Source organism: Streptomyces sp. NPDC001137 (assembly GCF_040298885.1).
Classification (GTDB): Bacteria; Actinomycetota; Actinomycetes; order Streptomycetales; family Streptomycetaceae; genus Streptomyces.
In genome coordinates, this window is the sequence record NZ_JBEPBA010000026.1 from 107734 (window position 1) to 154607 (window position 46874).

Below are 46874 nucleotides of genomic sequence, written 5' to 3' on the forward strand. Positions count from 1 at the left end.
ACGTCCCGCAGCCGCTCGACGTACAGCCGCATGTTCTTGTACGCGATGTCGGTGTCGGGGTAGCGGCAGGTGAACCACAGGCCCTCGTGGAGCCGGTTCAGCCAGATGCACACCTGGTCGCCGTAGGACACCCGCACCAGCCCGTAGGCCGCCAGCTCGTCCCAGCGCTCGGCCCCGGGGATGCCCCGTGCGTCGACGAACGAGACGATCGAGTACAGGTCGGGCGAGGTCGGCCGGAAGTCCTCGCCGAGCAGCCGCAGTACGCGGGCGAGCGGCATGCGCGCGAGCGACCTGTTGGCCTGGAGTTCGGCGCGCACGGCGGTCAGCGCGGTGGGGAAGTCGGGCGCCTCGTCGATGGCGACCTCGATCGGGGCCCCGCCGACGTACCAGCCCACCGAGTTGGACCACTTGGACTTCACCCGGGTGTGGAAGGGCACGACGGCGCGGTAGACGGGCTGTTTGCCGATCTCGTGGACGATGAGGCTGGTGGCGGCCAGGACGCCGACGAGGCTGCCGCCGAAGGGCCGGCAGTACGACTCGAACGCCGCGGCGGCGTCCGCGTCGACCAGCATCTCGCGCATCAGCTTCTGCGTGGGCAGCTCGCCGCCGGGCTCAAGACCCAGGTCGACGGGGAAGCTGGGCAGCTTCCCGTCGCACCGCCGGATGAAGTCCCGCCAGCGCCCGACGATGGCGTGGGTGCCGTCGATCCGGTCCGCGTCCGCCCGCTCGATCTCGCAGAAGTCGACGTAGCTGCCGACCGGTGACTCCTCGACGGGGCGTCCCTCGGCGGCCGCCGTGTAGAGCTCGTTGATCTCGGCGGGCATCCGCTGGATGGAGTAGGAGTCGACATTGCTGTGGTCGAAGGCGATGTACAGGCTCGCGCCGTCCTCCCTGAGGACCGCCGCGTAGAGGAAGTTGGGCCAGCTCAGCGCGCTCGCGGAGGCGTCGAAGCGGTCCTGGAGGTGCTGCACGAGCCGCGCCGCGTCGGGGAAGTCGCCGACGTCCTCCCGCTGGAGGAACACGTCCTCGGTGTCGAGCGTGAAACGGCGCATCTCGTCGCCGTCCCAGCGGAATCCGCTGCGCAGCGTCTCGTGCCGGAGCGTCCAGCTGCGCAGGGCGTCCTGCAGCGCGTCGAGGTCGACCCTGCCCGGGATGTCGAATGCCGTACCGACCCAGGTCGGCACGAACAGGCCGCCCTCGTGCACCGATCGGGCGGTCCTGATGTGCGACTCCTGGACGTACGCCGGCGGCCGGGGGTCCTCCGGAAGGCCCGCCGCCACTGTGACGGTCGCCGGACTGAGCGCCCACTCGACGAGCCGTCCGGGCCGGACTTCGCAGCGCTGGATGTCGGTGATTCGCACGGGCGTCTCCTGTCGCAGTTGGAGCCCGAATCGGGCGGACCCGATCAAGGGAATGCCGCGACCGCGAAAGGAGATACCCGGAACATGGGGTGTTCCCACTTTTGAGTGGATTGAGTGATCGGCGGATGTGCGCCAATCGGTTGGCGGGACACCGCTATTCACCGGCCCGGGCATTTCAACATACGAACAAGTCGCGCTCGAGAAACCGGAGTTCATCCCCGGCCGGGAGTGAGTGGCTCCCGTTCTCGTACGGGGAGAATACGCGCTTCTTCGAACGGACTTTGCGTAAGCCGGAGTTGCCGCGCGTCGAGTGGACACGGGATATCCGGCGGTGTGGAATGCCTAGTCGTTACTGCTAGTGTTCGTCCAGTCACAGTAGGCAATCTGCCTCGACATCCAGGCAATGAAGGACCGAGGGTTTCATGCGCAAGCTTCAAAAGGCCATGGTCGCAGCAGCAGTGGCGGCCGGAGGTCTCTCCGTCATCGGTGCCGGCGCCGGCACCGCCTACGCCCACGGCCACGGCCACGTTCGCGACACCAAGCCGAAGGTGACGGAGCAGTACCGCCCGTACCAGGAGTGCAGTCCGCAGACGGTGGCCGACGGCGACCTCCCCATCGGCGTACTCGGTCTCTCCGAGACCTTCGACACCACCTGCGGTCAGTTCAACAACGCCTTCACCTCGTAATCGTGCGCGACGCTTTCCGCGAGCCCCTCGGGGTCACCCCCCGCAGGGGCCCGTTCACGTGTGGCCGCCCGGAGCGCGAGGCCGCTCCGGTGGCCCGCATGCGTTCGTGATGGCTCTGGAAGTTCCTTCAGCAGGTCAGCCCTTCACTTCGTAGGCGAAACGGGCCGGACCGCGGCGCACGGCGCCCGGGTGCCCCTCACAAAGGAAACGGATCACATGCTCAGTAGGAAGAAGATCGCGGCCGTCTCGGGGCTTCTGTACGGCCTCGCCGTGACCTGTGCCGGAGCCACTCAGGCGTATGCGGCAGCGGGCCCGGGAGCCTGCACGGTGAGCGCGTCGGGTGACGTCACCTGCGTCCAGCGGTTCGCGGGCAAGACGTCCGACGGTGATGACTTCATCGTCCGCCGGGCCAACACCTGCACCCCGCAGAAGCCCATGGAACTGCCCGTCATTCCCCTGCTGAACAGCGGAAGCACCAAGATCGGCCCCGCAGTGACCTGTTCCCCCAACGACACGGGGGTCGACGACAGGGACACCCCCTCGGAACTGCCCGGTGGCATTCTCGGCTGAGGCCCGCACTTCCGAGCGACGGACGGCCGGACCGGGGCGACCCGGACCGGCCGTCCGCTTTTTGTGTGCCGTTTTGTGTGCTGTTCTGTATGACGGCTTTTCTCCGTCCGCGGCAGATGGGTGACTGCCGCGCGCTGCCCGTGACTTGGGCCGGGGGAATCGTCGTTTTACGGGAGAGCGCCGAGTGCGTGACCGAACCGCATCAGCAACTGCCCATCCGCAACAACCCTTTCCCTCTCCGAGCCCGCGGCCGAGCGGGCGGAAGGCTGCTTTGGCATAAGCCGACACGGTGCACAGAAGGGCCCAAGATCCCAAATGACTACGTTTCGTGTGTATATGCTCACATTAAGTAGTCGAGCCAGGGCTTCCCGCCCAGCTAGGAAAGGGTCTAATCATGCGCAAGTTTCAGCGCGCCGCGGCAGTAATTGCAGCGGTCGCGGGGCTCTCCGCCCTCGGGGCCGGCGTCAGCAGCGCCACCGACGGCTGGGGCGGCGGGGCCACCGCGGTGGCTTCCTCGCAGGCCAACGCCGTGGCCTACGGCGGCGGCGGGGGGTGGGCTCCGCACGACGCCCCGCAGGCGGCTCCGTACGGTGCCCCGCAGGCCGCTCCGTACTTCGCGCCGATGAACGTCAACTTCGCGCCGCCCGCCGCGCCGCAGGCCGCCCCGATGGCCGCGCCCCAGCCGGCGCCCCAGTACTTCGTGCCCCAGTACATCGCCCCCCAGTACATCGCCGCGCCGCAGTACGCGCCCCAGTACGCCGCGCCCCAGCAGGCGCCGCAGTACGCCCCGCAGTACGCCACCCCGTACGGCTCCAGGTAAAGAAGCCCCTGGCGCAACGACCTGAACAAAACCCTCAACGGCAAAGGCAGCCCGGACGCGCGGCAAACCCATCAGGGTGCGCGTCCGGGCTGTGCCGGTATCTCGATCAAAGGAACACAGCGCATGTTCAGTCGGCAGAAAATCGCAACCGTCTCGGGGATTCTCGGAAGTCTCGCCGTGATCTGCGTCGGAGCCGTGCACGCGCAGGCGGATGAGAACCCGCGCGACTGCAAGACCAACGCCGCAGGGGAAACCACCTGCGTGCACAAGACCGAGAGTGTCCACAAGGACAAGCACGGCACCTTTGTCGTCAAGCAGTCGCAGAGCTGCTCGACGACGGCGCGGCCGCGTCTGGTGCTGCCCGAGGACGGCATGCTCAACAACGGGTCGACGCATGTCGGGGCGGTGGTGGACTGCACCAACAAGGCGCCGACGCCCAAGGGGTTCAAGCGGCCCCACTTCAAGGCGCCGCACATCAAGACGCCGTACATCAAGACGCCCCATGTCACGACACCGCACTTCGATTTCTGAGGCGCGCTCGACGAGTGCCGGACCGGGGCCGCTCCCGATCCGGCATTTCGGCGTTCCGGACGCGTGAAAGCCCTGGTGCCCCGGCCGAACGGCCGGGGCACCAGGGACTGTTCCGACTTGCCGACCTACTTGCCGACGCTGTTGTTGCAGCCCATGTTCGAGCCCAGCTGGGTGTCCTGGGCGCCCGGGTTGCCCTCGCCGTTCAGCAGGTTGCCCGCAACACCGTTGAGGATGCCGACCTGACCGAGGACGTCGACGTTGGCGTCGTGCGAACGACAGGTGGTGCTCTGCAGAACGTTGACGCCACCGCCGCGATGGCCGCCTTCGCCCGAGCCGAAGCCGCCCTGATCGGCGTGGGCGGCGCCGGCGCTCAGGAGTCCGACGCTGCTGAGGGCAGCGACCAGGACGGCAGCCTTGCGAAGCTTGTGCATGACATCTCCGGTGGAGTGAAGTGGATGCGATCCGTGACGGATCGACTTCGTGCAGTTACGGAGGCTAATAAGAAATACCCGTAAAAGGCTGTGCGGCGCGCCGAATTCGGGATGAGCCTCACTGCCCTGGTCGATGTCCGGAAATGCCGTTGCCGTGACAAAAAAAGGGGGCCCCGGCACCGAGTCTGGAGCTCGGTGCCGGGACCTGCTTCCCGCTCTCGGCCGTCTATGCGGCCGTCATTCGACTAGAAGGCGCTGTTGTTGCAGCCCATGCTCGAGCCGATGTGGGTGTCCTGGCCTCCGGCGTTGCCCTCGCCGTTGAGCGCGTTGCCGAGCAGGCCGTTGAGGATGCCGACCTGGCCGAGGACGTCGACGTTCAGGTCGTGCGACTTGCAGTTGGAGCTCTGCAGCACGTTGAACTTGTCGCCGCCCTTGCCGCCCTTCCCCCCGTCGTCGTGGGCCTGAGCGGTGCCGGCACCGAGGAGTCCGACGGTGCTGAGGGCGGCGACCAGGACGGCAGCCTTGCGAAGCTGGTGCATGTCATCTCCGGTGGAGTGAGTGGGTGCGATCCGTAACAGATCGACTTCTTACAGTTACGGAGAATAATAGGAAATAACCGACAATCACCTAGCGACGCGCCGTGTCCTGTGATCTTGTTGCGGCAGCTCCCTGAAGTCGTCCGGCGATCCCGGTGGTCTCCGCCGCCCCTAGTGGGCCTTGGCGAGGGCGTTCGCCTGGCTGTTGGCCTGGGTGCAGGCGACGCCCTTGGTCTCGGCGGCGGCGAGCACGGCGACCGGGAGGTTCGCGTTGAGCACGGACTGCGGGCTGCACTCCTGGGCGGGGCGGAAGAGGTTGAACTGGTCGGCGTTGCCGCCCGACTGCGTCGGGGCCGCCGGGGAGCCGATGTGCGGGTTGAACTGCGGGTTGACCTGCGGATTGACCTGCGGGGCAACCTCGGCGGGCTGCGCCGGGGCCGCCTGCCGCTGGACGGGACCGCCGGAGGCGTGGGCGGTGGCCTGGGTGGCGGTGAAGGCGCCGGCCATGGCGGGGCCCGGGGGCGGGGCGCTGTTGCCGTAGGCGACAGGAGAGGCGGCGACGCTGGGGCCGACGCCGATGGCGGACAGACCGCCTGCCGCTGCTACGACGAGCGCGACGTGCTGGAACTTGCGCATGGAACCTTCGGCCCTTCATTGACCTGGCATGGAACGTGCTGAAATAGCAGATGAGCCAGTGGAGTTGTGGCTGTTCTTGCTGACCTGGGCGGCTGCGGTGGGTGATGGATCTTCGCTCTGTCCCCGTGGGGAACGAAGCAAGTGCGAAGCCAGTCACGGGAGTCGGGGAGCAGTCACCCATTCGCCCCCGGTGAGCCGGTTATCTGATCAATTCCAAATGGGTGACGGAATTCTCGATCCCGTGACCGAGCGGAAGCAAATGTCGTTGCCAGCAAGGAGAGGGCAGCGACCATGAACCGGTGAGAGGGGCAAGGGGATCCGCTGTCGGCTCCGGCGTGAACATCAGACTGAGCGCACGCAACACAGCACTGAATACAACGGATTTCCCTGCACAGGTATTGAAGGGCCGAGGGTTCCATGCGAAAGATTCACAAGGCCGCGCTCGTCGTAGCAGCGGCCGGCGGTCTGTCCGCCATTGGCGCCGGCGTCAGCCATGCCGACGCCTACCCCGGGTACCCGGGTGGCGCTCCGGCTGCTCCCTACTACCCGGCCCCGGCGCCCGCGTACTACCCGGCGCCGCAGTACGCGGCCCCGGCGCCCGCGTACTACCCGGCCCCGGCACCGCCCCCGCAGTACTACGCGGCCCCGGCTCCCCAGTACTACCCGGCACCCCCGCAGAGCGCTCCCGTGCGGGCCGTTGCCGCCTCCACCGCGGACAGCACCGCGCAGTCCGGTGGCCCGCAGTCGTACTCCCAGCCGGCGCCGCAGTACGTGCCCCAGGCGCCGGCCCCGCAGGCCGCGCCGCAGCCGAGCCAGGCCACCGCCGTCGCCTCTTCGGTGGGTGGTGCGCAGGCCGGTGCGCCGGCGCCCGCCGCGCAGTCCGTTCCTCAGCAGCAGCCGCTGGTTCAGCCGCAGGTCGCCCCGCAGTCCTCGCCCGAGGTCATGCCGAAGGTCGCCCCGCAGGTCGCGATGCCCCAGGTCTTCAACCCGGAGCCCGCGCCGCATGTGGCCCCCCAGGTGAACCCGCAGGTGAACCCGCAGGTGAACCCGCTCATCGACCCGCTGGTCTCGCCCGCCAGCGCGGCACCGCAGGTGCCCGGGCTCGGTCTCGGACAGGTTGCGGCTCCTCCCGTCGGGAACCTGGGTCTGCCCCGACTCGGCTGATGGCCTCCCGGTAGTCGTCCATCGTCCCAACTCGATCTGCTGCAGATCACTTCCGCTCGATCAATGGAGAAGAAATGCGCAAGCTTCAGAAGGTCGCCATCGTGGGCGCCGCTGTCCTCGGCAGCATCGGCGCCTTCGGGGTCGGCCCGGCCTTCGCACACGGCGAGCCGGGGCACGACATCGACGTCATGCAGGACATCGAGTGCCGCTCGCACGACATGAACGTCGACGTCATCGGCAACCTTGGTGCCCTCAACGGTCTGCTGGGCGGCGCGCTCAACGGCGAAGGCGACCCGGGTGCCCAGCCCGCCCACCTCGGTTCGGACATGGGCTGCAACAGCAAGGCCCTCTGAGCAGCCGCGCTACCGCTTCTCGCCCAGGTCAGGAGCAATCCGGCCTGGGCTTTTGCACTTCCCGGCGTCAGCTGCTGCGGTCGGCCAGCTTCCTGAGCGCGTCGTCCGTCAGCCGGTACACCGTCCACTCGTCCTGCGGGCGGGCACCGAGGGACTCGTAGAAGGCGATGGCCGGGGTGTTCCAGTTCAGGACGGACCATTCGAGGCGCTCGTAGCCGCGTTCCGTGCAGATGCGGGCCAGTTCGGTCAGGAGGGCTTTGCCGTGGCCGGCGCCTCGTGCGGTGGGGCGGACGTAGAGGTCCTCCAGGTAGATGCCGTGGACGCCGCGCCAGGTGGAGAAGTTGAGGAACCACAGGGCGAAGCCCACGGGTGCGCCGGTGGTGTCGTCGGCAGCGATGTGGGCGTAGGCGGCGGGGCGGTCGCCGAAGAGGGCCTCGTGGAGTTGGGCCTCGGTGGCCCTCGCCTCGTGCGGGGCCTTCTCGTAGGTGGCCAGTTCGAGGATCAGGCTGTGGATGAGGGGGATGTCGGCGGGGGTTGCTGTGCGGATCACTCCGTGAGATTACGCCCCGCCGGGGCGCCGGGGCCTCAGGTCGGCACAGTCCCGGGCCGCTCAAGGGGCGCTGGTCAGACGCCGGGCGATTTCCAGGTGGGCCGGTAGGGGCGGGCGGCCCTCCTCGATCTGCCAGACCGAGTTCTGGAGCACCCGGCCCAGGGTCCAGGCGCGTGCCCGGTCCCGGTCCAGTCCGAGGGCGTCCGTCATGGCGTCGAAGCGCCACCGCACCTCCTCCGCGTCGAAGCGGTTCCACAGCGTGGGGAAGAGGTCGAAGCCCGGGTCGCCCGCGAGTGGCTTGGGGTCGATGGCGAGCCATGGGGCGCGGTCGGAGCCGAGCACGTTCTCGACATGCAGGTCCCAGTGGAGGAGCCGGTCGCCGGGGTCGTCGGCGACCTCGCGCACCGCAGCCGCGCAGTCCTCGAGCAGTCGCCGCACGTCCGCCCGGGGGAGACGGGGCAGGGCCGCCGAGGTCCGTTCCAGCAGTACGGTCGTGATGTCGCCGAGGTGCCGCAGCCCGGTCGGGGCGGGAGCCGAGGTCAGCCGGGCCAGCAGACGGGCGACGACCAGTGTCGCCTCGCGTGAGTCCGGCAGGTCGGCCAACCGCTGTGTCGGATCGAGCCGTTCGAGCAGCAGGGTGCCCGTTTCGGCGTTGGACTCCAGGAGCCGGACGGCCCCCTCACCGTTCCAGGCCCGCAGGGCGACCGGCTCTCCGGCGGTCTCGTCGTCGAGGTCCTGGAGCTTGAGCGCGGCTGATGAACCGTCGGCCCGCAGCACCGGCAGGACCAGCGCGCACCGGCCGTGCATCGAGGGACCGTCCAGTCGCAGCCGCCAGAGGTCCAGGAACCGCTCGGCCCGTTCCGGAAGCCCCGCGATGAAGGCGCGTCCCGCCTCCCCGCCGTATTCCTCGTGCCGGGCGATCAGCTCAGCCGGAATGTCGATCACCCTTGCGACGATACTTACGTGCGTGAATCGCCTCATGCGAATCGACCGGGGGATCGGGCAGCGCGTGTGGGCCTACGTCTGCAGCGCGCCCGGCACGTATGTCTGGCTGGCGATCCTGTTCGTCACGACCGTCGCCCTGCACCACATGTCTCCGCAGTTCGAGCAAGAGTTCCTGCGGCAGCGGTCCACGAACATCCATGAGCTGTCGAACGACCCGGGGCGGGTGCTCGTGCAGAGTGCCATGTGGATCGACGGTGGTGACTGGTTTCCGTATGCCTTCCTCTACACCGCGTTCCAGTACACCGTCTTCCATGCGCAGGCCGAGCGGTGGCTGGGGACGCTGCGGTGGCTGATGGTGTGCGTGGCCGCGCATGTGCTGGCGACGCTGATCAGCGAGGGCGCGTTGCTGAAGGCGGTGCGGGACGGGATGGTGGCGCACTCGGCCGTCAACACGCTGGACATCGGGGTGAGTTATGCGCTGGCCGGGGTGGTGGGGGTGCTGGCGTACCGGATCGCGGCGCCGTGGCGGTATCTGTATCTGGCGGGTGTGTTCTTCGTGTACGGGGCTCCGCTCGCGGACTCGCCGACCTTCACCGACTTCGGGCATTTTGTGTCGGTACTGATCGGGTTGGCGTGTTATCCGCTGGTCAGGGGGCGGGGGAAGGCCTGGGATCCGAGGGAGACAGTTTCCGCCCTGAGGGGTTAGCTTTCCGGCCATGAGCAGCTCGGTGAGCAGTGTCGTGAACGGTGGAATCTCGTACTGGTACGCGGACGACGGTTTCCCGGCGGTGCGGGAGCCGCTCGGCGGTGACGCGTCCGCCGACGTCGTGATCGTCGGGGGCGGGTACACCGGGCTGTGGACCGCGTACTACCTGAAGAAGGCGGTGCCCTTCCTCCGGATCACCGTCCTGGAGCAGAAGTTCTGCGGGTACGGGGCCTCCGGGCGCAACGGCGGCTGGCTGTACAACGGGATCGCCGGGCGCGACCGGTACGCGAAGCTGCACGGGCGCGAGGCCGCCGTACGGCTGCAGAAGGCCATGAACGAGACCGTGGACGAGGTCGTCCGGGTGGCGGAAGCGGAAGGCATCGAGGCCGATGTCCACAAGGGCGGGGTGCTGGAAGTCGCCACCACGCCGGCCCAGTTGGCGCGGCTCAAGGCCTTTCACGAGCGGGAGCTGTCGTACGGGGAGAAGGACCGTGAGCTGTACGGGGCCGGGGAGACCGCCGAGCGGATCCGGGTCGCGGACGCGGTCGGGTCGACCTGGACCCCGCACGGGGCGCGGCTGCACCCGGTGAAGCTGGTGAAGGGGCTGGCGGCCGCCGTCGAGGCGCTCGGGGTGACGATCCACGAGCTGACGCCGGTGGCGGAGATCCGGCCGAAGCACGCGGTAACGCCGTACGGGACGGTCCGGGCGCCCTATGTCCTGCGCTGCACGGAGGGGTTCACCGCCGGCCTGAAGGGGCAGCGGCGCACCTGGCTGCCCATGAACTCCTCGATGATCGCGACCGAGCCGCTCACCGCCGAGCAGTGGGAGTCGGTGGGCTGGGACGGGCTGGAGACGCTCGGGGACATGGCGCACGCGTACATGTACGCGCAGCGGACCGCCGACGGGCGGATCGCGCTCGGCGGGCGCGGAGTGCCGTACCGCTTCGGGTCGAGGACCGACAACGACGGGCGGACGCAGACGGAGACGGTCGAGGCGCTGCGGGAGATCCTGGTGCGGTTCTTCCCCTCGCTGGCGGGGGTGGGGATCGAGCATGCCTGGTCGGGGGTGCTCGGGGTGCCGCGGGACTGGTGCGCCACGGTGACCCTGGACCGGTCGACGGGGCTCGGCTGGGCGGGCGGCTATGTCGGGTCGGGGGTGGCCACCACGAATCTCGCGGCGCGGACGCTCAGGGACCTGGTGCAGTTCGACTCGGGGCAGGGCGGCCGGACCGAGCTGACCGATCTGCCGTGGGTCGGGCACAAGGTGCGCAAGTGGGAGCCGGAGCCGTTGCGGTGGCTCGGGGTGCAGGCGATGTACGCCACCTACCGGGCCGCGGACCGGCGGGAACGCGCCACGTACAGCGCCGAGTCGTCGAAGCTGGCGCAGTTCGCGGACCGGGTGGCGGGGCGGCACTGACGATTTTTTGCCATCTGATTGCACTCTAGGGGATCTCTCAGAACTGCCTTGCCGTCAAAGCTGTTGGCCAGCTCGTGTCATGTACGCCACTGCTCCCAGGGGAGGGCACTTCATGGCAGCCAAAGGCTGGCGAAGAAGACGAGTATGGGCGGTGCTCGCCACCACTGCCGCGCTGGGCCTGACAGTCACTCAGGCGCAGGCGTCGAATGGTGGCAGCGCCCCCTTCGGACTGCGGGAACTTCACAGACAGGCCCTTCTGCATCAGCAGCAGAAGGGCCTGTCGGCTTTCGCGCAGGCGGGGGACGACGATGACGGGGGAGAGGCACAGGAGGAGGCCGAACAGGCGGACCAGTACGCCGAGGCGCGCACCTCGCCGGGGATCGTGGCACCGGGGGCGTACGGGGCGGCGTACGACGCTCTGGTGGATCTGCCGCACACCAAGGGGAGCTGGAGCGATCTCACGCGGCTTCCCTACGACGCCGACGACCCGCGGTACCGGGACATCAACTCCAACTCCAGCGGCGGGGCCGGGAAGGTGACCGGCCGGGTAACCGGGCTCGCGGCCGACCGGCACGGGTATGTGTACGCCGGTTCCGCCAACGGCGGGGTCTTCCGCTCGCGTACCGGTGGCGGTCACTGGACGAACATCTCCGACGGGCTGCCCGCGCTGTCGACGGGCGATCTGCAGCTCGACGGCCTGGGGCGGCTCTGGTACGCCACGGGTGAGGCCAACACCAGCGCGACCTCCTTCCTGGGGACCGGCGTGTACGTCCTCGCCGATCCGCGCAAGGGCAGCTTCAGCCCGGACGACCGGGTCGGCGGCGACGAGCTGGAGTCGACGTCCATCAACGCCCTGCGGTTCGGCGGTGGCAAGGTGTGGGCCGCGACCACCGAGGGCGTGTGGAGCCACTCCACGAAGACGCTGGGGGGCCACTGGAAGCTGGAGTTCGCACCCAACCCGGACTATCTGCCCGGTGGTCCGAAGGCGAGCGACCCGTCGGCCGCGTACAAGAACATCACCAGTGACATCGCGATCGACCCGAAGGACCCGGCCAAGGTCGTGCTGGCCGTCGGCTGGCGCGGCGGGGACACCTACAACGGGTTCTACGCCAGGTCCGGCGGCAGCTGGCAGCGGCTGACCGGTCTCGGGGACCTGCCGAGCAACGCCGAGGACGTCGGCAACGTGACCTTCGCGCGCAGCGCGGACGGCTCGCGGTACTACGCCATCGACCAGTCGCCCGAGGAGACCGCGGAGAACCCGGACAGCGGCCTTGCGGGCATCTTCGTCTCCAAGTCCGGTTCGCCGACCGGTCCGTGGACGAGGATCGCCGACTACAAGCAGCTGCGGGACTCCGGCTCCGCGCTCACCGGCGACGGATACCAGCCCGGCATCCAGGCCTGGTACGACCAGTTCCTCACCGTCGACCCGAAGAACCCGGACCATGTGTACGCCGGTCTTGAGGAGGTCTTCGAGACCAAGGACGGCGGAAAGTCCTGGTCGGTGCCCGGCCCGTACTGGAACTTCGGTTTCCCCTGCTGGTCCATCGACCCGGGCAAGCAGACCGGTGACTGCCACCAGACCGTCCACGCCGACCAGCACTCCGTGGCGATCGGCAGCAACGGCGGCGCGCCGTACGTGATCGTCGGCGACGACGGCGGCACCTTCCGGCGGCCGCTGAACGGCAGCGCCGACGCCTCCGGCCACGCGACCGACTGGACCTCCCTGAACGACGGCACGATGGACGCCCTGCAGTACTACTCGGTGGGCGTGGGAGCCGATCCGGCCGGGCGGGGCCTCGCGATCACCGGCGGCCTCCAGGACAACGGCCAGTCCGAGCTGCGGGCCGGCGACCGCGTGATGGGCTCCAACTTCGGCGGCGACGGCGGCGACACGATCACCGACCCGGCGAACGGGTGCAACATCGCCCAGGAGTACGTCTACCTGGCGGTCTCCGTCACCAACAACTGTGCGGTGAATGACGGTGGTTGGGTCACCGACCCGTCGAAGGCGACCACGTACTCCGTCGCCCCGCCCGACAACGCGACCGGCGAGGCACGCTTCATCGCCCCGCTGAACGCCGACATCAAGGACCCGAACGTCTGGGTCGCGGGCGGCCGGCATGTGTGGATCAACACCAAGGGGTACGCGATCCGCAGCGGCAGCGAGTGGCTCGGCGCGTTCGACCTGGGCGCGGGGCACACGGCCACGGCGGTGGCCTCCTCCGGCGGCAAGGTGTACGCCGCCTGGTGCGGGCCCTGCAACAACCAGGGCTTCACGCGCGGCATCGCGGTCGGCAACGCCGACGGCACCGGCTGGCACCAGCTGAGTCTGCCGGTCGACGGGACCGTCCCGAACCGCTATCTCTCGGGTCTGGCGATCGACCCTGCGAACTCCGACCACGTCCTGCTCGCCGTCAACGGCTTCTCACGGAAGTGGACGGAGGGTCCGGGCGCGGGTGTCGGGCACCTCTTCGAGACCCGGGACGGCGGGGTCACCTGGAAGGACGTCTCCGGGAACCTGCCCGACGTACCGGCCAACTCGGTGGCCCTGCTGAAGGGCGGCACGATCGCGCTGGGCACGGATCTCGGGGTGCTGGTGAGGACACCGGGCTCGAAGGGCTGGAAGGTGGCCGGCGACAACCTGCCCACCACCGCGGTGCTCCAGCTGCGGACCGGCCCGGACGGGCGGCTGTACGCGGCCACGCACGGGCGCGGGATCTGGGCGATCGACGTACGGCGATTGCGGTGAGCGGCTGAGCGACCGCCCTGAAGGGGGGAGAGGGGAGGGGCCCGCGGTCCGTGCGGCCCCTCCCCGTCCTTGTGCCCCCTATACGGCCGGCTCCGGCACCGGCTGCTCGGCGGGTGCCCCGTGCTTCGGGGCCTTCACCGTGACCATCAGGCCCGCGACCAGGCCGGCCAGCAGCATGATCCCGGCGGCCCACCAGATGGCGACCGTGTAGCCGTGCACGACGCCCTCCTTGGCGATCAGGGCCTTCTGCGCGGGGTTGTGCAGGTGGGCGGCGATGTACGCCGTGCTGCTGGTGGTGGCGATCGTGTTCAGCAGGGCCGTACCGATCGAACCGCCCACCTGCTGCGAGGTGTTGACGGTCGCCGAGGTCACACCGGAGTCGTGCGGGGCGACGCCCGCGGTCGCGGTGGCGAAGACCGGCATGAAGGTCAGGCCCATGCCGAGGCCCATCAGGATCAGACCGGGCAGGATCTCGGTCGCGTACGACGAGTGCGTGGTCATCCGGGTCAGGAGCATCATGCCGCCGGACGCGAGGACCATGCCGGGGACCATCAGCATGCGCGGCGCCACGCGTTGCAGCAGCCGGGCGGAGATCTGCGTGGAGCCGGTGATGATCGCGGCGGTCAGCGGCAGATAGGCCAGACCGGTCTTCACCGGCGAGTAGCCGAGCACCACCTGCAGGTAGTAGGTCATGAACAGGAACAGCCCGAACATGCCGATGACGGCGAGCATCATGGTCAGGAAGCAGCCCGCACGGTTGCGGTCCTTGACGATGTGCAGCGGGAGCAGGGGCATCGGGGCCCGGTTCTGCCACCACACGAAGGCCACGAGGAGTGCGACGCCGCCCGCGAACAGCGCCAGCACCAGGGGGTCGGTCCAGCCCCTCGGCTCGGCCTCGCTGAAGCCGTAGACGATCGCGACCAGTCCGCCGCAGCCCAGCACCGCACCCGGCACGTCGAGGCGGGCGTCCTGGCGGCCGGGACGGTCGTGCAGCAGCGCGAAGGCGCCGAAGACGGCGATGATCGCGATGGGCACGTTGACGTACAGGCACCAGCGCCAGTCCAGGTACTCGGTGAGCAGACCGCCGACGATGAAGCCGATCGCCGATCCGCTGCCGGCCAGGGCGCCGTAGATGCCGAAGGCCTTTCCGCGTTCCTTGGGATCGGTGAACGTCGTGGTGAGCAGGGACAGCGCGGAGGGCGCGAGGACGGCGGCGAAGGCTCCCTGGAGCGCGCGGGCGCCGAAGAGCATGCCGGAACTGGTGGCGGCGCCGCCGAGCGCGGAGGCGGCGGCGAAGCCGATCAGCCCGAAGACGAACGTCCGCTTGCGGCCCACCAGGTCCGCGATGCGGCCGCCGAGCAGCAGCAGTCCGCCGAAGGCCAGGGTGTAGGCGGTGATCACCCACTGGCGGTTGCCGTCGGACATGCCCAGGTCGCGCTGTGCGGACGGGAGCGCGATGTTCACGATGGTCGCGTCGAGGACGACCATGAGCTGTGCGAGCGCGATGATCACCAGGCCCCACCAGCGGCGGGGGTCGGCGTCCACGGGAGGGGTGGCTTCGCCTGATCGGGTGACGCTCATCTGGTCAGAAGACCATGAATCGGGCCGTATCGCACCTTCGGATGCGCTCTTCCTGGTCATGGCTCCAGTACCACCTTTCCGGTCGTTTTGCGCGTTTCGAGCGCACGGTGCGCGGCCGCCGCCTCGGCGAGCGGGAAGCGCTGCACGGCGGGGGTCAGCCTGCCCGCGGCTGCTTCGGCGAGAGCGCGCAGTTCCAGGGTCTGTACGGGGTTGGGGCCGCCGGCCTTCCGCATCATCACGGGGCCGAGGACCTGTTCGGAGACGCCGTCCACGAGGTGGGGCCCGCCGCCGCGGACGCCCGCGGCCGACCAGCCGAAGACGAGGTGTCTTCCGCCGGGGCCGAGCAGCTGGGTGCAGTGGCGGGCGACCTCGCCGCCCACGCCGTCGAGGACGACGGTGGCGGCGCGTCCGCCGAGATGGGCGCGGACCTTGTCCGGCCATCCCGGTTGCTTGTAGTCGACGGCGAGGTCGGCGCCGCCCGCCGCCACGCGTGCCGTCTTCTCCGGGCCGCCCGCGAGGCCTACGACGGTGGCGCCGGCGTTCTTCGCGTACTGCACGAGCAGGGTGCCGAGGCCGCCCGCGGCGGCCGGGATCACGGCCACGGCGTCCGGGCCGAACTCGGCGAACTGCACGATCCCCATCGCCGTACGCCCTGTTCCGATCATGGCGACGGCCGCGGCGAAGTCCAGGTTCGCGGGGATCTCGTGCACGCGGTCGACGTCGGTGACGGCCAGCTCGGCGTAGCCCCCCGGGGCGAATCCGAGGTGGGCGACCACACGCCTGCCGAGCCACAGCCCGGCCACGCCCTCGCCCAGCGACTCGACGACACCGGCCACCTCGCGGCCCGGGACGGTGGGCAGCCGGATCGGCTCGGGCAGCGGCCCCTGCTCGCCCTCCCGGAGGGCGGTGTCGAGCAGGTGCACTCCCGCCGCGGCCACGGCGATACGGACCTGGCCCGGACCCGGCAGCGGGTCCGCCACCTCCTCGTAGCTGAGGTTCTCGGCCGGACCGAAGGCATGGAGCCGGATGGCGTGCATGGTGCAATCCCCCATCGGTTGCTTGTCAGGGAACCCAGCCTTCAACCTCAAGCGTGCTTGAGGTCAAGGGGGCCGGCGGACCGGCGGCCGAGCGCCAGTGACACCGCGGAGAGGGCGCTGTTGAAGGAGACCTCCGAGAGCACGCCGGGAGCCGCGACCTGGTCGCCCGCCAGGTACACGCCGTCACCGCGGTCGATGGCCGGGCGGTCGCGCCAGCTGGTGCCCGGTAGGTCGACGGCGCCGGTACGGCCGTTCGCGACGGCCTCGCGCCGCCAGGTGACGCGTTCGCGCCATCCCTCGAAGGCCAGGTCGAGGAGTTCCTCGGCACGGGCGACACCGTCGGCCCTCGTCTCGTGCGGGGCGATGGGGAGCTGGCCCTGGATGAGCTGCTCGCCGGCCGGGGCGAGCGAGCGGTCCTGCGCCGTGAACCTCTCCAGCCACCCCGGGGAGTCGAGGTCGCACACGGCGAAGGCGTCCCCGCGCCGGGTCCGCACGGCGAGATCGACGAGCGTCGTGCGACCGCTCGTCCAGGTCAGGGAGTCGTCCTTCAGCAGCCGGCGGGCGGCGTCGAGGGAGGTGGCGACGACGACCGGGCCGCCGGCCGCAGGAAGGGCGTCGAGGGAGTCGACGCGGGACAGGGTCTCCATCCGCACCCCCAGGTTCCATGCCCGGGCGGCCATCCGGTCGATGACGGTCGCCCAGCCGCCGCGCGGATAGTGCGCCTCGGGCGGCAGCTTGGTGGCACGGCGCAGCCGCTCCTGCACGAACGCGGCCGACAGGGCGCCGGGGTCGTGATGGAAGAGGGCTACGGCGGAGTAGTGGGCGGCGGCGCGGGCCGCCTCCTCGCCCGCGATGCCGGTGGCCCAGGTCATGAAGTCGACGTCGACCGGCGCCTGTTGGAGGCCGGGGCGCAGCAGCTTGAGCATCGCGAAGGGGGGCGTGCGGCGCAGGCCGCCCTGGTGGCGGAGCCGGAGCCGGGCCGCCTCCAGGGGCGGGATCGGGGCGAGCGGTCCGATCAGGTTCCGCTGCCTGAGCCAGGTCCAGTGCGGGCCGCCGCTGTAGAGGGCGTGCGGTCCGTCGTTCGTACGGTACGGGCCCTCGGCGGTCCGGGCTCGCCCGCCGAGGGTGTGGTGGGCTTCGAAGACGGTCACCTTGGCGCCGGCCTCGGCAGCGGTGACGGCCGCGGTCAGTCCGGCGAATCCGCCGCCGATGACGGTGATGCGGTGCATGGGTCCGGGTCTCCCTCGTTTCGGGTCCGCCTTTCCGTGCATACGACGAATTGGGCCCCCGGAATGTGACATGGATGGCGTTCTGCCTGGTCAGGGTCGTTGTCAGTGGCGGAGTGCACCATGGGGGCATGGCGAGGAGAGAGGCGGGCGGGATGGGCGGTTCCAGCGGTACGGCGGTGAAGGCGGCGCGGCGGCCGGAGGTGCGGCTGCCCGCGCTGGAGCCGTTCGGGGGCGGGGAGTTGGAGCCGGACGGGGACTACGACGGGCTGGAGTTCCGGGAAGTGGACCTCGCCGGGCAGGACGGCGGCGGCGCCCGCTTCATGGACTGCGCACTGACGGGGTGCGCGCTGGACGAGACGGGGCTGCAGCACGCCCGCATCCTGGACTCGGTCCTGACGGGGCCGCGCGGGGTCGGTACGAACCTCGCGGAAGCCACCCTGCGCGACGTCGAGCTGGTCGACGCCCGCCTCGGCGGGGTGCAGCTGCACGGGGCGGTCCTGGAGCGGGTGGTGATCCGCGGCGGCAAGATCGACTACCTGAACCTGCGCGCGGCCCGGCTCAAGGACGTCGTCTTCGAGAGCTGCGTACTGGTGGAGCCGGACTTCGGGGGCGCCCGGCTCGAGCGCGTGGAGTTCGTGGACTGCGTCCTGAAGGAGGCGGACCTCACCGCGGCGACCCTGAAGGACGTGGACCTGAGAGCGGCGGCCGAACTCGGCATCGCGCGGGGGGTGGACCGGCTGTCGGGGGCGGTGATCAGTCCGGGGCAACTGATGGATCTGGCGCCGGTGCTGGCTGCGGAGATGGGGATTCGGGTGGAGGGGTGAGGGGGACTTCTCGGTGCCGGGGCGGTCCTTTCAGCCCGTCCGGCGTTTGAGGACGAGGCCGTTCAGGCCGAAGCGGGGGTCTGGGGGGCGGCAGCCCCCAGGACGGTCACGCCGGCTCACGGCAACCGGGGAAACCGCGCCTGCAACGTCCAGATCGCCGGGTTCTCCCCAAGGTCCTCATGAAGGTCGACCAGGTCGGCAATCAGATCGTGCAGAAAGTCCCGCGCCTCCCGCCGCAGCTCACTGTGGGAAAAGGAGAGCGGCGGATCCTCCGCCGGCATCCAGTCGGCCTCCACATCCACCCACCCGAAGCGCCGCTCAAAGAGCATGCGGTCGGTCGACTCGGTGAAGTCGAGCTCCGCGCGCTGGGGCCGGGACGCGCGGGAGCCCGCCGGGTCGCGGTCGATCCGCTCCACGATGTCGCACAGCGCCCACGCGAAGTCCAGCACCGGCACCCATCCCCAGGCTGTGGACAGCTCCCGGTCCGCCTTGGTGTCGGCGAGATAAACGTCACCGCAGAACAGGTCGTGCCGCAGGGCGTGGACGTCCGCGCGGCGGTAGTCCGTCTGCGGAGGGTCCGGGAAACGGTTGGAGAGGGCATAGCCGATGTCGAGCACGTACGAGATGGTGTCACGCCGCCATAGGATCATCGGCGTGCCCAGACCCGTACCCTTTGTCCCCGCGGCCCGCCGCGCACCCATGGTCCGCCGAGCCCCCGCAGTCCTCTGCGCCCTCGCCGTTCTCCTGGCCCCGGCCCTGACCGCGTGCGGCGGTGTCCACGGCACACCGGGCGGCTCCGGCCTGCGTGACCCGTACTTCCCGAAGGCGGGCAACGGCGGATACGACGTCGGCCACTACGACCTGAAGCTCGCCTACGACCCCGCCGACGGGCACCGCCTCACCGGCACCGCGACCATCACCGCCCGCGCCACCCAGGACCTCTCCGCCTTCGACCTCGACCTCAAGGGGCTGCACGTCGACGAGGTCACCGTGGAGGGCAGACGCGCCCGCTGGAACCACACCGGGCAGGAGCTCACCGTCCGCCCGCACGACGACCTCCGCGACGAGGAGACCTTCCGCGTCACCGTCCGCTACTCCGGCAGCCCGGTGACCATCACCGACCCCGACGAGTCCGAGGAGGGCTGGCTGCGCACCGCCGACGGCGCGCTCGCGCTCGGCGAACCCACCGGCTCCATGGCGTGGTTCCCGGGCAACGACCACCCCTCCGACAAGGCGTCGTACGACCTCGCCGTCACCGTGCCGAAGGGCCTGCAGGCGGTGTCCAACGGAGAGCTGACGGGCCAGACGAGCAGCGGGGGCCGTACGACGTACACCTGGCACACCGCCGAACCGATGGCGACCTACCTCGCCACCCTCGCCATCGGCCACTACGACATCAGCCGGTCCACCATCGGCAGCAAGCACCTGCCCGTGTACGTCGCCGTCGACCCGACGCAGGCGAAGGCGAGCCGGAAGGTGCTCGCGCAGCTCCCCGAGATCATCGACTGGGAGGAGTACAACTTCGGGCCGTACCCCTTCGCCTCCACCGGAGCGATCGTCGACCGCCCGGACGACGCCGGGTACGCCCTGGAGACCCAGAACCGTCCCGTCTTCCCCGGCGCCCCCGACACCGGGACCCTCGTCCACGAACTCGCCCACCAGTGGTACGGCGACTCCGTCACACCGAAGAGCTGGCGGGACATGTGGCTCAACGAGGGCTTCGCGACGTACGCGGAGTGGCTGTGGGACGAGGACCACGACGGCGACACCTGCCAGCAGACCTTCGAATCCCGCTACAAGGACGGCGACAAGGACATCTGGGCCTACTCGCCGGCGAAGCCGAGCAGTGCGGCGCACATCTCCGACCCCCTCGTCTACGAGCGCGGCGCGATGGTCCTGCACAAGATCCGGCAGACCGTCGGCGACGACACCTTCTACGACATCATCCAGGGCTGGGCCGCCGCCCACCGCCACGGGAACGCGGACACCGACGACTTCACCGCGTACGTAGAGAAGAAGGCACCCGACAAGGACTTCAAGGAGATCTGGAAGGACTGGCTGTACGGGGAGGGAAAGCCGGACCACCCGTAACGGAACGGGCGGTCCGGCAGATCAAGCCCCGGTGTGCGGACGTCAGTTGACGTTGACGGCCTTCCAGGCCGCGGCCACCGCGTTGTACTCCGCGCTGCCCGCGCCGTACAGGTCGCTCGCCGCCTGGAGGGTGGCGGTGCGGGCGCCCGCGTAGGTGGTCGAGGAGGTGAAGTACGTGGTCAGGGCCTTGTACCAGATCTGGTCGGCCTTGGCGCGGCCGATGCCGGTGACCGTCGAGCCGTCGTATGTCGGGGAGTTGTAGGAGACCCCGTTGATGGTCTTCGCGCCGCTGCCCTCGCTCAGCAGGTAGAAGAAGTGGTTCGCGACGCCCGACGAGTTGTGGACGTCGAGGCGGCCGACGTTGCGCGACCAGTAGTCGGCCGAGCTGCCGTCCTTGCTGGGCTTGTCCATGTAGCGCAGCGGGCTGCCGTCGCCGTTGATGTCGATCTTCTCGCCGATGAGGTAGTCACCCGGGTCGGAGGAGTTGTTGGCGAAGAACTCCACCGAGGTGCCGAAGATGTCGGAGGTGGCCTCGTTGAGCCCGCCGGACTCCCGGCTGTACTTGAGGCCGGCCGTGGCCGCGGTCAGCCCGTGGCTCATCTCGTGCCCGGCCACGTCGAGCGAGGTCAGTGGGTGGGTGTTGCCCGAGCCGTCGCCGTACGTCATGCAGAAGCAGCTGTCGTTCCAGAAGGCGTTGACGTACGCGTTGCCGTAGTGGACCCGGGAGTAGGCGGCCTTGCCGTCGCCCGCGATGCCGTTGCGGTTGAAGGCCGACTTGTAGAAGTCCCAGGTGACGGCGGCGCCGTACGCCGCGTCGACGCCGGCGGTCTGGCGGTTGGCCGGGGTGCCGTCGCCCCAGGTGTCGTCCGCGTCGTGGAAGAGGGTGCCGGTGCCGGACGTGCCGCCGTTCAGGTCGTACGTCTTGTGGCCGCCGCGGCCGCCGTCGATCAGGTCGTAGCCGCCGGAGGCGGAGGCCGTGGTGCCGAGGGTGACCGTGCCGCTGTACTCGCTGGTGCCCGTGCCGGTGTCGACGGCCTGGTACTCGTAGATCTTCTTGCCCGTGGTGGCGTCCGTGATGACGTGCAGCTCGCTCGGGGTGCCGTCGTGCTGCACGCCCTTGACGACGGACTCGTAGGCGAGGACGGGCTTGGCGCCGGCCGCCCAGACGACCTTGCGGGCGGTGGCGGTCGAGGCCCTGGTCCCGGCGAGGGCGGACTTCTTCGCGGCGGCGGCCGATAGGGAGGCGTCCGTCGACGCCACGGATATCCGCGCCTTGGTCGCCTTCGAGACACCCTTCAGCGCGCCGCTCCTGGCCACGTGGGTGACCAGGTCGCCGCCGAGGACGGGCAGACCGGCGTAGGTGCGCTGGTAGCGGGTGTGGACGGTGCCGTCGGCGTCCTTGACGACGTCCTGGACGACGAGCTTCTCCTGGGCGCCGAGCCCGAGTTCCCGGGCGGTCGAACCGGCCGCCTCCTGGGCGGACTTGATGGCGACGGCGCGGGCCGAGGCGCTGAGGGGAAGGGCAGTGGCGCCGCTGTCATGGGTGGGGGCCGCGGTGGCGGCACCGTTCTGCAGGGCGAGCACGACCATCGCCGCCGAGCCGATCAGGGCGGCGGTGCGGAGTGCGGTCTTGCGGGAGGTGCGGGTGGTGCGGGCGGCACGGAACTGCTGTCTCACTCGGTCTCCTTCGGGCCGGCCTCATGGTTGAGGCACAGAGATGGCACAGGTGGGGCACAGAGTTGCGGCGAGCGAGGAGAGGGTGTCATCCGAGCCGGTCTGTTTGACAGACCGCCGTCAAGACTTTACGTGTTTGTATCCGAAAGCCGTTACTGGAGATCCGCTATACGGACAGGTGGGGTCCGGTCAACTACACATTCGACAAGCGCAGTTGAGCGCCAGATCGTCACACCTGCCGCTCGAGATCGGCCAGGCGGGTTGCGGCTCATGCGGGCGGGGCGTGAAGGTCCTTCCGCAGTACCGCGCAGGGACGGCCGAGTTGGCGGTCGAGGCGGTGGTCGATCACCTCGTAGCCGAGAGTGGTCCAGAAGGTGAGGGCCTTGGGGTTGTTGTCGAGTACGGCGAGGCGTACGGCGTCCCGGCCGCTCGCTCGGAAACGTTCCTCGACGAGAGTGGCGAGTCGGCGCCCGTAGCCGCGACCGTGCACGTCCGCGTCCACCATCAGCAGCCCGATCCACGGATCCGGGTCGGCCTGGTCGGGGTGATGGGCGAGGGTGATGGCGATTCCGACCAGGCGTCCTTCGCTGCGGGCGAGCAGGACGTCGACGTCCGGGTTCACGAACTCGTCCGCCAGCGCGGTCGCCACCTGCTCAGGCCGGATGTCGTCCGGGTCCGGGAAGTCGCCGCTGAGGGCGTGGAACTCGCGGTTGGAGGCGTAGAGGGCCGTGAGCTCGGTGAGCAGCTCGGCGGGGAGGGCGCCGTCTTTCGGGGTGAGCTGTTCGAGGAGCATGGGGCGACAGTATCCGCAGCATGCGCTGACCTTTGGGAAGATTTCCCGGTAGCCACACCACGATTCCGGGGACGGAAGACGATGACGACACCGCCGCAGCCGCCGTACGGCCATCAGCCCCAGTACGGCCAGCAGCCACCGCCCCCACCGCCGCACCCACCGGCCACGGCTCCGGCGGGCTTCGGTCCGCCGCCACCGCAGTACGCCGCCCCGCATCCGGGTGCGTATGCCCCGGTCCCGACTCCGCCCCAACCGCCTGCCGAAGGGCCGGAGTTCATGGCCGTCGACGTCCACAACTCGGTCGTGGTCGACATCGCGGGGGTTGCCTTCGAGGATCACGGTGCGGCCATCGAGTTCTCCTGGCAGGAGATCGGCAGCATCCACTACAAGGCGAGCCCGAACGGCAAGGCGCTGATGGTGGCGGTGGTGCTGCCGAGCGGCCAGTTCTACGAGTGCGTGGTGCAGGCGAAGCCGAGGTCGCAGCTGGGGGAGTGGTTTGCGCAGTTGGCGGCGGTGTTGGGGTACTACCGGCCGATGGGCTGGTAGCGCGGCAGGCCGGAGACCATCGGCGTCACCACGAACGGCGTAGTTGCTGCTCGGGTCGTGCCGATCGAGGTGGATGACATCCCCTACGTATCCGACCGACCCGATGGGGGATCTCTGGACGCAGGTGCGGCCGGGGCCCTCGGTGTCGACCGAGGGCCCCGGGACCGCTGTGCGTGTGCGGTGTGCGTCAGACGTTCACGCCGAAGTCCTGCGCAATGCCCACCAGGCCCGAGGCGTAGCCCTGGCCCACCGCGCGGAACTTCCACTCCGCGCCGTTGCGGTAGAGCTCGCCGAAGACCATGGCCGTCTCCGTGGCCGCGTCCTCCGAGAGGTCGTAGCGGGCGATCTCGGCGCCGCCGGCCTGGTTGATGATGCGGATGTAGGCGTTGCGGACCTGGCCGAAGTTCTGCGAGCGGTTCTCCGCGTCGTAGATGGAGACCGGGAAGACGATCTTGTCGATGTCGGCCGGGAGGCCCGCCAGGTTGACGTTGATCGCCTCGTCGTCGCCCTCGCCCTCGCCGGTGCGGTTGTCACCGGTGTGGACGATGGTGTTGTCCGGGGTCTGCTTGTTGTTGAAGAAGACGAAGTGGGCGTCCGAGAAGACCTTGCCCTGAGCGTTGACCGCGATCGCGGAGGCGTCGAGGTCGAAGTCCGTGCCCGTGGTGGTGCGGACGTCCCAGCCGAGGCCCACGGTGACGGCGGTCAGGCCCGGAGCCTCCTTGGTGAGCGAGACGTTGCCACCCTTGGACAGGCTTACAGCCATGGTTGGGAGTCCTTTCCCTCGTTTTGCGTACGGCGGTGCGGCCGGTACGGGTCGTACGGGCATGAAGCTACAGCTACCCCTACCAACGCCAAGAGGGGCACCGAAGGTTCCATGTGTCTTTACTTTCTTTACCGAACTTCGGGTGAACGATATTCGCGTGACGTGTGCCGGTCAGCTGCGCAACCATGGACGGCATGTCCGGTCCCTACCTCATCCGCGGCTCCGTCTCGCTCCCCGAGGCCGAGCTCATGTGGCGTTTCTCGCGGTCGTCGGGGCCCGGCGGGCAGCACGTCAACACCAGTGACTCGCAGGTGGAGCTGCGCTTCGACCTGGCGAGGACCGAGGCGCTGCCCGAGGTGTGGAAGGCGCGGGCGTTGGAGCGGCTCGCCGGCCGGCTCGTCGACGGGGTCGTAGTCGTCCGTGCCTCCGAGCACCGGTCCCAGTGGCGCAACCGCGAGACCGCCGCCGTACGGCTCGCCTCCCTTCTCGCCGAGGCCAGCGCACCGCCGCCCAAGCCGCGCCGGCCGACCCGTATTCCGCGCGGGATCAATGAGCGGCGGTTGCGGGAGAAGAAGCAGCGCTCCGATACGAAGCGGGGGCGGTCCGGGCGGGACTGGTCGTAACGACTGGGGCGGAAAGGTCCCCGGCTATTCGTAGAACGTCCCTTGTTCTTTGCCCTTTGGCGCATCCCGCTGTCACATCCCCGCCTCCCCGTACGTCATGTGAGTGAGAGCCGACAACGGACCTGTGAGCGGGGAGCGGTGGCGATGAGCGAAAGCGAAGTTCCGAACGACCTTCCGGCGGAGAAGGAATTTCTTGCCCGGCGATTCGAATCACACCGGAGTCATCTGCGGGCCGTTGCCTACCGAATGCTCGGTTCCGGCGCCGAGGCAGATGACGCGGTGCAGGAGGCGTGGTTTCGGCTGAGCCGCAGTGACACCCGGCGGGTGGACAACCTCGGGGGCTGGCTCACGACGGTGGTCGGGCGGGTCTGTCTGGACATGCTGCGCTCTCGCAAATCGCGGGCGGAGGAGCCGTTGGAGAGCGGTACGGCCATCGCACGCGTGGCGGATGCCTTCGCCGCCGACCCGGAGCAGGACGCACTCCTCGCCGACTCCGTGGGCGTCGCGCTGCTCGTCGTACTCGAGACGCTGACGCCTGCTGAGCGGCTGGCGTTCGTGCTGCACGACCTGTTCGCGGTGTCGTACGAGGAGGTCGCGGAGATCGTGGGGCGGAGCCCTGAGGCGGCGCGGCAGTTGGCCAGTCGGGCGCGGCGCCGGGTGCAGGGCGCCCAGGCGCACGATGCCGGCCGGGTGCGGCAGCGGGAGGTCGTGGACGCGTTTCTGGCGGCCGCGCGGGAGGGTGACTTCGACGCCCTGGTGGAGTTGCTCGACCCGGACGTCGTCGCGCGCACCGATGTCGGTGTGACCACGGGGGCGGCGGCGGTCGCCAAGGGTGCGTCCAGCTTCCGGCACTTCGGGGCCGTGTCGCGGCCCGCGCTGGTCGACGGTGTCACGGGGCTCGCCGTGTTCATCGACGGGCGGCTGGACCGGACGCTGGCCTTCACCTTCGTACGGGACCGGATCGCGGTCATCGACATCGTGCTGGACGCCGCGCGGGTGGCCGAGCAGGACGTCACCCTTGTCGACTAGGACAGCCCCTAACGGCCTCGTCCTCAAACGCCGGACGGGCTGAAAATGCCTGACCGGACCCCGGGTGCGATGCCCCTCGACCGTCCGACAGGCGGAAAGACACGGACTCGCGCCCCCAGAGCACGCCCCTCGGGTCGGTGGGGAATCGGTGCCCCGGTTGTCGTCATGCTCGCACCCAGGGGTGCATCCACGCGCGCGTGGATGATCCGCAGTTCACCCCAGCTGCCGGTACCGGCCCCGGAAGTACGCCAGCGGCCCCCCGTCCGCGCTCGGCACCCCCGCCGTCAGCACCCGTCCGATCACCAGCGTGTGGTCTCCCGCCCGTACCCGCTGTTCCGTGCGGCACTCCAGGGTCGCCAGGGCGCCGCCCACCAGGGGAGCCCCGGTCGCCTCTCCCCGTACGTACGGGATGTCCTCGAACAGCAGTCGGTCGCTGATGCGGCCCTTCATGGCGAAGCGGCCGGCGATGTGGCGCTGGCTCTCCGAGAGGACCGAGACCGCCCACAGGGGCTGCTCGTCGAGCAGGTCGTCCATGCGGGAGCCCTCGCGCAGGCTGACCAGGACCAGGGGCGGGTCGAGGGAGACGGACATGAAGGCCGTGGCCGTCATGCCGACGTCCTCGCCGCCCGGTGCCGTCGGGTCGTCCGGGTCGAGCGGCGGCTCCTGCGCGGTCACCAGGACCACACCCGCGGCCAGCCGGGACATGGCGGCGCGGAACTCCTCGTTGCTCACCCCCTCAGCATGCCCGGAGCCGGGCGGGGCAGTGATCGGGAACGTGGCAGCGGGAGTGTTCGGCACGCCCGAGACGCTAGTGTCCGCCCTGCGCGGGCCGCATCGGGCCCCGGGCCGATACCGGACCTAGGACCATCGGCGGAGTTCAGCGGAGTTCAATGAGTTCGCCGTACCCTTGGGCGGCGCGCCTTCACATAGCCACAAAGTTTGCGTTCAGTAAACGCACAGCGAAAACACAGAAACACCACTCAATTGTTCATCTTTAGCTGTGACTTGAGTCACAAGAGCCACTAATTGTTGACCCTGTGTACCGAGTGGGCAGCGCGCTGTGATTCAGTGGCTGGGAAGCTGCCAATGACGATACGCCGATGAGAACCCTTGATTCGCTGCGAGGTCTCGGGGGGAGGGCGAGCATGGAGACCGAGTCGGAGCCCTACGTCCGTCTTGCGACCCTGCGACAACTGCACCAGGTCATGGCTGACATGAACACGGCCCGAAGCCTGGCGGACACGCTGCAGACCGTCGCCGACGGCGTGGTCAACGGTCTCGGGTACGAGCTGGCGTGCGTCAATCTCGTACGTCCGGACGGAGATCTCGTCGTCGCCGCCTTCGCCGGAAACCCCGCGGCCGAGGCGCTCATCACCGGCCGCGTCGGCTCCCGCGAGTCCTGGGAGCGCCGTCTGAGCATGGGCGAGCACTGGGGCGACCTGGTCTTCATATCGCACACCGAGGGCTGGGTCCTCGACGACGACGACGTCCCGCAGTGGTACACCGACGGCCCGGCGCCCCGCTTCGAGGACGAGTGGCACCCCTCGGACCGGCTGTTCGCGCCCATGTACACGCCCCCCTCTCCCGGCGGCAGCTGCGGTGAGCTGATCGGCGTCCTGTCCGTGGACCGGCCGCGCAACGGCCGGCGGCCGGGCGCATGGGGTCGCGAAGCGCTCCAGATGTATGCGTTCCAGGCCGCCATCGCGATCAGCAACGCGCGTCTACGTGCGAATATGCAGCGGGCACTGGTCAGACTCGAAAGGGAGCAGCAGGCCCTGCGGGCGAGCGAGGAAAGCTTCAGGCAGGCCTTCGAGTACGCCCCCTCCGGCATGGCGATCGCCGAGATGGGCGGGGACCAGCACGGCCGGATCCTGCGCACCAACGACGCGCTGTGCCGCCTGCTCGGCCGCCCCGCCTCCGCGATGCGCCGCTACGCCTTCTCCGACCTCGTCCACCCCGAGGACATCGGCACCCTGCTGAGGACGTCGGCGGAGGGCGGCAGGGCGGAACTCCGCCTGGGACGCCGGGACGGCACGTACGTGTGGGTGTCGCTGCGCAACTCCGTCGTCGCGGACGCGGCCGACGGGCCCCGTTTCCTGCTCACCCACGTCGAGGACATAGAGGATCGCAAGCGGCGTGAGCTCCAGCTCGCCCACCGCGCCTCCCACGACTCGCTGACCGGCCTGCCGAACTCCGCCGAGCTGCGCTCCCGGCTCTCCTCCCGCCTCTGTCAGCGCGCCGGCCAACCCGGCGCCCTGGAGTCCCTGGACGCGGCGTACGGCCATCCCGTCTACGACGCGGGCGGCCACGGCTTCGACTTCCGGCCGGGCGGCGTCGAGGTGTACGACGGGTACGACCACCATGTGCACACCGCCGCGCCCCAGAGCGAGCACGACGACGGCACCAAGGGGCTCGCGGTCCTCTTCTGCGACCTGGACGGCTTCAAGTCGATCAACGACCGGTTCGGGCACAACGCGGGTGACGCGGTTCTCATCGAGGTCGCCCGGCGGCTGTCGCGGGCCGTGCGCGACGGCGACACGGTCGCGCGGCTCGGCGGCGACGAGTTCGTGATCCTCGCGGACGGGCTCGGCCGGGCCGACGCCCAGGACCTGGCCGTACGCCTGCGCAACGAGATCATCCAGCCGATCCGGGCCGAGGGGCGGGCCGTGCGCGTGGGCGCCAGCTTCGGCATCGGGTGGGCGCACTGCGGCATGACTGCGGACGAAGTGTTGAAGTCCGCCGACGAGCGGATGTACGTAGAGAAACGATCTCGTCCCAAACAACACAGACGCGCGGGCTGATCTCCAGGTCAGGGGCCGGGTCCGCGGACGGATGCGATCCGAGTCACCCGTTTGGGGCAGCTGGAGCGGGTAGGCTCGCCATTCTGACCCCACGCATCGCGTTCGACCCGCACCGCTGAGGAGTACCACGGAGATGACGTCCGGCAACAACGGCGCCAGCACGCCCGAGGACGACGACCCGTTCGGCTACCTCTACGCCGACGGGCAGGCCAACGGAGCGCAGCCGCCGTCCGGTGGCGGCGGCTACGGCTACCCGGGCTCCGTCAACCGGGTGCGGGCCGTCGGCCAGCGGCAGTACGGCCAGCCCGCCCAGGCCCAGCAGACGGCCGCCTACGGCCAGGTCCCGCAGCAGCAGGGCGCCTACGGCCAGCCGAGCGCCCACTACGCGGCGCCGGAGACGCTTCCCGGCGGCGGCGCTCCCACGGCCCCGCAGCAGCCGGCGTACAGCGGCGGCGGTGGCCGCCGCGGCCCCAACACCAAGGGGCTGCTGATCGGCGCGATCGCGGTGGTCGCCGCGGTGGTGATCGGCATCGGCGTGGCGATGATGAACGGCAACTCCAAGGACGACAAGGCGGGCGGCGGTTCCTCCAGCACGCCGTCCACCTCGCAGAGCTCGAAGCCGAGCCAGTCGGCGAGCAGCAATGCTTCGGCGGAGCTGCCGAAGTCCGACGCGAAGGATCTTCAGCTGGGCGGTACGGCGGCGAAGGCTTCGGACGTCCAGGGCGCCGGGGCCGACGGCGGTGTCTACGTGGGCAACCTCAACAATGTCGGCTCTTCCGTCACCTGGACGATCGACAATCTCTCCGAGGACGGCGCCTACACCCTCTTTGCGACCTACAGCGTCCCTGGTCAGGACCAGTCGATGACGCTCCTCGTCAACGGCAAGCCCTTCGGCCAGAAGTTCAACCTGGGTAACTTCGCGCATGCCGCGGACGGAGACTTCGTCAAGGGCTGGACGAGGAGCTACGTGTGGCCCGACCTCAAGAAGGGCCCGAACACGCTTACCTTGACCTGCCAGGCCGGCGACAAGTGCAACGTCCTGCTGGACCAGCTGTACCTGAAGAAGGGCCACGTCAAGAGCTAGGTGTGCTTGTGACGGCTTGAATACGCGGCGATGGCCGTTGGAACGTCACACGCTCCGACGGCCATCGTGGCGGGCCCTTTAGATACGTCCGCCCTGAACGCACATGATTGCAACCCAGCCTGTCCTGCCCGCCCAGCGCACCTTGACCCAGTGGTTGTCAGAGGGGCCGCCGTTCCAGCACTTGTATGAGCCCCCGGTGTGGTTCGTGCACGGTGTCGTGGTGCAAGGAACCCTGGTGTCAGGATTGCTGATCCGTGCGATCGTGGACGATGAGGTGCTCGTGCTGGTATGGATGTTGAAGGAATGACCGTCCGTCATCCAGACGCCAGCCTGTTCCGGTTCCGCCGCTGAGGCCGTGGAACCCATGGAGACGACGAGTCCCAGAGATGCGACCCCGAGAGTCGCGAGTTGCTTGATGGTTGATGCTTTGCGCACACTTTCCCCCAGCGAGAAGTAGATCTTTGGTCGCTGGAGATCATATGTTCTAAGGGTCGGCGTGCGGTGATGGCCATGAGTCATAGTTGGCTAGCTTCAAGCCGCGCCGACTTCCCTCGGCACTGTCGTCTGCCCCACCGGCTCCTCGTCCGCCCCAGGGGCGAACTCTCCCGCCACCGGCGCCAGTACGTCGCCGCCGATAGCGCCACCGCCTGGGACAGGCTGTCCGGCCACGGGAGTTGTTCCTTCAGCCCCGACAGCAGGCCCGCGACCGCCGAGTCGCTCGCGCCCGTCGGGTTGTCGTGGATGCGGGAGGGCGAGGTGGCTCGCGGTCATGCATTGGCCATAGCCGCCTGCGAATTCAGCGCGCGGGCCCGCACCTCGTGCACGGCCTCGCGCAGCGGCACCGCCTCTGCACACTCCTGTCCCAGGCTGATCCGACACCCTGCGGTACACAAGTGGTCGCCGGTGTCCCGTCGGCGGTTGTAGTGGCCGTGTGCTCCGGGGGAGGCGGTCAGCGCGGTGAATGCCCATTGCCGGCCGGTCGCGGCCAGTCGGCTGTTCTTGATCCGCCGGTGGGCGACGTGGCGGCCCTTGCCTGACTGGCGGGTCACAGGTGCGCTTCCGGCAAAGGCTTTCAGATTGTCGGCGTGGGTGAACCGGGCGCGGTCGTCGCCGATCTCGGCGAGAATCCGTGCGCCAGTGAGCGTGGCCAGGCCGGGGAAGCTCGTGATGATCTCGGCGTCGGGATGCTGCAGGAAAAGTTCTTCTGTGTCGGATGCGAGGTCGTCACATGCCTGGCAGGCTGCGTCGAGCTGGGCAAGGAGGGCGAGTGTCTGCCGGCCCATTGCTTTCTCGACCAGGGCGGGTTGGCGAAGCCGGCTCGGGCGGAACACCTCGAGCAGCCAGTCGGTCTCGGTTTCGATGAGGCGTTGGCGTCCTGCTTTGGTGCCGGCAGTCCTCAGCCGCCCGTGGGGCAGTCGGGCGGCCTCAGCCGGAGTGGACGCGATCGACAGGATGGTGCGGGCCTCTGGGGAGAGCAGCCGCTCGCGCTTCGCTGCGAACGCCTCAAGGATCGCGGGGTAGTGCTCACGCAGGTGTGACCGGAGCCGGTTGTGAGCGCGTGTGCGGTCCCAGGCCGCGTCCTGCTGAGCTCGTGCGAGGACGGCAATTGCCCTGACCAGGTCCGAGTCGGTCGGCGCGGGCGATGGAACTCGCTATCCGTGCCGGTCACGGTATCGGGCGACGGCCATCGGGTTGATGGCATAGACCTGGCGTCCGGATCCCCGCAGGCAGGCGACCAGGAGTCCGCGGGAGGTCTCGATCGCCACCGGGATGGGACGTCGGCGTCAAGCCGCGGCAGGAAGGACCACCCGGCGACCTAATAGAAGCGCTCTCGGGCGCACCACCACATCAGCCGTCCGTGGGCCCAGCCCTGCCCAGAGTCCTCGCTCTCGTGAAGAGCTCGAAGGTCTGGCCGATTGGGAGGTGGCTCTGGGAACGGCTCGAATCACGGCACCGTACGACGACTGGAGTCCGCATGGCAGGGGCCTGAACCGCGTCCGTCTTGTCGAAGCACTCCTGGCGCTGCGTATATCCCAGACGTCTCGCTCTGGCCCTTGCCGACCGGCCCAACCGACCAACGCACATGTGTATTAGGCGTATTCGGCGCGGGCGATCCGGCAGAAACTGCGGAGCCGCGGTCTCCGCGCGGTCATCCCGGAACGGGTCGACCAGAAGGCCAACCGCCTGCGGCGCGGAAAGGCCGACGGCAGACCGCCGGCCTTCGACCGCGAGCTCAACAAGGGCGCGAACATCATCAGATTCTCGTGCGAGCAGGGAAACCAGGTGACGTGTTGTTCGATCAGTTGTGGCTAGTGAAGGGCTGTGCCGGGAACTGATTGGCTGAACACAAGTACCGCCGCCTCCCCACGACGGCGGTGCTCCCCGCTCTTGGTTGTTGCCGGCCTATTAGTGCCAGGCCGTGCAGGAGTTTACAATGGTGTTGCCCTCAAGTGTGGCGACTTGCACGCCGATCTCAAAGAGACCGCTGCTGTCAGAAGCTGTAGAGGTCCAGGTTTTGGTCGTACCCGCTCCATCCAGGTTCTTGTGCCAAGGCCAGTTGCGTGTCTTTCCGTTAACGTTCTTGCTCAGAAGTCGGATCCCGACGGAGTGTCTATCGCCCTTAATGTCGACCAGGTTGAATTCCAGGCCGACTTTGGCGTCCGGGCCGTACCAATTGCTGATTGCCACGCCCCCGGAAGCGCCCGTAGTTGTGCATCCTCGGTTGGCGACGTCGACAGCGTGAGCAGGACTCGTGATTATCATGGTTAGGAGGAGAGTTGCGCTTGCGGCAATTGTCATGCCGAGCTTTTTCTGCAGTTTAATCCCTACTCGGACTTATGGGTAAATGGGTGGTTGATGGATGAGGTGATCTTACTTGGTTGTCGGTTATTGGTGAACGGACACCTAATAATTGGCCGAAACGTTCCTCCGTGAGGAGCTACGCCACGCTGACGTCGCGGGTCACCGCAACCCGCCCCACCAGCTCCTCGTACGCCCCCAGGTCGAACTCCCCCGCCACCGGCGCCAGTACGGTCGCCGCTGACAGGGCGACCGCCCGGGACAGCCGTTCCGGCCACGGGAGTTGTTCCGCCAGGCCCGACAGCAGGCCCGCGACCGCCGAGTCGCCCGCGCCCGTCGGGTTGCCGTGGAGGCGGGCCGGCGGGGTGGCGCGCCAGCGGCCCTCGGGAGTGACCGCCAGGAGGCCGTCCGTGCCGAGGGAGGCGACGACCGAGCGGGCGCCCCGGCGGCGGGTGTCCTGGGCGCCGCGCAGGGGGTCGTGGGAGCCGGTGAGTTCGGCCAGTTCGTCGGTGTTCGGTTTGACGAGGTCCGGGCGGGCGGCGACTCCGCGGCGCAGGGGCTCGCCGCTGGTGTCCAGGAGTACGGGGACGCCGGCCGCCTTCGCGAGACGTATCAGGCCCGCGTACGCGCCCACCGGAACCCCCGGCGGCAGGCTGCCGCACAGGGCCACCGCGGACGCCGGCGCGAGCAGGTCCTCGTAGGCCTCCTGGAAGGCGGACCACTCGGCGGGGGTGATGGTGGGGCCCGGTTCGTTGAGCTGCGTGGTGTCGCCTGTGCGAGCGTCCACCAGCGCGATCGTGCGCCTTGTCGGACCCGCGACCGGGACGAGGGCGTCCACCAGGCCGGGTGTGGCGGTCAGCAGGTCCTGGACCGTGCGGCCCGTGGCGCCGCCAGTGAAGCCGGTGACCGTCACCTCGTGGCCGAGGGCCGCGAGCACCCGCGCCACGTTCACGCCCTTGCCGCCCGGCCGTTCGGTCACCTCGGTGATCCGGTGCGAGGCGTGCGGCTTGAGCGCCGGTATGCGGTATGTGAGGTCGAGAGCGGTGTTCAGCGTGACCGTGAGGATCACCTCGGCCGACCTCCCCCGAAGACGAATGCGATGCGCCCGCCGAAACGGACGGCGGCCGTCCCAGTTTCGCAGGACAACCGCCGCCCCCAACAGCCGGACACATCACCCCAGTTGGGGATCGACCACCCATTCTCCGCGGCGCATCACGCCCTTGAGGGCGAATTGATGGTCGAGAACCACCAGGTCGGCGTCCTTTCCGGGCTCCAGGGAGCCGATCCGGTCGTACAGGCCCAGCAGCTTGGCCGGATTGGCCGAGATGGCGGTGACGACGTCCTCCACGGGCAGCCCGTCCACCGTCACCGCCCGCTGGAACGCCCGGTCCAGCGTGAGCGTCGACCCCGCGATCGAGCCGCCTTCGACAAGGCGGGCCACACCCTCGGTGACCTCCACCTCCAGGGGGCCGAGCAGATAGCGTCCGTCGCCGAAACCGGCCGCGTCCATCGCGTCCGTGATGAGGGCGACCCGGTCCGCGCCGGCGTGATGGAAGGCCAGCTGGAGGGCGGCCGGATGCAGATGTGTGCCGTCGTTGATGAGCTCGACGGTGACGCGTTCGTCCTCCAGGAGGGCGGTGATCGGGCCGGGGGCCCGGTGGCCGATCTGCGGCATCGCATTGAAGAGGTGGGTGGCGACCGTGGCGCCCGCGTCGATCGCCGCCACCGTCTGCTCGTACGTCGCGTCGGTGTGGCCGATCGCCGCGACGACGCCGAGTTCGGCCAGGAGGCGTACGGAGTCGAGGCCGCCGGGGAGTTCGGTGGCGAGGGTGACCATCTTGGCCCGGCCGCGGGCCGCGTCGATCAGTTTGCGCACCTGAGCCGGGTCCGGGTCGCGCAGCAGCTTCTCGGAGTGGGCGCCCTTGCGGCACGGGGAGATGAACGGGCCCTCGAAGTGGATGCCGGCGATGTCGCCCTGCTCGGCGAGCTCGCTCAGCAGGCCCGCCCGCTGGGCGAGGAGATCCATGTCGTCCGTGACCGTCGAGGCGACCAGGGTGGTCGTGCCGTGCAGACGGTGGGTGTGGATGCCCTTGAGGACGTCCTCGACGGTGCCCGAGGTGAATGAGGCTCCGCCGCCGCCGTGGTTGTGGAGGTCGACGAAGCCCGGCACCAGCGTGCAGCCGGACATGTCGATTACCTGGGCGGTGCCCTGCGGGGCTTGGGCGGCGATTCGGGTGCCGTCGACCACCACTTGGCTGTATTCGACCGTTCCGGTGGGGAGAACCACGTTGGCGCCGGAGAGCACCAGGGGGGTGGCGGCCGTCGCGGGCTGCGGGTGCGTCGTGGTTGATCGCGCCCACGCGGCGGTGGCCGCAAATTCAACAGGGCCCCGCGCCCCTGGGGGAGTTGCCATCAGCGCGTTACCTCCGTGCCGTCAGTTGTAGTGAGGAGATCCCAGGCCAGTAGCCCGGCGCCGAGGCAACCGGCGGTGTCGCCCAGGGCCGCTGGAACGATCTGCGGCAGTTTCTGGAACGTGACCCGCCGCCCGACGGCCTCCCGCAGCGGTGTGAACAAGGTGTCCCCCGCCTCCGCGAGGCCGCCACCGATGATCAGGATGCGGGGGTCCAGCAGGGTGAGGGCGGTGACCAGGCCGTCGGCCAGGGCGTCGACCGCGTGCTGCCAGACCCGTACGGCGTTCGGGTCGCCGGACGCGACGGCCTTCGCGCAGTCGGCGGCGTCCGCGTCCGGGTCCCCGCAGGCCTGCGCCCAGGCCTCGCTGACCGCCGCCGCGGAGGCATAGCGCTCCAGGCAGCCCCGCTGGCCGCAGGGACAGGGGCTGCCCCCGGGCCGTACGACGATGTGGCCGATCTCGCCCGCGAAGCCGTGCGCGCCCGCCTCCACCCGGCCCGCGATGCCGATCGCGCCCGCGATGCCGGTGCCGAGGGGGACGAAGAGGAAGCGGTCGGCGCCCTGTCCGGCGCCGATGCGGCCCTCCGCGAGACCGCCGGTGCGTACGTCGTGGCCGAGGGCGACCGGGGTGCCGAGCCGCTTCGCGAGCAGATCGCGCAGAGGTACGTCGCGCCAGCCGAGGTTGGCCGCGTAGGAGGCGATGCCCCGGTCGGCGTCGACGATGCCGGGGACGGCGACGCCGGCGGCGGACGCGGGCTCGCCGAAGTGCTCGGCGCCGTGGGCACTGAGCTCGGCGGCGAAGTCGAGGATGCCCTCGACGACCGCTTCCGGCCCGCGTTCGCGGCCGGTCGCCCGGCGGGCCTGGTGGAGGAGGGCGCCGTCCTGCGCGACCAGCGCGGCCTTCATCCCGGTGCCGCCCACATCCAGGGCGATGACATGTCTCACGGGGGACAGTGTGGCCCGAGGACCCGCAAGAGGTCTAGTCCACTTACGTGGTGTAGACCTATCGTGTCCACATGTTGAACAGCGAGACAGTAGGGTTGGGGTCACCAGCAGTGCAGCGGCGGGGTAGGACAGGAACGATCGCGGCGGTGTCCGCACTGGGCATGACGGCGGTCCTCGGCGGCTGCGGCCTGACCGGCGGCGGCTCGGGGGACGTCACTCTGAGACTGGTCGCCGCGGACTACGGCGACTCCGCCGACAACAGCTCCCAGAAGTACTGGGACCGGCTGGTCGAGGAGTACGAGAGCAAGCACTCCGGCGTGAAGATCGACGTCACCGTGTACTCCTGGAACGACGTGGACCGCAAGGTCAAGGAGCTGGTCGAGGCGGGCAAGGCGCCCGACATGGCGCAGATAGGCGCGTACGCCGACTACGCGGACAAGGGTCTGCTCTACTCGGCCGACGACATGCTCTCCATCAGCACGCAGGCCGACTTCGCCTCGCAGCTGGCCACCGCGGGGCAGGTGAAGGGCGTGCAGTACGGGCTGCCGTTCGCCGCCTCCACACGACTGCTCTTCTACAACAAGACGCTCTTCAAGAACGCCGGGCTCACCCCGCCGAAGACCTGGAACGAGCTCGCCGCCGACGCCAAGGTGCTCAAGGCGCGCGGCGTGAAGTACCCCTACGCGCTTCCGCTCGGGCCGGAGGAGGCGCAGGCCGAGACCATGCAGTGGCTGCTGAGCGGCGGCGGCGGTTACACCGACACCGTCGGCACCTACGGCTTCGACTCCGCGCAGAACGTCGACACCTTCAACTGGCTCAAGGACGACCTGGTCGACAAGGGCCTGACCGGTCCCGTCGCGCCCGGCAGCCTCAACCGGGCCACCGCCTTCGCGGCCTTCGCCAAGGGCGAGGTCGGCATGCTCAACGGGCACCCCTCGCTGATGAAGATCGCCGCGAAGAAGGGCGTGAAGTTCGGCATGGTGCCGATGCCCGGCAAGGACGGCGAGAGCAAGAACGCCATGGGCGTGGCCGACTGGATGATGGCCTTCAAGAAGAACGGCCACGCCGAGCAGGTCGGCAAGTTCCTCGACTTCGTCTACAGCGAGAAGAACGTGCTCGCCTTCTCCCGCGAGTACGACCTGCTGCCGGTCACCACCTCCGCCTCCGACGCCATGAGCACGGGCAAGCAGGACGCAGCCCTGGCGCCGTTCCTGAAGCAGCTGCCGCTGTCCGAGCTCTACCCGGTCGACAAGACCTCCTGGGCCTCGGTCGCCGTGGCCGTCAAGAAGCACATAGGCAGCGCGGTGGCCCCCGGCGGCAACCCCGCGGCCACCCTCGCGCAGCTCGAGTCGACGGCGTCCATGGCGGAGAACTCGCATTAGGCCCTGTCGTTCGGATCAGCTCGGCGTCGCTGTCAGTGGCGGGGGTTACGGTTCAGGACATGGACCAGGAGCAGTCGGCAGGCCGCGAGCCGCGCGAGCCGCTGGGCGAGCGCGAGCAGGCCGTCCTCGCCCTCGAGCGCCGGGGCTTTCCGGGCCCCGGCGCCAAGGAGCGCGCCATACGCGAGGAGCTGGGCCTGGCGCCCGTCCGCTACTACCAGCTGCTCAACGCCCTGCTGGACGACGAGCGGGCCTTGGCCCACGACCCGGTGACGGTGAACAGGTTGCGCAGGGTGCGGGAGACCCGCCGAGCGGAGCGCTGACGGCCGGCGCTCCCCTGAGCCATGGGTGCGCCCTGCCCCGCGCGGTTATGGTCACCGTATGGGCACCCATACGGACACGGACTCGACGCACTCCATGGACCCCCTGCCGACCCCCGCCACGCAGGCGGGCCGGGACGGACTCGCCGCGATCCTCGCGAACCCCGCGAAAGCGGTGGTGGGCCTGGACTTCGACGGCACCCTCGCCCCGATCGTGCCGGACCCCGAGCAGGCCCGCGCCCACCCGGAGGCGGTGCCCGTGCTCGCCGCACTCGCACCGAGGATCGCCTCCGTCGCGGTGGTCACCGGCCGCCCGGCCGGCGTCGCCGTGCGGCACGGCGGCTTCGCCGGGGTCCCCGGCCTGGAGCACCTGGTCGTCCTCGGCCACTACGGCGCCGAGCGCTGGGACGCGGTCAGCGGCAACGTCAGCGCACCCGCTCCCCACCCCGGGGTCGCCGCGGTCCGCGCCGAACTCCCCGGCTTCCTCGACCGCATCGGCGCCTGGCAGGGCACCTGGATCGAGGAGAAGGGCCGCGCCGTCGCGGTCCACACCCGCCGCGCCTCCGACCCCCAAGCCGCCTTCGAGGCCCTGCGCGCCCCCCTCACCGACCTCGCCACCCGCCACGGCCTGATCGTCGAACCCGGCCGCATGGTCCTCGAACTGCGCCCCCCGGGCATGGACAAGGGGGTGGCCCTCCTGGAGTACGTCCGCGAGATCGACGCGTCGGCGGTCCTCTACGCAGGCGACGACCTCGGCGACCTCCCCGCCTTCGCCGCCGTCGACAAACTCCGCTCCGACGGCACCCCCGGCCTCCTGGTCTGCAGCGGCAGCGACGAGGTGACGGAACTACGGGAACGAGCGGACCTGGTGGTGGACGGCCCGGAGGGGGTCGTACGCCTACTGCGAGCCCTGGCGGGGCATGTCAGCCCGTCCGGCGTTTGAGGACAAGGCCCTTCAAGGGCCGAAAGGCGGGGGTCTGGGGGCGGCAGCCCCCAGCCTCAGCCGCGCAAGGCCTCCAGCTGCTCAAGAAACCACTGCGCCGGCGGCAACGCCGTAGCCGCAGCAGCAAGCCGCTTGCTGCGCTCGGCCCGCTCAGCCGCCGGCAGGCTCAACGCGGCGTGCAGCGCCTCCGCCGTCCCGATCACGTCGTACGGATTCACCGTGATCGCGTCCTCGCCCAGCTCGGCGTAGGCACCCGCTTCCCGCGACAGCACCAGCGCGCAGCCCTCGTCGGAGACGACCGGCACCTCCTTCGCCACCAGGTTCATGCCGTCCCGGATCGGGTTGACGAGGGCCACGTCGGCCAGCCGGTAAGCGGCCAGCGAGCGCGCGAAGTCGTCCTTGACGTGCAGCACGACCGGTGTCCAACCCGGCGTCCCGAAGCGGGAGTTGATCTCCTCGGCCACCCGCTGCACCTCGGCCGTGTAGTCGCGGTACACGGCGAGGTCCTGCCGGGAGGGGTAGGCGAACGCGACGTGCACGACCCGCTCCCGCCACTCGGGGCGGCCCTCCAGCAGCTGCCGGTACGCCAGCAGCCCGCGCACGATGTTCTTCGACAGCTCGGTGCGGTCGACCCGCACCACCGTTTTGCGGCCGGCGCCGATCTCCTCCTTCAGCGCGGCCATCCGCTCGGCCACATCGGCCTCGTGCGACCGCTTGCGCAGGAAGTCCGCGTCCGCGCCGAGGCCGTGCACGCCGATCCGGGTGCCGCCGAGGCCGCCCACCACCGCCGAGGCGCACGCGGTGAACGCGTCCGCCCAGCGCCGGGTCAGAAAGCCCAGCCGGTCGGCGCCCAGCATGCCGTGCAGCAGCTGCTCGGCGATGTCGTCCGGCAGCATCCGGAAGTAGTCCACCGGCGCCCACGGAGTGTGCGAGAAGTGCCCGATCCTGAGGTCCGGCCGCAACTCCCGCAGCATCCCCGGCACCAGACACAGGTGATAGTCCTGCACCAGCACCGCCGCGCCCTCGGCCGCCTCCTGGGCGAGCGCCTCGGCGAAGGCGCGGTTGTAGGTCTCGTACGAGGCCCACTGCCGCCGGAACTCCGCGTCGAAGACCGGCTCGAGCGGGGTCTGGTACAGCATGTGGTGCACGAACCACAGCACCGAGTTCGCGATGCCGTTGTACGCGTCGGCGTGCACACCGGCCGGGATGTCCAGCATCCGCACACCGTCCTCGCCGACCCCGCGCCGTACCGCCTCGCGGTCGCCGTCGGACAGCGCCGAACACACCCACAGGGCGTCCGCGTCGGGCCCGATCGCGGACAGGCCGGAGACCAGCCCGCCGCCACCGCGCCTGGCGGCCAGCGAGCCGTCCTCCTGCACTTCGTACGAGACCGGGCCGCGGTTGGACGCGACCAGCACCTGATGACCAGCGGAGTGCGTGGAAGCCATACGCCTCAACCTAGCCCGGCCCGGAAACGCTCAAACGTACGGCTGGGCTCTGCGGGTGGACCGTATACACCGCCCGCACCGCGTAACGCGCAGCCTCAGGCGACCTTGCGCGACGCGTACTCCGCGATCTCCACCATCGGCGGCCGCTCCTCCGTGTCCACGGAGTAGGTGCGCGGCTCGAAGCCGTCCTCGCCCCGTTCGAACTGGGTGAGGGAGGGACGGATGAGATGGCCGCGGGCCAGCCGCAGCTGTGCCGTGCGGTAGATCGCGGCGGACATCCGGCCCAGCGCCTGCCCGTCCTGGTGGCGGTGCTTGCGCACCCCGACGTCCACCTGGGCGAGTGCGTCGAGGCCCACCAGGTGCAGGGCGTCGACCAGCATGCCCAGCTCGACGCCGTACCCGACGGGGAACGGCAGCTGTTCCAGCAGGCTGCGCCGGGCCGCGTACTCGCCGCCGAGCGGCTGCACGAAGCCCGCCAGCTGCGGCCAGTGCATGTTCAGCAGGGGGCGCGCCATCAGCTCGGTGACCCGGCCGCCCTGGCCCTGCGCGCCGGCCAGCGGACGGTCGTACATGCCCTTGACGAGGTCGACCCCCGGGTCGGTGAGCAGCGGGCCGACGATCCCGGAGACGAAGTCGGAGGAGAACTCCTTCAGGTCGGCGTCGATGAAGCAGACGATGTCCCCGCTCGTGACCAGGAGCGAGCGCCACAGCACCTCGCCCTTGCCGGGGACGGTCGGGATGCGGGGCAGGATGTCGTCGCGGTGGACGACCCTGGCCCCGGCCGCCGCGGCGACCTCGGACGTACGGTCGGTGGATCCGGAGTCGACGACGACGATCTCGTCGACCAGCGGGACCTGCTGCATGAGGTCGTGACGGATGATCGCGACGATGTCGCCGACCGTCTCCTCCTCGTTGAGCGCGGGCAGCACGACACTGACCGACTGGCCCGTGCGCTGCTTTGCGGCCAGGATCTTGTGCAGCGGGCGATCGGTCAGCGACCAGGAGCGGGTGGTCAGCCAGCGCTCGACTTCTTCCAGCACGTAGGCGGCTCCTCTGCGTTCTCTCGGCGATACCGGATCATCAGATGATCCATCTCGCGGTTCGGACGGCTATCTCAACTGTCCTGGCCTTCGGTTACAGTCTTGAACAACGCTGGTGACCATCGCATGTCGGGGGTCGCCCGGCGTTTACAACCGCATACCGCTCATCCAGAGGGGCAGAGGGATACGGCCCGATGAAGCCCCGGCAACCCTCCAGCCGGTCTCGTACCGATCGATGCTGATCGTTCCGCGAGGCTCCCGGCTAGGGAAGGTGCCAAATCCGTCTCACGGCGAGATGCGTCGTGAGGAAGATGAGGAGAAAGGGCCTCGCCTCACATGGCTGCGCAGACTGTTGCAAGCACCACCGACTCCACGACCGTCGACCTCGGTCCCGCCGCGGCGCTCTCCTGCCGCGAGTGCGGTCACCAGGTGCCCCTCGGCCCGGTCTTCGCCTGCGAGGAGTGTTTCGGCCCGCTCGAGATCGCGTACGACTTCTCGGCCTACGACACCGAGGAGCTCCGCAAGCAGATCGAGGCGGGTCCCGCGAACATCTGGCGTTACGCGCCCCTGCTGCCCGTCCCGGCGGACGTGGCCGACAAGCCCAACATCAACCCCGGTTGGACCAAGCTGGTCAAGGCCGACAACCTCGCCCGCGAGCTGGGCGTGACCGGGGGTCTGTACGTCAAGGACGACTCCGGCAACCCGACGCACTCCTTCAAGGACCGGGTCGTCGCCCAGGCCATCGAGGCCGCCCGCGCCTTCAACTTCACCACCCTGTCCTGCTCGTCGACCGGCAACCTGGCCGGTGCGGTGGGTGCCGCGGCCGCCCGCGCCGGCTTCCGGTCCTGCGTGTTCATCCCGCACGACCTGGAGCAGGGCAAGGTCGTCATGGCCGCGGTCTACGGCGGCGAGCTCGTCGGCATCGACGGCAACTACGACGACGTGAACCGTTTCTGCTCCGAGCTGATCGGCGACCCGGCCGGCGAGGGCTGGGGCTTCGTCAACGTCAACCTGCGGCCGTACTACGCCGAGGGCTCCAAGACCCTGGCGTACGAGATCTGCGAGCAGCTCGGCTGGCGGCTGCCGGACCAGCTGGTCGTGCCGATCGCCTCCGGCTCTCAGCTCACGAAGATCGACAAGGGGCTGCAGGAGCTGATCAAGCTGGGGCTCGTCGAGGACAAGCCGTACAAGATCTTCGGGGCGCAGGCGGAAGGGTGCAGCCCTGTCTCCGTCGCGTACAAGGCCGGGCACGACGTGGTGCGGCCGCAGAAGCCGAACACGATCGCCAAGTCGCTGGCCATCGGCAACCCGGCGGATGGTCCTTATGTTCTCGACATTGCCCGGCGTACCGGTGGGGCGGTGGAGGACGTGAACGACGAGCAGATCGTGGATGCGATTCGGCTGCTCGCCAAGACCGAGGGGATCTTCGCGGAGACCGCCGGTGGGGTGACCGTGGGTGTGACCCGCAAGTTGATCGAGAACGGTGTTCTCGACCCCGCCCTCACGACCGTCGTGCTGAACACGGGTGATGGCCTCAAGACCCTCGACGCGGTGGCCGGTACGGGGCTCACCGCGACGATTCGCCCGAGCCTTGAGTCGTTCCGTGAGGCGGGGCTCGCCTAGCAGGTAGTTGTTCGTCTGCGGGCCGGTGGGGGCTGGTCGCGCCCCGCGGCGGAGCCGCAAATCGACACGGCCCCGCGCCCCCAAAGACAAAGGCCCGTTTCCCTGACCGGAGGTTCATCGTGAGCGTCAACGTCCGCATCCCCACCATTCTCCGCACCTACACCGGCGGGCAGGCCGAGGTCACCGCCGAAGGCGGCACCCTCGGCGAGGTCATCGCCGATCTCGAGAAGAACCACACCGGGATCGCCGCTCGCGTTCTCGACGACCAGGGGAAGCTGCGCCGCTTCGTCAACGTGTACGTGAACGACGACGACGTGCGGTTCGAGCAGGGGCTGGAGACGGCGACTCCGGACGGGGCGGGCGTCTCGATCATTCCGGCCGTGGCCGGAGGCTGAGCGAAACAGGTCGGACGACCGATTATTACCGTCGGTAACGCTGATTACCGAGAGTTCATCGAATTGCCCCCTCCGTGAGAGAAGCGGAGGGGGCAATTCTGCATGGTTGAGCACGGTACAGTTGGGGAACCTGCACGACTCCGCTTGCCGCATGCATATGAGTTCCTGCTTCTCGGGCAGCGAGAAGTAGCCAAAGTGTGCAGGTTTTTTGCGCCTTATGCTCCATTTATGGGGCCCGACTTGCCCTGAATTCAGGCGAATTCTCCGTAAATTCCCGACCGGTCGTGCCCGGAATTCTCGTCCGATTGACCTGTTGCAGACGGCAGTTGGACAGATACATTCAGCCGCGGTCGACGCGTTCCGGCGCACGCCCCCAACCGTGGGGGGTGAGGTCTGACCCGGATCCGCGAAGTGTGGATCTGTGCAAGGGCCAGTAATAGGGGAGTTAGGCATGGCTCAGGGCACCGTCAAGTGGTTCAACGCGGAGAAGGGGTACGGCTTCATCGCGGTCGACGGTGGTGCGGATGTTTTCGTCCACTACAGTGCGATTCAGATGGACGGCTACCGCACCCTGGAAGAGGGTCAGCGGGTCGATTTCGAGATCTCGCAGGGCCAGAAGGGGCCGCAGGCGGACATGGTCCGTCTGGCGGCCGGCTGAAGCACGCGCCGGGTTAACTGCAGCGACGTTCTTCTGTTCTTGATCGAAGGGTCCGCACCTCACGGGGCGGGCCCTTCGGCATGTCCGGGGGCCTGGGTCGGTCCCGGGCGGGTGTCGCCCAGTACCCGGGAGCCGCTTGCGCCCGCCCGTCGCCCGACCACCACCCCTCAACGAGCACTCGCTGCGCGAGCGCGCCTTGCACTCTCATGGGTCGAGTGCTAATCATTGGCGTTAGCACTCTGAAGGTGAGAGTGACAATGAAGGACCGGGTCGGTGAGGCCCGCAGGCCGGGTGGGGAAGGAACCCACGAGGTGTGCGAGCCGTCCGTCGCGGGCGCGGGCGCGGTCCGAAGGAATCACCCCCAGTCCTGGAGGGACCACTTCACATGGCCAAGATCATCGCGTTCGACGAGGAGGCGCGGCGCGGCCTCGAGCGCGGCATGAACCAGCTCGCGGACGCCGTGAAGGTGACGCTCGGCCCCAAGGGCCGCAACGTCGTCCTCGAGAAGAAGTGGGGCGCCCCCACGATCACCAACGATGGTGTCTCCATCGCCAAGGAGATCGAACTCGAGGACCCGTACGAGAAGATCGGCGCCGAGCTGGTCAAGGAAGTCGCCAAGAAGACGGACGACGTCGCCGGTGACGGTACGACCACCGCGACCGTGCTCGCCCAGGCCCTGGTCAAGGAGGGCCTGCGCAACGTAGCCGCCGGCGCCAACCCGATGGCCCTCAAGCGCGGTATCGAGAAGGCCGTCGAGGCCGTCTCCGGTGCCCTGCTCGAGCAGGCCAAGGATGTCGAGACCAAGGAGCAGATCGCTTCCACGGCCTCCATCTCCGCCGCCGACACCCAGATCGGCGAGCTCATCGCCGAGGCCATGGACAAGGTCGGCAAGGAAGGCGTCATCACCGTCGAGGAGTCCCAGACCTTCGGTCTGGAGCTGGAGCTCACCGAGGGTATGCGCTTCGACAAGGGCTACATCTCGGCGTACTTCGCCACCGACATGGAGCGGATGGAGGCGTCGCTCGACGACCCGTACATCCTGATCGCCAACTCCAAGATCGCTTCCGTCAAGGACCTGCTCCCGCTCCTGGAGAAGGTCATGCAGTCGGGCAAGCCGCTGCTGATCATCGCCGAGGACGTCGAGGGCGAGGCCCTGTCGACCCTGGTCGTCAACAAGATCCGCGGCACCTTCAAGTCCGTCGCGGTCAAGGCCCCGGGCTTCGGCGACCGCCGCAAGGCGATGCTGAACGACATCGCCATCCTCACCGGTGGCGAGGTCATCTCCGAGGAGGTCGGTCTCAAGCTGGAGAACACCTCCCTCGACCTGCTGGGCCGCGCCCGCAAGGTGGTCATCACCAAGGACGAGACCACCATCGTCGACGGCGCCGGCTCCACGGAGCAGGTGCAGGGCCGGGTCAACCAGATCCGTGCCGAGATCGAGAACAGCGACTCGGACTACGACCGCGAGAAGCTGCAGGAGCGCCTGGCGAAGCTGGCCGGCGGTGTCGCGGTCATCAAGGCCGGTGCCGCCACCGAGGTGGAGCTCAAGGAGCGCAAGCACCGCATCGAGGACGCCGTCCGCAACGCGAAGGCCGCCGTCGAGGAGGGCATCGTCGCCGGTGGTGGCGTCGCGCTCATCCAGGCGTCCACCGTCTTCGAGAAGCTGGACCTCGAGGGTGACGAGGCGACCGGCGCCAACGCCGTGCGCATCGCGCTCGAGGCCCCGCTGAAGCAGATCGCCGTCAACGCCGGCCTCGAGGGCGGTGTCGTGGTGGAGAAGGTGCGCAACCTGACCCCGGGCCACGGCCTGAACGCCGCGACCGGCGAGTACGTCGACCTGGTCAAGGAAGGCATCATCGACCCGGCGAAGGTCACGCGCTCTGCCCTGCAGAACGCCGCCTCCATCGCCGCGCTCTTCCTCACCACCGAGGCCGTCATCGCCGACAAGCCGGAGAAGGCCGCCGCGCCCGCCGGTGGCGGTATGCCGGGCGGTGACATGGACTTCTGATCGGCCTCCGGCTGATCCGGGTTCCAACCGAGGGCGGCACTCCCTGGAAACAGGGGGTGCCGCCCTCGGGCGTGTTCGAGGTCATAGAAGATTTGATTAAGAGGGTGCAACAATGCGTGTGCACATACCCGGTTAACGCTGTCCCCGCACGAGGAGCCCACCCACGTGACCACCGCCCCCTCCCGCGCCGCCGAGATCCTCTCCCGGCCCACCGCGATCAACGGCCTGACCGTCCCCAACCGCATCGTCATGGCGCCGATGACGCGCATGTTCTCCCCGGGCGGCATCCCCGGCGAGGACGTGGTGTCGTACTACGCCCGCCGGGCCGCCGCCGGCGTCGGGCTCATCGTCACCGAGGGCACCTACGTGGGCCATGAGTCGGCCGGCAACAGCGACCGCGTCCCCCGGTTCCACGGCGAGGAGCAGCTCGCGGGCTGGCAGAAGGTCGCCGAGGCGGTGCACGCGGCGGGCGGCACGATCGTTCCGCAGCTGTGGCACATCGGCACGGTCCGCAACCAGGGTGACGCCCCCTACCCGGACGCGCCCTCGCACGGCCCGTCCGGTCTGCGTGTCACCGGCGTCGAGGACGCCACGCCCATGACGCAGTCCGACATCGACGCCGTCATCGGCGCGTTCGTCGAGTCCGCGGTCGCCGCCGAGCGCATCGGCTTCGACGGCGTCGAACTGCACGGCGCGCACGGCTACCTCCTCGACCAGTTCCTGTGGGCCGGCACCAACCGTCGTACGGACGCGTACGGCGGCGACCCCGTGGCCCGTACGAAGTTCGCGGCGGAGATCGTGGCGGCCGTGCGCGAGGCCGTCTCGCCGGAGTTCCCCGTCCTGTTCCGGTACTCGCAGTGGAAGCAGGAGGCCTACGACGCGCGGCTCGCCGAGACGCCGGAGGAACTGGAGGCGATTCTCGCCCCGCTGGCCGCGGCCGGTGTCGACGCGTTCCACGCCTCCACGCGGCGGTACTGGCTGCCGGAGTTCGAGGGCTCCGACCTCAACCTCGCGGGCTGGACGAAGAAGCTCACGGGCAGGCCGACCATCACCGTCGGGTCGGTCGGGCTCGACGGGGACTTCATCCGCGGGTTCGCCGGGGAGGGGTCGCCGGTCCGGGGGATCGACGACCTGCTGGACCGGCTGGAGCGGGAGGAGTACGACTTCGTCGCTGTCGGGCGGGCGCTGCTCCAGGATCCCGAGTGGGCGGCGAAGGTGTTGGCCGGGCGGAGTGAGGAGCTTCAGCCGTACTCGGCGAGTGCGTTGAAGACCCTGAGCTGAGCTGGGCCGTGCCCCGCTTTCCGGCTGCCCGAGGCGCACGTGGCGCTGTTCGTGGCCAACGCCGCCAACAACACCCACCTGCTGCGGCTGCCGCAG

45 protein-coding genes, 2 pseudogenes and 1 riboswitch (1 of these 48 running past the window's edge) are annotated in these 46874 nt (G+C 69.4%); of the genes and pseudogenes, 26 read left to right on the plus strand and 21 right to left on the minus strand.

Translation table 11 applies throughout. The features are described 5' to 3' along the window. Window positions 1-1361 carry the 5' portion of a condensation domain-containing protein gene (locus ABT254_RS37590; protein ID WP_351480681.1) on the minus strand. The gene continues 64 nt to the left of window position 1, outside the view, so 1361 of the gene's 1425 nt are visible here — the first part of the coding sequence; its start codon is at window positions 1359-1361; its stop codon lies off the left edge, out of view. 422 nt (window positions 1362-1783) lie between these two features. Between ABT254_RS37590 and ABT254_RS37595 the strand changes: the two genes are divergently transcribed. The 4 genes from ABT254_RS37595 (at window position 1784) to ABT254_RS37610 (ending at window position 3968) form a co-directional block, all read left to right on the plus strand. Then, the gene (locus ABT254_RS37595) at window positions 1784-2047 is read left to right on the plus strand and encodes a hypothetical protein (protein ID WP_351480684.1); all 264 of its coding nucleotides are present in this window, start codon (window positions 1784-1786) and stop codon (window positions 2045-2047) included. A gap of 216 nt (window positions 2048-2263) precedes the next feature. Beyond that, window positions 2264-2617 (plus strand): hypothetical protein, encoded by a 354-nt coding sequence (locus ABT254_RS37600; protein WP_115907391.1) that lies wholly within the window; start codon window positions 2264-2266, stop codon window positions 2615-2617. A 394-nt stretch (window positions 2618-3011) separates the two neighbouring features. Then, window positions 3012-3437 (plus strand): hypothetical protein, encoded by a 426-nt coding sequence (locus ABT254_RS37605; RefSeq protein ID WP_351480687.1) that lies wholly within the window; start codon window positions 3012-3014, stop codon window positions 3435-3437. A gap of 123 nt (window positions 3438-3560) precedes the next feature. Next, the gene (locus ABT254_RS37610) at window positions 3561-3968 is read left to right on the plus strand and encodes a hypothetical protein (RefSeq protein ID WP_351480690.1); all 408 of its coding nucleotides are present in this window, start codon (window positions 3561-3563) and stop codon (window positions 3966-3968) included. Window positions 3969-4093: 125 nt separating this feature from the next. Here the strand turns inward: ABT254_RS37610 and ABT254_RS37615 are convergent, their stop codons facing one another. The 3 genes from ABT254_RS37615 to ABT254_RS37625 all read right to left on the minus strand — a co-directional run bounded on the left by ABT254_RS37615 (window position 4094) and on the right by ABT254_RS37625 (window position 5571). Then, entirely contained in the window at window positions 4094-4399 is a 306-nt protein-coding gene (locus ABT254_RS37615) for a hypothetical protein (protein WP_351480693.1), read from the minus strand. A 245-nt stretch (window positions 4400-4644) separates the two neighbouring features. After that, window positions 4645-4938, minus strand: a complete 294-nt coding sequence (locus ABT254_RS37620; RefSeq protein ID WP_030941334.1) for a hypothetical protein — start codon at window positions 4936-4938, stop codon at window positions 4645-4647. 168 nt (window positions 4939-5106) lie between these two features. Beyond that, the gene (locus ABT254_RS37625; protein ID WP_351480695.1) at window positions 5107-5571 is read right to left on the minus strand and encodes a hypothetical protein; all 465 of its coding nucleotides are present in this window, start codon (window positions 5569-5571) and stop codon (window positions 5107-5109) included. 417 nt (window positions 5572-5988) lie between these two features. Between ABT254_RS37625 and ABT254_RS37630 the strand changes: the two genes are divergently transcribed. Continuing rightward, window positions 5989-6735, plus strand: a complete 747-nt coding sequence (locus ABT254_RS37630; RefSeq protein ID WP_351480698.1) for a hypothetical protein — start codon at window positions 5989-5991, stop codon at window positions 6733-6735. 74 nt (window positions 6736-6809) lie between these two features. Then, a complete protein-coding gene (locus ABT254_RS37635) occupies window positions 6810-7088 on the plus strand; it encodes a hypothetical protein (protein WP_351480701.1) in 279 nt (92 codons plus the stop codon). Window positions 7089-7155: 67 nt separating this feature from the next. Here the strand turns inward: ABT254_RS37635 and ABT254_RS37640 are convergent, their stop codons facing one another. Further along, on the minus strand, window positions 7156-7638 hold the full coding sequence (locus ABT254_RS37640; RefSeq protein ID WP_351480704.1) for a GNAT family N-acetyltransferase: 483 nt from the start codon (window positions 7636-7638) through the stop codon (window positions 7156-7158). A 60-nt stretch (window positions 7639-7698) separates the two neighbouring features. Beyond that, complete coding sequence (locus ABT254_RS37645) at window positions 7699-8619, minus strand: aminoglycoside phosphotransferase family protein (RefSeq protein WP_502972119.1); 921 nt, start codon at window positions 8617-8619, stop codon at window positions 7699-7701. Here ABT254_RS37645 and ABT254_RS37650 point away from each other — a divergent pair. The 3 genes from ABT254_RS37650 to ABT254_RS37660 all read left to right on the plus strand — a co-directional run bounded on the left by ABT254_RS37650 (window position 8618) and on the right by ABT254_RS37660 (window position 13455). Continuing rightward, the gene (locus ABT254_RS37650; protein WP_351480709.1) at window positions 8618-9289 is read left to right on the plus strand and encodes a rhomboid-like protein; all 672 of its coding nucleotides are present in this window, start codon (window positions 8618-8620) and stop codon (window positions 9287-9289) included. The two genes, ABT254_RS37645 and ABT254_RS37650, sit on opposite strands and share 2 nt — an antisense overlap. Before the next feature lie 10 nt (window positions 9290-9299). Then, window positions 9300-10706, plus strand: a complete 1407-nt coding sequence (locus tag ABT254_RS37655) for an NAD(P)/FAD-dependent oxidoreductase (RefSeq protein ID WP_351480711.1) — start codon at window positions 9300-9302, stop codon at window positions 10704-10706. 112 nt (window positions 10707-10818) lie between these two features. Continuing rightward, window positions 10819-13455 (plus strand): ligand-binding sensor domain-containing protein, encoded by a 2637-nt coding sequence (locus ABT254_RS37660; RefSeq protein WP_351480713.1) that lies wholly within the window; start codon window positions 10819-10821, stop codon window positions 13453-13455. A gap of 78 nt (window positions 13456-13533) precedes the next feature. Here the strand turns inward: ABT254_RS37660 and ABT254_RS37665 are convergent, their stop codons facing one another. From ABT254_RS37665 to ABT254_RS37675, 3 genes are read right to left on the minus strand one after another with little or no spacing between them, the layout of a single operon-like run. Next, on the minus strand, window positions 13534-15036 hold the full coding sequence (locus ABT254_RS37665) for an MFS transporter (protein WP_351480715.1): 1503 nt from the start codon (window positions 15034-15036) through the stop codon (window positions 13534-13536). 56 nt (window positions 15037-15092) lie between these two features. Continuing rightward, the gene (locus tag ABT254_RS37670; RefSeq protein ID WP_351480718.1) at window positions 15093-16073 is read right to left on the minus strand and encodes a zinc-binding dehydrogenase; all 981 of its coding nucleotides are present in this window, start codon (window positions 16071-16073) and stop codon (window positions 15093-15095) included. Between the two features lie 47 nt (window positions 16074-16120). Beyond that, window positions 16121-17302: an FAD-dependent oxidoreductase gene (locus ABT254_RS37675; protein WP_351480721.1), complete on the minus strand. Its 1182-nt coding sequence runs from the start codon at window positions 17300-17302 to the stop codon at window positions 16121-16123. Window positions 17303-17430: 128 nt separating this feature from the next. Here ABT254_RS37675 and ABT254_RS37680 point away from each other — a divergent pair, with 128 nt between their 5' ends. Then, window positions 17431-18126 (plus strand): pentapeptide repeat-containing protein, encoded by a 696-nt coding sequence (locus ABT254_RS37680; RefSeq protein ID WP_351480724.1) that lies wholly within the window; start codon window positions 17431-17433, stop codon window positions 18124-18126. 116 nt (window positions 18127-18242) lie between these two features. Here ABT254_RS37680 and ABT254_RS37685 read toward each other — a convergent pair whose 3' ends face one another. Continuing rightward, window positions 18243-18743 (minus strand): hypothetical protein, encoded by a 501-nt coding sequence (locus ABT254_RS37685; protein ID WP_351480727.1) that lies wholly within the window; start codon window positions 18741-18743, stop codon window positions 18243-18245. 82 nt (window positions 18744-18825) lie between these two features. Between ABT254_RS37685 and ABT254_RS37690 the strand changes: the two genes are divergently transcribed. Continuing rightward, the gene (locus ABT254_RS37690; protein WP_351480787.1) at window positions 18826-20217 is read left to right on the plus strand and encodes a M1 family metallopeptidase; all 1392 of its coding nucleotides are present in this window, start codon (window positions 18826-18828) and stop codon (window positions 20215-20217) included. Between the two features lie 42 nt (window positions 20218-20259). Here the strand turns inward: ABT254_RS37690 and ABT254_RS37695 are convergent, their stop codons facing one another. Both ABT254_RS37695 and ABT254_RS37700 read right to left on the minus strand, forming a co-directional pair. Next, window positions 20260-21807, minus strand: a complete 1548-nt coding sequence (locus tag ABT254_RS37695; protein ID WP_351480790.1) for a M4 family metallopeptidase — start codon at window positions 21805-21807, stop codon at window positions 20260-20262. Window positions 21808-22159: 352 nt separating this feature from the next. Further along, complete coding sequence (locus ABT254_RS37700; RefSeq protein ID WP_351480730.1) at window positions 22160-22684, minus strand: GNAT family N-acetyltransferase; 525 nt, start codon at window positions 22682-22684, stop codon at window positions 22160-22162. Between the two features lie 81 nt (window positions 22685-22765). Between ABT254_RS37700 and ABT254_RS37705 the strand changes: the two genes are divergently transcribed. Beyond that, window positions 22766-23230: a hypothetical protein gene (locus ABT254_RS37705; RefSeq protein WP_351480733.1), complete on the plus strand. Its 465-nt coding sequence runs from the start codon at window positions 22766-22768 to the stop codon at window positions 23228-23230. Between the two features lie 187 nt (window positions 23231-23417). On the opposite strand, the gene ABT254_RS37710 is transcribed toward ABT254_RS37705, so the two are convergent. Next, window positions 23418-23993 (minus strand): TerD family protein, encoded by a 576-nt coding sequence (locus ABT254_RS37710; RefSeq protein ID WP_351480735.1) that lies wholly within the window; start codon window positions 23991-23993, stop codon window positions 23418-23420. A 185-nt stretch (window positions 23994-24178) separates the two neighbouring features. On the opposite strand from ABT254_RS37710, the gene arfB reads away from it, so the two are divergent. Both arfB and ABT254_RS37720 read left to right on the plus strand, forming a co-directional pair. Continuing rightward, a complete protein-coding gene (gene arfB, locus ABT254_RS37715; protein ID WP_351480738.1) occupies window positions 24179-24616 on the plus strand; it encodes an alternative ribosome rescue aminoacyl-tRNA hydrolase ArfB in 438 nt (145 codons plus the stop codon). Window positions 24617-24760: 144 nt separating this feature from the next. After that, window positions 24761-25645: a sigma-70 family RNA polymerase sigma factor gene (locus tag ABT254_RS37720; RefSeq protein WP_351480740.1), complete on the plus strand. Its 885-nt coding sequence runs from the start codon at window positions 24761-24763 to the stop codon at window positions 25643-25645. Window positions 25646-25858: 213 nt separating this feature from the next. On the opposite strand, the gene ABT254_RS37725 is transcribed toward ABT254_RS37720, so the two are convergent. Next, a complete protein-coding gene (locus tag ABT254_RS37725) occupies window positions 25859-26443 on the minus strand; it encodes a flavin reductase family protein (RefSeq protein WP_351480742.1) in 585 nt (194 codons plus the stop codon). A 347-nt stretch (window positions 26444-26790) separates the two neighbouring features. Between ABT254_RS37725 and cdgB the strand changes: the two genes are divergently transcribed. From cdgB to ABT254_RS37740, 3 genes are all read left to right on the plus strand, one after another. Next, window positions 26791-28446 (plus strand): diguanylate cyclase CdgB, encoded by a 1656-nt coding sequence (gene cdgB, locus ABT254_RS37730; RefSeq protein ID WP_351480744.1) that lies wholly within the window; start codon window positions 26791-26793, stop codon window positions 28444-28446. 133 nt (window positions 28447-28579) lie between these two features. Further along, window positions 28580-29530 (plus strand): carbohydrate-binding protein, encoded by a 951-nt coding sequence (locus ABT254_RS37735; protein WP_351480747.1) that lies wholly within the window; start codon window positions 28580-28582, stop codon window positions 29528-29530. A 103-nt stretch (window positions 29531-29633) separates the two neighbouring features. Next, entirely contained in the window at window positions 29634-29837 is a 204-nt protein-coding gene (locus ABT254_RS37740; protein ID WP_351480750.1) for a hypothetical protein, read from the plus strand. 224 nt (window positions 29838-30061) lie between these two features. Here the strand turns inward: ABT254_RS37740 and ABT254_RS37745 are convergent. Together ABT254_RS37745 and ABT254_RS37750 are read right to left on the minus strand one after the other, a co-directional pair. Continuing rightward, a pseudogene (locus ABT254_RS37745) lies at window positions 30062-30294 on the minus strand (1-phosphofructokinase); the annotation flags it as partial. 3 nt (window positions 30295-30297) lie between these two features. Beyond that, window positions 30298-30861 (minus strand): transposase, encoded by a 564-nt coding sequence (locus ABT254_RS37750; RefSeq protein WP_351480752.1) that lies wholly within the window; start codon window positions 30859-30861, stop codon window positions 30298-30300. Window positions 30862-31624: 763 nt separating this feature from the next. On the opposite strand from ABT254_RS37750, the pseudogene ABT254_RS37755 reads away from it, so the two are divergent. Further along, window positions 31625-31786 (plus strand): annotated as a pseudogene (locus ABT254_RS37755) (IS5/IS1182 family transposase); the annotation flags it as partial. Between the two features lie 682 nt (window positions 31787-32468). Here the strand turns inward: ABT254_RS37755 and ABT254_RS37760 are convergent. The 3 genes from ABT254_RS37760 to ABT254_RS37770 all read right to left on the minus strand — a co-directional run bounded on the left by ABT254_RS37760 (window position 32469) and on the right by ABT254_RS37770 (window position 35683). Then, on the minus strand, window positions 32469-33398 hold the full coding sequence (locus ABT254_RS37760) for a 1-phosphofructokinase family hexose kinase (protein ID WP_351480755.1): 930 nt from the start codon (window positions 33396-33398) through the stop codon (window positions 32469-32471). Window positions 33399-33500: 102 nt separating this feature from the next. Further along, window positions 33501-34634 (minus strand): N-acetylglucosamine-6-phosphate deacetylase, encoded by a 1134-nt coding sequence (gene nagA, locus ABT254_RS37765; RefSeq protein WP_502972120.1) that lies wholly within the window; start codon window positions 34632-34634, stop codon window positions 33501-33503. Window positions 34635-34741: 107 nt separating this feature from the next. Beyond that, window positions 34742-35683: an ROK family protein gene (locus ABT254_RS37770; RefSeq protein WP_351480761.1), complete on the minus strand. Its 942-nt coding sequence runs from the start codon at window positions 35681-35683 to the stop codon at window positions 34742-34744. A gap of 71 nt (window positions 35684-35754) precedes the next feature. On the opposite strand from ABT254_RS37770, the gene ABT254_RS37775 reads away from it, so the two are divergent. Genes ABT254_RS37775 through otsB form a run of 3 tightly spaced genes read left to right on the plus strand, consistent with a single transcriptional unit; the run spans window position 35755 to window position 38325 of the window. Continuing rightward, complete coding sequence (locus tag ABT254_RS37775; RefSeq protein ID WP_450751676.1) at window positions 35755-37065, plus strand: ABC transporter substrate-binding protein; 1311 nt, start codon at window positions 35755-35757, stop codon at window positions 37063-37065. A gap of 59 nt (window positions 37066-37124) precedes the next feature. Further along, window positions 37125-37385, plus strand: a complete 261-nt coding sequence (locus ABT254_RS37780) for a DUF3263 domain-containing protein (protein WP_351480763.1) — start codon at window positions 37125-37127, stop codon at window positions 37383-37385. 58 nt (window positions 37386-37443) lie between these two features. Beyond that, window positions 37444-38325 carry a trehalose-phosphatase gene (gene otsB / locus ABT254_RS37785; RefSeq protein ID WP_351480766.1) on the plus strand — a complete coding sequence of 294 codons (882 nt, stop codon included), beginning with the start codon at window positions 37444-37446 and terminating at the stop codon, window positions 38323-38325. A 56-nt stretch (window positions 38326-38381) separates the two neighbouring features. Here otsB and ABT254_RS37790 read toward each other — a convergent pair whose 3' ends face one another. Both ABT254_RS37790 and ABT254_RS37795 read right to left on the minus strand, forming a co-directional pair. Continuing rightward, the gene (locus tag ABT254_RS37790) at window positions 38382-39773 is read right to left on the minus strand and encodes an alpha,alpha-trehalose-phosphate synthase (UDP-forming) (protein ID WP_351480768.1); all 1392 of its coding nucleotides are present in this window, start codon (window positions 39771-39773) and stop codon (window positions 38382-38384) included. Between the two features lie 95 nt (window positions 39774-39868). After that, window positions 39869-40813, minus strand: coding sequence for a glucosyl-3-phosphoglycerate synthase (locus ABT254_RS37795; protein ID WP_351480771.1), 945 nt, complete (start codon window positions 40811-40813; stop codon window positions 39869-39871). Window positions 40814-40974: 161 nt separating this feature from the next. Beyond that, a riboswitch (SAM riboswitch) is annotated at window positions 40975-41131 on the plus strand. Window positions 41132-41149: 18 nt separating this feature from the next. On the opposite strand from ABT254_RS37795, the gene thrC reads away from it, so the two are divergent. The 5 genes from thrC to ABT254_RS37820 all read left to right on the plus strand — a co-directional run bounded on the left by thrC (window position 41150) and on the right by ABT254_RS37820 (window position 46778). Beyond that, window positions 41150-42436, plus strand: a complete 1287-nt coding sequence (gene thrC / locus ABT254_RS37800; RefSeq protein WP_351480774.1) for a threonine synthase — start codon at window positions 41150-41152, stop codon at window positions 42434-42436. Between the two features lie 119 nt (window positions 42437-42555). Beyond that, window positions 42556-42831 (plus strand): MoaD/ThiS family protein, encoded by a 276-nt coding sequence (locus tag ABT254_RS37805; RefSeq protein WP_030941262.1) that lies wholly within the window; start codon window positions 42556-42558, stop codon window positions 42829-42831. Window positions 42832-43282: 451 nt separating this feature from the next. Next, entirely contained in the window at window positions 43283-43489 is a 207-nt protein-coding gene (locus ABT254_RS37810) for a cold-shock protein (protein ID WP_016436693.1), read from the plus strand. A gap of 385 nt (window positions 43490-43874) precedes the next feature. Continuing rightward, the gene (gene groL / locus ABT254_RS37815; protein WP_351480779.1) at window positions 43875-45497 is read left to right on the plus strand and encodes a chaperonin GroEL; all 1623 of its coding nucleotides are present in this window, start codon (window positions 43875-43877) and stop codon (window positions 45495-45497) included. A gap of 165 nt (window positions 45498-45662) precedes the next feature. Next, on the plus strand, window positions 45663-46778 hold the full coding sequence (locus ABT254_RS37820; protein WP_351480781.1) for an NADH:flavin oxidoreductase: 1116 nt from the start codon (window positions 45663-45665) through the stop codon (window positions 46776-46778). Window positions 46779-46874: the final 96 nt, after the last annotated feature.

What these genes read in the sequence shown, in the direction of transcription:
- ABT254_RS37595 (WP_351480684.1), top strand. Translation starts at nt 1,784, where the DNA reads ATGCGCAAGCTTCAAAAGGCCATGGTCGCAGCAGCAGTGGCGGCCGGA.
- ABT254_RS37600 (WP_115907391.1), top strand. Translation starts at nt 2,264, where the DNA reads ATGCTCAGTAGGAAGAAGATCGCGGCCGTCTCGGGGCTTCTGTACGGC.
- ABT254_RS37605 (WP_351480687.1), top strand. Translation starts at nt 3,012, where the DNA reads ATGCGCAAGTTTCAGCGCGCCGCGGCAGTAATTGCAGCGGTCGCGGGG.
- ABT254_RS37610 (WP_351480690.1), top strand. Translation starts at nt 3,561, where the DNA reads ATGTTCAGTCGGCAGAAAATCGCAACCGTCTCGGGGATTCTCGGAAGT.
- ABT254_RS37615 (WP_351480693.1), bottom strand. Translation starts at nt 4,399, where the DNA reads ATGCACAAGCTTCGCAAGGCTGCCGTCCTGGTCGCTGCCCTCAGCAGC.
- ABT254_RS37620 (WP_030941334.1), bottom strand. Translation starts at nt 4,938, where the DNA reads ATGCACCAGCTTCGCAAGGCTGCCGTCCTGGTCGCCGCCCTCAGCACC.
- ABT254_RS37625 (WP_351480695.1), bottom strand. Translation starts at nt 5,571, where the DNA reads ATGCGCAAGTTCCAGCACGTCGCGCTCGTCGTAGCAGCGGCAGGCGGT.
- ABT254_RS37630 (WP_351480698.1), top strand. Translation starts at nt 5,989, where the DNA reads ATGCGAAAGATTCACAAGGCCGCGCTCGTCGTAGCAGCGGCCGGCGGT.
- ABT254_RS37635 (WP_351480701.1), top strand. Translation starts at nt 6,810, where the DNA reads ATGCGCAAGCTTCAGAAGGTCGCCATCGTGGGCGCCGCTGTCCTCGGC.
- ABT254_RS37650 (WP_351480709.1), top strand. Translation starts at nt 8,618, where the DNA reads ATGCGAATCGACCGGGGGATCGGGCAGCGCGTGTGGGCCTACGTCTGC.
- ABT254_RS37645 (WP_502972119.1), bottom strand. Translation starts at nt 8,619, where the DNA reads ATGAGGCGATTCACGCACGTAAGTATCGTCGCAAGGGTGATCGACATT.
- ABT254_RS37655 (WP_351480711.1), top strand. Translation starts at nt 9,300, where the DNA reads ATGAGCAGCTCGGTGAGCAGTGTCGTGAACGGTGGAATCTCGTACTGG.
- ABT254_RS37660 (WP_351480713.1), top strand. Translation starts at nt 10,819, where the DNA reads ATGGCAGCCAAAGGCTGGCGAAGAAGACGAGTATGGGCGGTGCTCGCC.
- ABT254_RS37665 (WP_351480715.1), bottom strand. Translation starts at nt 15,036, where the DNA reads ATGAGCGTCACCCGATCAGGCGAAGCCACCCCTCCCGTGGACGCCGAC.
- ABT254_RS37670 (WP_351480718.1), bottom strand. Translation starts at nt 16,073, where the DNA reads ATGCACGCCATCCGGCTCCATGCCTTCGGTCCGGCCGAGAACCTCAGC.
- ABT254_RS37675 (WP_351480721.1), bottom strand. Translation starts at nt 17,302, where the DNA reads ATGCACCGCATCACCGTCATCGGCGGCGGATTCGCCGGACTGACCGCG.
- ABT254_RS37680 (WP_351480724.1), top strand. Translation starts at nt 17,431, where the DNA reads ATGGCGAGGAGAGAGGCGGGCGGGATGGGCGGTTCCAGCGGTACGGCG.
- ABT254_RS37690 (WP_351480787.1), top strand. Translation starts at nt 18,826, where the DNA reads ATGGTCCGCCGAGCCCCCGCAGTCCTCTGCGCCCTCGCCGTTCTCCTG.
- ABT254_RS37695 (WP_351480790.1), bottom strand. Translation starts at nt 21,807, where the DNA reads ATGGTCGTGCTCGCCCTGCAGAACGGTGCCGCCACCGCGGCCCCCACC.
- ABT254_RS37700 (WP_351480730.1), bottom strand. Translation starts at nt 22,684, where the DNA reads ATGCTCCTCGAACAGCTCACCCCGAAAGACGGCGCCCTCCCCGCCGAG.
- ABT254_RS37705 (WP_351480733.1), top strand. Translation starts at nt 22,766, where the DNA reads ATGACGACACCGCCGCAGCCGCCGTACGGCCATCAGCCCCAGTACGGC.
- ABT254_RS37710 (WP_351480735.1), bottom strand. Translation starts at nt 23,993, where the DNA reads ATGGCTGTAAGCCTGTCCAAGGGTGGCAACGTCTCGCTCACCAAGGAG.
- arfB (WP_351480738.1), top strand. Translation starts at nt 24,179, where the DNA reads ATGGACGGCATGTCCGGTCCCTACCTCATCCGCGGCTCCGTCTCGCTC.
- ABT254_RS37720 (WP_351480740.1), top strand. Translation starts at nt 24,761, where the DNA reads ATGAGCGAAAGCGAAGTTCCGAACGACCTTCCGGCGGAGAAGGAATTT.
- cdgB (WP_351480744.1), top strand. Translation starts at nt 26,791, where the DNA reads ATGGAGACCGAGTCGGAGCCCTACGTCCGTCTTGCGACCCTGCGACAA.
- ABT254_RS37735 (WP_351480747.1), top strand. Translation starts at nt 28,580, where the DNA reads ATGACGTCCGGCAACAACGGCGCCAGCACGCCCGAGGACGACGACCCG.
- ABT254_RS37740 (WP_351480750.1), top strand. Translation starts at nt 29,634, where the DNA reads ATGATTGCAACCCAGCCTGTCCTGCCCGCCCAGCGCACCTTGACCCAG.
- ABT254_RS37775 (WP_450751676.1), top strand. Translation starts at nt 35,755, where the DNA reads ATGTTGAACAGCGAGACAGTAGGGTTGGGGTCACCAGCAGTGCAGCGG.
- ABT254_RS37780 (WP_351480763.1), top strand. Translation starts at nt 37,125, where the DNA reads ATGGACCAGGAGCAGTCGGCAGGCCGCGAGCCGCGCGAGCCGCTGGGC.
- otsB (WP_351480766.1), top strand. Translation starts at nt 37,444, where the DNA reads ATGGGCACCCATACGGACACGGACTCGACGCACTCCATGGACCCCCTG.
- ABT254_RS37790 (WP_351480768.1), bottom strand. Translation starts at nt 39,773, where the DNA reads ATGGCTTCCACGCACTCCGCTGGTCATCAGGTGCTGGTCGCGTCCAAC.
- thrC (WP_351480774.1), top strand. Translation starts at nt 41,150, where the DNA reads ATGGCTGCGCAGACTGTTGCAAGCACCACCGACTCCACGACCGTCGAC.
- ABT254_RS37810 (WP_016436693.1), top strand. Translation starts at nt 43,283, where the DNA reads ATGGCTCAGGGCACCGTCAAGTGGTTCAACGCGGAGAAGGGGTACGGC.
- groL (WP_351480779.1), top strand. Translation starts at nt 43,875, where the DNA reads ATGGCCAAGATCATCGCGTTCGACGAGGAGGCGCGGCGCGGCCTCGAG.